This window comes from Actinokineospora spheciospongiae, from assembly GCF_003182415.1.
Lineage (GTDB): Bacteria > Actinomycetota > Actinomycetes > Mycobacteriales > Pseudonocardiaceae > Actinokineospora > Actinokineospora spheciospongiae.
Map to the genome: position 1 here is coordinate 1 of NZ_QHCP01000021.1, position 56665 is coordinate 56665.

The 56665-nt window shown below is 73.1% G+C and carries 58 protein-coding genes (1 of these 58 cut by a window edge); 24 read left to right on the forward strand and 34 right to left on the reverse strand.

The features are described from left to right. Window positions 1-157 precede the first annotated feature (157 nt). The 8 genes from DFQ13_RS32060 to DFQ13_RS32095 form a co-directional block, all read right to left on the reverse strand. Entirely contained in the window at window positions 158-922 is a 765-nt protein-coding gene (locus DFQ13_RS32060) for an ESX secretion-associated protein EspG (protein ID WP_035281138.1), read from the reverse strand. Between the two features lie 234 nt (window positions 923-1156). Next, window positions 1157-2857: a hypothetical protein gene (locus DFQ13_RS33405; RefSeq protein ID WP_146241434.1), complete on the reverse strand. Its 1701-nt coding sequence runs from the start codon at window positions 2855-2857 to the stop codon at window positions 1157-1159. Between the two features lie 181 nt (window positions 2858-3038). Next, window positions 3039-3815 carry a phosphate ABC transporter ATP-binding protein PstB gene (gene pstB / locus DFQ13_RS32070; protein ID WP_035281134.1) on the reverse strand — a complete coding sequence of 259 codons (777 nt, stop codon included), beginning with the start codon at window positions 3813-3815 and terminating at the stop codon, window positions 3039-3041. A 7-nt stretch (window positions 3816-3822) separates the two neighbouring features. After that, window positions 3823-4734 (reverse strand): phosphate ABC transporter permease PstA, encoded by a 912-nt coding sequence (pstA, locus tag DFQ13_RS32075; RefSeq protein WP_110082520.1) that lies wholly within the window; start codon window positions 4732-4734, stop codon window positions 3823-3825. Continuing rightward, window positions 4731-5792, reverse strand: coding sequence for a phosphate ABC transporter permease subunit PstC (gene pstC, locus DFQ13_RS32080; RefSeq protein ID WP_035281131.1), 1062 nt, complete (start codon window positions 5790-5792; stop codon window positions 4731-4733). The genes pstA and pstC overlap by 4 nt, the downstream gene beginning before the upstream one ends. A 34-nt stretch (window positions 5793-5826) precedes the next feature. Beyond that, window positions 5827-6957 carry a phosphate ABC transporter substrate-binding protein PstS gene (gene pstS, locus DFQ13_RS32085; RefSeq protein ID WP_035281130.1) on the reverse strand — a complete coding sequence of 377 codons (1131 nt, stop codon included), beginning with the start codon at window positions 6955-6957 and terminating at the stop codon, window positions 5827-5829. 190 nt (window positions 6958-7147) lie between these two features. Continuing rightward, window positions 7148-8029 (reverse strand): mycothiol synthase, encoded by an 882-nt coding sequence (gene mshD, locus DFQ13_RS32090; protein ID WP_110082521.1) that lies wholly within the window; start codon window positions 8027-8029, stop codon window positions 7148-7150. 82 nt (window positions 8030-8111) lie between these two features. Beyond that, complete coding sequence (locus DFQ13_RS32095) at window positions 8112-8852, reverse strand: winged helix-turn-helix transcriptional regulator (RefSeq protein WP_110082522.1); 741 nt, start codon at window positions 8850-8852, stop codon at window positions 8112-8114. A gap of 521 nt (window positions 8853-9373) precedes the next feature. Here DFQ13_RS32095 and DFQ13_RS32100 point away from each other — a divergent pair. The 8 genes from DFQ13_RS32100 to DFQ13_RS32135 all read left to right on the forward strand — a co-directional run bounded on the left by DFQ13_RS32100 (window position 9374) and on the right by DFQ13_RS32135 (window position 15049). Further along, the gene (locus DFQ13_RS32100) at window positions 9374-10261 is read left to right on the forward strand and encodes an LmeA family phospholipid-binding protein (protein WP_110082523.1); all 888 of its coding nucleotides are present in this window, start codon (window positions 9374-9376) and stop codon (window positions 10259-10261) included. A 23-nt stretch (window positions 10262-10284) separates the two neighbouring features. Beyond that, window positions 10285-10707: a TlpA family protein disulfide reductase gene (locus DFQ13_RS32105; RefSeq protein WP_110082524.1), complete on the forward strand. Its 423-nt coding sequence runs from the start codon at window positions 10285-10287 to the stop codon at window positions 10705-10707. A gap of 282 nt (window positions 10708-10989) precedes the next feature. After that, window positions 10990-11433 carry a DUF4395 domain-containing protein gene (locus DFQ13_RS32110; RefSeq protein WP_110082525.1) on the forward strand — a complete coding sequence of 148 codons (444 nt, stop codon included), beginning with the start codon at window positions 10990-10992 and terminating at the stop codon, window positions 11431-11433. Between the two features lie 50 nt (window positions 11434-11483). Next, window positions 11484-12323 (forward strand): sulfurtransferase, encoded by an 840-nt coding sequence (locus DFQ13_RS32115; protein WP_035281121.1) that lies wholly within the window; start codon window positions 11484-11486, stop codon window positions 12321-12323. Window positions 12324-12364: 41 nt separating this feature from the next. After that, window positions 12365-12673, forward strand: a complete 309-nt coding sequence (locus tag DFQ13_RS32120) for a DUF1416 domain-containing protein (RefSeq protein ID WP_110082526.1) — start codon at window positions 12365-12367, stop codon at window positions 12671-12673. 248 nt (window positions 12674-12921) lie between these two features. Beyond that, window positions 12922-13563: an FABP family protein gene (locus DFQ13_RS32125; protein WP_110082527.1), complete on the forward strand. Its 642-nt coding sequence runs from the start codon at window positions 12922-12924 to the stop codon at window positions 13561-13563. A gap of 8 nt (window positions 13564-13571) precedes the next feature. After that, entirely contained in the window at window positions 13572-14186 is a 615-nt protein-coding gene (locus tag DFQ13_RS32130; RefSeq protein ID WP_110082528.1) for a 5-oxoprolinase subunit B family protein, read from the forward strand. Then, window positions 14183-15049 (forward strand): 5-oxoprolinase subunit C family protein, encoded by an 867-nt coding sequence (locus tag DFQ13_RS32135; RefSeq protein ID WP_181400253.1) that lies wholly within the window; start codon window positions 14183-14185, stop codon window positions 15047-15049. The genes DFQ13_RS32130 and DFQ13_RS32135 overlap by 4 nt, the downstream gene beginning before the upstream one ends. Here DFQ13_RS32135 and DFQ13_RS32140 read toward each other — a convergent pair. From DFQ13_RS32140 to DFQ13_RS32160, 5 genes are all read right to left on the reverse strand, one after another. Beyond that, complete coding sequence (locus DFQ13_RS32140) at window positions 15032-15958, reverse strand: asparaginase (protein WP_233438679.1); 927 nt, start codon at window positions 15956-15958, stop codon at window positions 15032-15034. The two genes, DFQ13_RS32135 and DFQ13_RS32140, sit on opposite strands and share 18 nt — an antisense overlap. A 14-nt stretch (window positions 15959-15972) precedes the next feature. Next, the gene (locus DFQ13_RS32145) at window positions 15973-16578 is read right to left on the reverse strand and encodes an RsiG family protein (protein ID WP_052020981.1); all 606 of its coding nucleotides are present in this window, start codon (window positions 16576-16578) and stop codon (window positions 15973-15975) included. 55 nt (window positions 16579-16633) lie between these two features. Further along, window positions 16634-17482 carry a BKACE family enzyme gene (locus DFQ13_RS32150; RefSeq protein WP_110082530.1) on the reverse strand — a complete coding sequence of 283 codons (849 nt, stop codon included), beginning with the start codon at window positions 17480-17482 and terminating at the stop codon, window positions 16634-16636. 75 nt (window positions 17483-17557) lie between these two features. After that, window positions 17558-18667, reverse strand: coding sequence for a CAF17-like 4Fe-4S cluster assembly/insertion protein YgfZ (ygfZ, locus tag DFQ13_RS32155; RefSeq protein ID WP_181400255.1), 1110 nt, complete (start codon window positions 18665-18667; stop codon window positions 17558-17560). Beyond that, window positions 18664-19044 (reverse strand): Fur family transcriptional regulator, encoded by a 381-nt coding sequence (locus DFQ13_RS32160; RefSeq protein ID WP_052021263.1) that lies wholly within the window; start codon window positions 19042-19044, stop codon window positions 18664-18666. Before DFQ13_RS32160 ends, ygfZ begins: the two co-directional genes overlap by 4 nt. 97 nt (window positions 19045-19141) lie before the next feature. Between DFQ13_RS32160 and DFQ13_RS32165 the strand changes: the two genes are divergently transcribed. After that, window positions 19142-19987, forward strand: a complete 846-nt coding sequence (locus DFQ13_RS32165; RefSeq protein ID WP_035283520.1) for an aminodeoxychorismate lyase — start codon at window positions 19142-19144, stop codon at window positions 19985-19987. Between the two features lie 13 nt (window positions 19988-20000). Here DFQ13_RS32165 and DFQ13_RS32170 read toward each other — a convergent pair whose 3' ends face one another. Further along, entirely contained in the window at window positions 20001-20894 is an 894-nt protein-coding gene (locus tag DFQ13_RS32170) for a hypothetical protein (RefSeq protein ID WP_110082531.1), read from the reverse strand. 195 nt (window positions 20895-21089) lie between these two features. On the opposite strand from DFQ13_RS32170, the gene DFQ13_RS32175 reads away from it, so the two are divergent. Further along, window positions 21090-21272, forward strand: a complete 183-nt coding sequence (locus tag DFQ13_RS32175; RefSeq protein WP_035283516.1) for a DUF3073 domain-containing protein — start codon at window positions 21090-21092, stop codon at window positions 21270-21272. Between the two features lie 325 nt (window positions 21273-21597). Here the strand turns inward: DFQ13_RS32175 and DFQ13_RS32180 are convergent, their stop codons facing one another. From DFQ13_RS32180 to purF, 6 genes are all read right to left on the reverse strand, one after another. Then, window positions 21598-22662: an NADH:flavin oxidoreductase/NADH oxidase gene (locus tag DFQ13_RS32180; protein ID WP_110082532.1), complete on the reverse strand. Its 1065-nt coding sequence runs from the start codon at window positions 22660-22662 to the stop codon at window positions 21598-21600. Window positions 22663-22747: 85 nt separating this feature from the next. Further along, window positions 22748-23176, reverse strand: a complete 429-nt coding sequence (gene arfB / locus DFQ13_RS32185) for an alternative ribosome rescue aminoacyl-tRNA hydrolase ArfB (RefSeq protein ID WP_035283512.1) — start codon at window positions 23174-23176, stop codon at window positions 22748-22750. Window positions 23177-23228: 52 nt separating this feature from the next. Then, entirely contained in the window at window positions 23229-24038 is an 810-nt protein-coding gene (locus DFQ13_RS32190) for a hypothetical protein (RefSeq protein ID WP_110082533.1), read from the reverse strand. Then, window positions 24035-24544 carry a SigE family RNA polymerase sigma factor gene (locus DFQ13_RS32195; protein ID WP_110082534.1) on the reverse strand — a complete coding sequence of 170 codons (510 nt, stop codon included), beginning with the start codon at window positions 24542-24544 and terminating at the stop codon, window positions 24035-24037. Before DFQ13_RS32195 ends, DFQ13_RS32190 begins: the two co-directional genes overlap by 4 nt. 105 nt (window positions 24545-24649) lie before the next feature. Further along, entirely contained in the window at window positions 24650-25738 is a 1089-nt protein-coding gene (gene purM, locus DFQ13_RS32200) for a phosphoribosylformylglycinamidine cyclo-ligase (RefSeq protein WP_035283506.1), read from the reverse strand. 48 nt (window positions 25739-25786) lie between these two features. Then, window positions 25787-27328 carry an amidophosphoribosyltransferase gene (gene purF / locus DFQ13_RS32205; RefSeq protein ID WP_035283504.1) on the reverse strand — a complete coding sequence of 514 codons (1542 nt, stop codon included), beginning with the start codon at window positions 27326-27328 and terminating at the stop codon, window positions 25787-25789. 142 nt (window positions 27329-27470) lie between these two features. Here purF and DFQ13_RS32210 point away from each other — a divergent pair, with 142 nt between their 5' ends. Continuing rightward, the gene (locus DFQ13_RS32210; protein WP_233438680.1) at window positions 27471-28136 is read left to right on the forward strand and encodes a TVP38/TMEM64 family protein; all 666 of its coding nucleotides are present in this window, start codon (window positions 27471-27473) and stop codon (window positions 28134-28136) included. A 122-nt stretch (window positions 28137-28258) separates the two neighbouring features. On the opposite strand, the gene DFQ13_RS32215 is transcribed toward DFQ13_RS32210, so the two are convergent. From DFQ13_RS32215 to DFQ13_RS32230, 4 genes are read right to left on the reverse strand one after another with little or no spacing between them, the layout of a single operon-like run. Further along, a complete protein-coding gene (locus tag DFQ13_RS32215; RefSeq protein WP_181400257.1) occupies window positions 28259-28639 on the reverse strand; it encodes a sterol carrier family protein in 381 nt (126 codons plus the stop codon). A 35-nt stretch (window positions 28640-28674) separates the two neighbouring features. Then, on the reverse strand, window positions 28675-29487 hold the full coding sequence (locus DFQ13_RS32220; protein WP_052021873.1) for an ESX secretion-associated protein EspG: 813 nt from the start codon (window positions 29485-29487) through the stop codon (window positions 28675-28677). Beyond that, complete coding sequence (locus DFQ13_RS32225) at window positions 29484-30833, reverse strand: PPE domain-containing protein (RefSeq protein WP_110082535.1); 1350 nt, start codon at window positions 30831-30833, stop codon at window positions 29484-29486. Before DFQ13_RS32225 ends, DFQ13_RS32220 begins: the two co-directional genes overlap by 4 nt. A 6-nt stretch (window positions 30834-30839) precedes the next feature. Continuing rightward, window positions 30840-31223 (reverse strand): hypothetical protein, encoded by a 384-nt coding sequence (locus tag DFQ13_RS32230; RefSeq protein WP_110082536.1) that lies wholly within the window; start codon window positions 31221-31223, stop codon window positions 30840-30842. A 211-nt stretch (window positions 31224-31434) separates the two neighbouring features. Here DFQ13_RS32230 and DFQ13_RS32235 point away from each other — a divergent pair, with 211 nt between their 5' ends. After that, window positions 31435-32043, forward strand: a complete 609-nt coding sequence (locus DFQ13_RS32235) for a type VII secretion system-associated protein (protein WP_233438681.1) — start codon at window positions 31435-31437, stop codon at window positions 32041-32043. 501 nt (window positions 32044-32544) lie between these two features. On the opposite strand, the gene DFQ13_RS32240 is transcribed toward DFQ13_RS32235, so the two are convergent. Further along, complete coding sequence (locus DFQ13_RS32240; protein ID WP_233438682.1) at window positions 32545-34701, reverse strand: putative bifunctional diguanylate cyclase/phosphodiesterase; 2157 nt, start codon at window positions 34699-34701, stop codon at window positions 32545-32547. A gap of 325 nt (window positions 34702-35026) precedes the next feature. Here DFQ13_RS32240 and DFQ13_RS32245 point away from each other — a divergent pair, with 325 nt between their 5' ends. The 8 genes from DFQ13_RS32245 (at window position 35027) to DFQ13_RS32275 (ending at window position 42207) form a co-directional block, all read left to right on the forward strand. After that, entirely contained in the window at window positions 35027-35860 is an 834-nt protein-coding gene (locus DFQ13_RS32245) for a lysozyme (protein WP_110082537.1), read from the forward strand. Window positions 35861-35916: 56 nt separating this feature from the next. Then, window positions 35917-36858 carry a hypothetical protein gene (locus DFQ13_RS32250; RefSeq protein WP_407643246.1) on the forward strand — a complete coding sequence of 314 codons (942 nt, stop codon included), beginning with the start codon at window positions 35917-35919 and terminating at the stop codon, window positions 36856-36858. A gap of 67 nt (window positions 36859-36925) precedes the next feature. After that, window positions 36926-37447 carry a hypothetical protein gene (locus DFQ13_RS34295; RefSeq protein WP_035285031.1) on the forward strand — a complete coding sequence of 174 codons (522 nt, stop codon included), beginning with the start codon at window positions 36926-36928 and terminating at the stop codon, window positions 37445-37447. Continuing rightward, complete coding sequence (locus DFQ13_RS34300; RefSeq protein WP_181400258.1) at window positions 37447-38289, forward strand: ESX secretion-associated protein EspG; 843 nt, start codon at window positions 37447-37449, stop codon at window positions 38287-38289. The genes DFQ13_RS34295 and DFQ13_RS34300 overlap by 1 nt, the downstream gene beginning before the upstream one ends. Continuing rightward, entirely contained in the window at window positions 38286-39671 is a 1386-nt protein-coding gene (locus DFQ13_RS32260; protein ID WP_110082540.1) for a lipase family protein, read from the forward strand. Before DFQ13_RS34300 ends, DFQ13_RS32260 begins: the two co-directional genes overlap by 4 nt. Continuing rightward, window positions 39668-40531, forward strand: coding sequence for a hypothetical protein (locus DFQ13_RS32265; protein ID WP_110082541.1), 864 nt, complete (start codon window positions 39668-39670; stop codon window positions 40529-40531). Before DFQ13_RS32260 ends, DFQ13_RS32265 begins: the two co-directional genes overlap by 4 nt. Before the next feature lie 35 nt (window positions 40532-40566). Next, window positions 40567-41448 carry a phosphoribosylaminoimidazolesuccinocarboxamide synthase gene (locus DFQ13_RS32270; protein ID WP_110082542.1) on the forward strand — a complete coding sequence of 294 codons (882 nt, stop codon included), beginning with the start codon at window positions 40567-40569 and terminating at the stop codon, window positions 41446-41448. Window positions 41449-41499: 51 nt separating this feature from the next. Then, entirely contained in the window at window positions 41500-42207 is a 708-nt protein-coding gene (locus DFQ13_RS32275) for a DUF2334 domain-containing protein (RefSeq protein ID WP_233438683.1), read from the forward strand. 64 nt (window positions 42208-42271) lie between these two features. On the opposite strand, the gene DFQ13_RS32280 is transcribed toward DFQ13_RS32275, so the two are convergent. Next, window positions 42272-44023: a S8 family serine peptidase gene (locus DFQ13_RS32280; protein WP_110082543.1), complete on the reverse strand. Its 1752-nt coding sequence runs from the start codon at window positions 44021-44023 to the stop codon at window positions 42272-42274. 141 nt (window positions 44024-44164) lie between these two features. After that, complete coding sequence (locus tag DFQ13_RS32285; protein ID WP_110082544.1) at window positions 44165-44806, reverse strand: MBL fold metallo-hydrolase; 642 nt, start codon at window positions 44804-44806, stop codon at window positions 44165-44167. Between the two features lie 48 nt (window positions 44807-44854). On the opposite strand from DFQ13_RS32285, the gene DFQ13_RS32290 reads away from it, so the two are divergent. Then, the gene (locus DFQ13_RS32290; RefSeq protein ID WP_110082545.1) at window positions 44855-46342 is read left to right on the forward strand and encodes an aldehyde dehydrogenase family protein; all 1488 of its coding nucleotides are present in this window, start codon (window positions 44855-44857) and stop codon (window positions 46340-46342) included. A 132-nt stretch (window positions 46343-46474) separates the two neighbouring features. Here DFQ13_RS32290 and purL read toward each other — a convergent pair whose 3' ends face one another. The 3 genes from purL to purS are packed head-to-tail and all read right to left on the reverse strand — an operon-like array spanning window position 46475 to window position 49652. Continuing rightward, window positions 46475-48748, reverse strand: a complete 2274-nt coding sequence (purL, locus tag DFQ13_RS32295) for a phosphoribosylformylglycinamidine synthase subunit PurL (protein WP_110082546.1) — start codon at window positions 48746-48748, stop codon at window positions 46475-46477. Continuing rightward, the gene (gene purQ / locus DFQ13_RS32300; RefSeq protein WP_110082547.1) at window positions 48745-49416 is read right to left on the reverse strand and encodes a phosphoribosylformylglycinamidine synthase subunit PurQ; all 672 of its coding nucleotides are present in this window, start codon (window positions 49414-49416) and stop codon (window positions 48745-48747) included. Before purQ ends, purL begins: the two co-directional genes overlap by 4 nt. After that, window positions 49413-49652: a phosphoribosylformylglycinamidine synthase subunit PurS gene (purS, locus tag DFQ13_RS32305; RefSeq protein WP_035285010.1), complete on the reverse strand. Its 240-nt coding sequence runs from the start codon at window positions 49650-49652 to the stop codon at window positions 49413-49415. Before purS ends, purQ begins: the two co-directional genes overlap by 4 nt. A 248-nt stretch (window positions 49653-49900) precedes the next feature. On the opposite strand from purS, the gene DFQ13_RS32310 reads away from it, so the two are divergent. Both DFQ13_RS32310 and DFQ13_RS32315 read left to right on the forward strand, forming a co-directional pair. After that, window positions 49901-50914, forward strand: a complete 1014-nt coding sequence (locus DFQ13_RS32310) for an NAD-dependent epimerase/dehydratase family protein (RefSeq protein WP_110082548.1) — start codon at window positions 49901-49903, stop codon at window positions 50912-50914. Window positions 50915-50980: 66 nt separating this feature from the next. Next, complete coding sequence (locus DFQ13_RS32315; protein ID WP_110082549.1) at window positions 50981-52564, forward strand: GMC family oxidoreductase; 1584 nt, start codon at window positions 50981-50983, stop codon at window positions 52562-52564. Here DFQ13_RS32315 and DFQ13_RS32320 read toward each other — a convergent pair. Next, window positions 52524-53387: an MOSC domain-containing protein gene (locus DFQ13_RS32320; RefSeq protein ID WP_219994725.1), complete on the reverse strand. Its 864-nt coding sequence runs from the start codon at window positions 53385-53387 to the stop codon at window positions 52524-52526. The genes DFQ13_RS32315 and DFQ13_RS32320 overlap by 41 nt on opposite strands. Before the next feature lie 58 nt (window positions 53388-53445). Between DFQ13_RS32320 and DFQ13_RS32325 the strand changes: the two genes are divergently transcribed. Then, window positions 53446-54018, forward strand: a complete 573-nt coding sequence (locus DFQ13_RS32325; RefSeq protein WP_035285004.1) for a hypothetical protein — start codon at window positions 53446-53448, stop codon at window positions 54016-54018. 476 nt (window positions 54019-54494) lie between these two features. Here the strand turns inward: DFQ13_RS32325 and purB are convergent, their stop codons facing one another. The 3 genes from purB to DFQ13_RS32340 all read right to left on the reverse strand — a co-directional run. Continuing rightward, entirely contained in the window at window positions 54495-55934 is a 1440-nt protein-coding gene (purB, locus tag DFQ13_RS32330; RefSeq protein WP_110082550.1) for an adenylosuccinate lyase, read from the reverse strand. 45 nt (window positions 55935-55979) lie between these two features. Next, entirely contained in the window at window positions 55980-56552 is a 573-nt protein-coding gene (locus DFQ13_RS32335) for a TetR/AcrR family transcriptional regulator (RefSeq protein WP_035288536.1), read from the reverse strand. 99 nt (window positions 56553-56651) lie between these two features. Continuing rightward, window positions 56652-56665, reverse strand: partial view of a hypothetical protein gene (locus tag DFQ13_RS32340; RefSeq protein WP_110082551.1) — the final stretch only. Its footprint extends 775 nt past the window's final position; 14 of the gene's 789 nt are visible here — the last part of the coding sequence; the start codon falls outside the window, past its right edge; the stop codon is at window positions 56652-56654.

The window sequence follows — 56665 nt, forward strand, 5'->3', positions numbered from 1 at the left end:
ACCACCTGCCACTGCTCATCGGTCAACTCATGCCTGCGCACCACGGCACAAGATCAAAGCAGATCAACCCGACCGGCTTTGAGGACAGGCCCTAGGCCGTGTTCCGCGAGTCGTCACGACCCGCGGCGGCGGTCCCTGCTCCCGACCTGGCGACGGCCTACCGGCGCCGGGACTCGTCGATCAGCTCGGTGAGCTGCTGGGCCAGCCGGGTGCTGTCGGCGGGCGAGTAGGTCGCCCGAACCTCCCCCTCCGCACCCGGCTTGGACACCATCAGGTACCGCCCCGCGTCGGTGTCGATCCACCCCACGGTCCCGGTGTCGACCTCCCGGCCGTGCCTGCCGCGCGCACTGACCATGAAGAACCCGAACCCCTTGCGCGGCCGCTCCAGCATCGCCGCCGCCATCCGCAACTGGGCGTCCGAACTGGACCGCGGCGCCCGCACCGCCTCGGTGAACCCCTCCGCCCTGGCTTCCGGCGCGGCCTGCACCACCTGCACCGACTGCCCCGGCCCAGGTCCCAGCGGCGGCAGCAGGGCCACCAGCGAACGGGCCAGCCCCAGCGGACTGATCACCTCGAACCGGATGCTCTGCCCCTCCTGCACGGCCAGCACCCCCGCCGTCCCCGCCGCGGCCGCCCGCGCCTGGATGTCGCGCTTGGGATCGATGCTGCCGGACATCGCCACCGCCACGTCGTGGTCGCCGGTCACCTTGAGCGCGGTCTCCACGTCGGTGTCGATGCTGTTGTGGCGGATCAGCCCGCGGTTGGTCAGGTCGGTGAACACCAGCTTCGCGATCCGCCGCCGGTCCTCGTCGAACTCCCCGAAGCTGGGGATCTGGAACGGGTAGAGCCGACAGTTCACCCGCAACACCTGCGACAGCATGTCCACCGCGGCGAGCGACAGCGAGAACGAGCGGGGCGGCATGGGGACAATCTAACCCGCACCGGCGCACCCCGCCCCGGTATCGGCGCTGTCCCCGGCGCCGGTGACCCGGCCGGGTCGTCGCCGGTGAACCGGCCATGTCACCGCCGGTGAACCGGCCATGTCTCGCGGTGGGCGGTTTCGCCGTGTCCGCGTTCGGCCTGGGGTTCTGGCAGGGCGCCCAGGCCGCCGGGGGCTCGGGCACCGGACCAGTGGTCGGCCCGTACCGGGCGGGGCTCAGCCGCCGATGACCGGGGGTGCGGTGATCTCGTCGGTGCCGAAGACCTCGTCCGGGTCGGCTTCGACCAGGTAGGAGGGGCGCTGGTGCTCGTCGTCCTCGCCGCCCTGGCCCCGGGCGCCGCCCGCGCCCATGCCGCCCAGGCCACCCGCGGCTCCGCCCCGGCCGGCGCCCGCCGCGCCCGCGGCACCGCCGCGGGCGCCCATGGCGTGCTCGGCCGCCAGCGCGCCCGCGCCGACACCCGCGCCCTTGGCGCCGAGGCCGCCTGCGCCGGGACCGCCCGCACCGGCTGCGCCGCCCCCGCCCGCGCCTGCCCCGCCGCCCGCACCACCTGCGCCGAAGCCACCGCCACCACCGCCGCCGAAGCCACCGCGACCGCCGCCGAAGCCGGTGCCGCCGCGACCGCCGCGGACGCTGTCCTCGCCGAGGCCGTTCAGGGGGCCGCCGCCGAGGGGTGTCATGCCGTTGAGGCCGCCGTTGGTGCTGCCGTTCCCGGCGCCACCACCGCCGCCGCCGTTCGGGCCGTTGAGGCCCGGGAGGTGGCCGGGGCCGGACGGGGGCGGGTACTGGCTGGGGTTGGTGGTGCCGTTGCCGCCGCCCGGGGGGATCGGGATCTGCGGGGTGCCCGGGGTGGTTCCGCCGCCGTTGCCGCCGCCGTTGCCGGTGGTGCCCGGGTTGCCGCCGCCGAGCTGGGGCGGGTTGGTGCTGCCGTTGCCGCCGCCCGGGTTCTGGTTGAAGGTCGAGGCCCCCCGGTCGTCGCCGCCGGAAACGGTCACGTCGCTGTCGCCGGGGTTCTGGACCTTCTTGCCGTCGTCGGGCTTGCCCGGGTCGTCCGTGCCGCCGCCGGACATGGTGGGCGGGGTGGCGAAGGCGGGCATCGTCGCCGAGCTGCCCAGGGCGCCGTCGTAGGTGCCGACGACGCGGGCCGCCTCCTCGTGCGCGGCCTGGCTGGCGCGGTAGTCGTTCATGTACTGCGTCGCCTTGGTGGCCAGCTCGATCGGGTCGGTCGTCGTCGCCAGGTCCTGGTTGGCCGCCTTGAGGTCGAACGGCACCGGCTCGGGCATGGAGTTCTTCGCCTCGGCCAGCGCGGACGCCTGGATGCCGGTCTGCGTGCCCGCCAACTGCGCGCTCTGCCCGGCCTTGCCCACCCAGTTGCCGATGTCGGCCATGAACTGCCGGGCCGAGTCGCCCGCGGTCCCCTGCCAGTCGGTCTGGCTGTTGTTGATCGCCGAGGCCACGTCGCCCTGGAACCCCGACATCTGGTTCCCGGCCTCGACGTACATCTCGCCCATCTCACCGACCTGGTCGGGGTCGACGCCCTCGGTCACCATCGTCTGGAGCGTGGGGTGCTCGGTGCTCAGGTAGTTCGTGCAGGACAGCGCGGGCCCCGGCCGGGTCTGCAGCCCCTGGGCCAACTGGTTGGCCTGGGCGGACATGTCCTGGTTGAACTGCTCGTTGATCTCGCTGTTGCGGGTGAACTGCTTCCAGATCTCCCACCAGTTCGCCTGGTCGATGTCCTGGTCGACCTGCTGCTCGGCCTGCTCCTGCACCTCCTGGGAGGTGTCCGAGGTCCCGGTCCGGTCGATGTAGTACGGGCTCTTCGGGTCGTAGGTGGGGTCGTAGTCGGGGCTGTTCCGATCCGACGCGCCCGGTGGCGGGGCACCCGGGGCGTGGTAAGCCGTCTGCACAGATCCAGTCATGGCCACAACCTCCCGCGTCACGGTACCAATGGCGGGTGTTGCCCGTCTCGGCTCTGACGGGACGGGATCGGTGGTGGTTCCCGGCGCCGGGGGGAGATGACCGGATCGGGTGACGGAATGCCGCGAGCCCCCCGGCCGGAGGGGCCGAGGGGCTCGCGGGTGCGACGGGGTGGAGCGGCGGTCAGCCGAAGCGGCCGGAGATGTAGTCCTCGGTGGCCTTCTGACCGGGGTTGGAGAAGATGCGCTCGGTCTCGTCGATCTCGACCAGGCGGCCGGGCTGGCCGACGCCCGCGAGGTTGAAGAAGGCGGTCTGGTCGCTGACCCGGGCCGCCTGCTGCATGTTGTGGGTGACGATGACGATCGTGTAGTCCTTCTTCAGCTCCCCGATGAGGTCCTCGATCGCCAGGGTGGAGATCGGGTCGAGGGCGGAGCAGGGCTCGTCCATCAGCAGGACGTCGGGGCGGACCGCGATGGCGCGGGCGATGCAGAGGCGCTGCTGCTGGCCACCGGAGAGGCCGCCGCCGGGGCGGTTGAGGCGGTCCTTGACCTCGGCCCAGAGGTTGGCGCCGCGCAGGGCGCGCTCGGCGACCTCGTCGAGCTTGCGCTTGTCGCGCTCGCCCGCCAGCTTGAGCCCGGCCACCACGTTGTCCCTGATGGACATGGTGGGGAACGGGTTGGGCCGCTGGAAGACCATGCCGATGGTGCGGCGGACCGACACCGGGTCGATCGTGCTCGCGTAGATGTCCTCGCCGTCGAGCAGCACCTTGCCCTCGGCCCTGGCACCGGGGATGACCTCGTGCATCCGGTTGAGGGAGCGCAGCACGGTGGACTTGCCGCAGCCGGAGGGGCCGATGAAGGCGGTGACGCTGTGCGGCGGGACCGCCAGGGACACCTGGTCGACGGCGTGGAACTTGCCGTAGTAGAGGTTGAGGTCCTTGACGTCGATGCGCTTGGCCATGGGTCGCCTACTTCGTCTTCAGGGAGGTCAGCCGCGAGATCAGCGATCCCAGCAGGTTGAACAGGGTGATGATGAGGATCAGGGTGACCGCCGCGCCCCACACCCGGGCCTCGCCGATGGCGTTGGTGGTGAGGCGCTCGGAGGTCATCAGCAGCGGCAGCGACGCCATGCTGCCGCTGAACGGGTCGAAGTTGATGTAGCTGGTGTACCCGACCAGGACCAGCACCGGCGCGGTCTCGCCCATGACGCGGGCGATGGCCAGCGAGATGCCGGTGATGATGCCGGACAGCGCCGTCGGGATGACGATCTTGAGGATCGTCTTCCACTTGGGGATGCCCAGCGCGTACGCGGCCTCGCGCAGCTCGTCCGGGACGATCTTGAGCAGTTCCTCGGTGGTGCGGACGACCACCGGGATCATCAGCAGCACCAGGGCCAGCGACACCGCGAACGCGCTGCGCGGGAAGCCGAGGGTGGTCACCCAAAGGGCGTAGATGAACAGCGCCGCCACGATCGACGGGACACCGGAGAGGATGTCCACGGTGAAGGTGACCGCGTTGGCCAGCCGGGAGCCCTTGCCGTACTCGACCAGGTACACCGCGACCAGGATGGCGATGGGCACGGCGATGACCGCGCAGATCAGGCCCTGGAACAGGGTGCCGATGATCGCGTGGTAGACGCCGCCGCCGAACTGGCGGGAGGTCAGGCCCGCGAAGGACCTGCTCCACCAGTCCGCGTTGAGCACGTGCTCGAGGCCGCGGGCCAGGACGGTGATCAGCAGCCAGACCAGCGGGGCCAGCGCGATGAGGAAAGCGCCCCAGACCAGCCCGGTGGCGAACCGGTTGCGCAGCTTGCGACCCGCCCCGATCTCCTGGAACGCGGGCGGCGCCGCGGGCCGGTCGAGGTCAGTGGCGGTGCTCATTCGTACTCCTTGTGCCCGGAGATGATGTAGCGGGCGAAGGCGTTGACGATGAACGTCAGCACGAACAGCACCAGGCCCGCCGCGATGTAGGCGCCCGCGCCGCGCGGGTCGTTGAACTCCGCCGCCGCGCGGGCGATCTTGGAGGCGATGGTGTCGCCGCCGTCGAAGAGGCTGAAGCCGAAGTGCTGCGAGGTCGACGCGAGGATGATCATGACGGCGATGGTCTCGCCGAGCGCGCGGCCCAGGCCCAGCATGGACGCGCTGATGTAGCCCGCGCGGCCGAAGGGCAGCACGGTGGTCCGCACGACCTCCCACTTGGTGGCGCCCAGCGCCAGCGCGCCCTCGATCTGCGTCGAGGGGGTGCGGTCGAAGACCTCGCGGCTGATCGCGGTGATGATCGGCAGCAGCATGACCGCGAGGACGATGCCCGCGGTGAAGATGGTCTGGCCGATGGCCAGGTTGGAGCTGCCGGTGGCGAAGATCGGGATGAAGCCCAGGGTGTCGTTGAGCCAGGTGCTGACCGGCTTGAGCGCCGGGGCCAGCTCGTAGAGGCCCCAGAGGCCGTAGATGATCGACGGCACGGCGGCCAGCAGGTCGACGACGTAGCCGAACGGCCTGGCCAGCCGCTTGGGGGCGTACTGGGTGAGGAACAGCGCGATGCCCAGCGAGATCGGCATCGCGATGAGCAGGGCGAAGATGGACGCGAACACGGTGACCAGCAGCAGGTCCAGCACGCCGAAGGCCAGGGCGGCCGGGTCGGCGTTCCAGTCCCGGCTGAACAGGAAGTTCGCCTCGTTGCCTGCCAGCGAGGGGATGGCCTGGATCAGCAGGAAGACGCCGATCAGGACGATCATCACGACGATCAGCACACCCGAGCCGACCGTCAGCGTCCGGAAGATCCGGTCACCCGGGCGGGTGACGACCTTGGGCGCGGCCGGGGGCGGGCCCGAGTCCGGCGGGTTGGGGGGAATCGTGGCCTCCGGGGCGGTGTTCGGCGCCGAGCCCCGCGACCCGGTTTCCCGGGTCGCGGGGCGTCCGACCTTGGCGAAGTCGCTCATCGCGTCTCTGCTCAGTCTGCCTGGGTCGCTGGACTCAGGCGATCGCGCCGACGGCGGTCAGCAGCTTGGCCTGGAACTCGTTGGGCAGCGGAACGTAGCCCGCGTCGGCGAGGGTGGCCTGGCCGTCGGTGGCGGCGACGGTCAGGAACGCCTTGACGGCCTTGGCGGTGTCGGCGTCGTAGCCCTTGGAGCAGACGATCTCGTAGGTGGTGAGGACCAGCGGGTAGGCGCCCGCGGTGTTGCTGGCGTAGAGCGCGTCGAGGTCGACGACCAGGTCGTTGCCCTCGCCCTTGATCTTGGCGGAGGCGATGGCCTTGGCGGCCGACTCGGCGGTCAGCTCGACCGCGCCGGAGCCGCTGTCGATCTTGGCGGAGGTCAGGTTCTTGTCCTGGGCGTAGGACCACTCGACGTAGCCGATGGCGCCGTCACCGGCGGCGACGGCGTCCGCGACACCCGCGGAACCCTCGGCGCCCTGGCCGACACCGCCGTTGAAGACCTTGCCCGCGTCCTTGGTCCACGCGCCCTTGGAAGCGGCCTTGAGGTACTTCTGGAAGTTGTCGGTGGTGCCCGACTCGCCGCCGCGGTAGATCACGGTGATGGGCTTGTCCGGCAGGGTGGCGCCGGAGTTGATGCCCGCGATGGCCGGGTCGTTCCACTTGGTGACCGCGCCGCTGAAGATCTTCGCGGCGACCTCGGGGGTCAGGGTCAGGTCGGTGACGCCGTCGAGCTTGTAGGGCACGGCGACCGGGCCGAAGACCAGCGGCAGGTTCCACGCCGGGTTGCCCTGGCAGCGCTGGGCGGCCGCGTCGACCTCGCCCTTGTCCTTGCTCAGCGCGGAGTCGCTGCCGCCGATGTCGACGATGCCGCCGTTGAACTGCTTGATGCCCGCGCCCGAGCCGGACGGGGTGTAGGAGAGCTGCTGGTCGGCGCACTTCGCGCGGTAAGCGGCGCTGAAAGCCTCCATCGCACCCTTCTGCGCGCTGGAACCCTCGGCCTGGAGGGCCTTCTTGCCGCCGCACTCGACCGGGGCGGTCGCGGTGGGGGCGGGCGCACCGGAGTTGTTGCCGGAACCGGTCGGGGTGTTGTTGTCGCTGCCGCACGCACTGAGCACGAGGGCACCGGCGGCCACGATGCCGAGCACCGACGCGGTCCGCTTGGTCTTCACATTTCCTCCAGCACAGGAGCCTTCACGGTCGGCGTGACTCTCTGTCAGCCGTGTCGCCGGCGACGCTAGGCAGCGGTGGTGGACGCGCCCTCTTGAAGAGGTGAACGACGGGTGAACAAGCCCCCGAATGTGGCTCTGACTACAACATTGTCGCCGTCCCGTGACCCGGGTGTGCGCAGCCGGTAACCGTTCAGGCGCCACCGGTGCGCATTACGGCCCACTGGACGTCGGCGGCCGAACGGGTGAAGCCCAGGCGCCGGTAGACGGCGATGGCGGGGGCGTTGTCGGCCTCCACGTACAGGATGACCTCCGGTCGGCCCGCGGCCCGGAGGTGGCGGATGCCGACCAGGGTCAGCGCCCGCCCCAGCCCGCCGCCCTGGGCGTCCGGGTCGACGCCGACGACGTAGACCTCGCCGGTGCCGTCCGGGTGCACCTTGGTCCAGTGGAAGCCCAGGAGCCGGTCGGCGGGGTCGACGGCGAGGAAGAACCCGGCCGGGTCGAACCAGGGCTCGCGCTCGGTCGCCTCGACGTCGGCGACGGTCAGCGCGCCCTGCTCGGGGTGCCAGTCGAAGGCGCGCCGGTTGACCTCGACCACCGCTGCCTCGTCCTGGCCGGGGACGAACGCGCGGACGGTGACGCCGTCGCGCCAGACCGGTTCGGGCAGCTCCTCGTCGAGACCGCGGCGCATGACCAGCAGCTCGCGCACCTTCTCCAGTCCCAGGCGCGCGCCGATGCGGGCGGCGGCCGGGTGGTCGCCGTGCGACCAGAGCCGGACGCCGTCGGCGGCGTGCGCCAGGACCTCGCGGACCAGTTCGGTGCCGACGCCGCGGCGGCGGTGCTCGGGGTGCACGAGCACCTCGGCGACCTGGTTGCCGTGCGCGTCGCCGTCGGTGTCGAGGTGGGCGTAGCCGACCACGGTGTGGTCGCGGACGGCGACGAGCTGCTCGCCACCGCGGAACTCGCGCGGCAGCGGGCCGTCCGGGGAGACCTCGGGGCGCCCGTCCGCCGCGGCGGCGGCGAGCAGCAGCGGGCGGATCTCGTCGGTGGCTGGGCCCCAGGTCAGGTCGGTCACGGGTCCGACCCTACCCACCGGGCACGGCGAGTCCCGGACACCGGGAGGGGGTGTCCGGGACTCGTGAGCGAGGTGTCGCGGCCTAGCGGGCGTCGAGGGAGAAGTTCGCCAGGTCGGTGTCGAGGGGGTCGACCTCGCGGCGGGAGCCGCCCGCCTTGGGGGGCTGGACGAACTTGTAGCCGACGTTGCGCACGGTGCCGATCATCTGCTCGTGCTCGGGGCCGAGCTTGGCGCGCAGCCGCCGGACGTGCACGTCGACGGTGCGGGTGCCGCCGAAGAAGTCGTAGCCCCAGACCTCCTGCAGCAACTGGGCCCGGGTGAACACCCGGCCCGCGTGCTGGGCGAGGTACTTGAGCAGCTCGAACTCCTTGTAGGTGAGGTCGAGCGGGCGCCCGCGCAGCCGCGCCATGTAGGTGGCCTCGTCGATGACCAGCTCGCCGAGGCGCAGCGCGCCGTCGGCGGCGGCACCGGCGGGGCCGCGCGAGGTGAGCAGCCGCAGCCGGGCGTCCACCTCGGCCGGGCCCGCGGTGGGCAGCAGGATCTCGTCGATGCGCCAGTCGCTGTTGATGGCCACCAGGCCACCCTCGTTGACCACGGCGAGCACCGGGCAGCTGTCGCCACCGCTGGTGAGCAGCCTGCACAGGCTCTTGGCCGCGGCCAGGTCGGTGCGCGCGTCCACCACGACGGCGTCGCGGGAACCGGCCTCGAGCAGGGCGGTGACCTCGGGAGCCTGGGTGCGCACGGTGTGCGGCAGCAGCATCAGCGACGGGAGGACCGAACCGGGTTCCGGGTCGGCGGTCAGCAGCAGCAGGTCGAGGCTCATGCGAGTCCGCCTCTCTCTTGCGTGAATCCGCGCCGTCGACGTCGAGGAGCGGGAGTTCGGATTTCGGCTCAGCGGAGAATAGCTGCCGAGCTGCGGGAATGTCGTGGTCGTGAAGCTTGCGTCACACGGGTGCACGCGCTCCGGGCGGACTCCTCGCAGGTCAGGGGGGTCATGTTACAGCCACGTTAATCCGGCTGTTGACCTGCTGTTATCGAAGCCGGAAGCGTTTCCTCACCGCGCGGGAATTGGCTTTGTGAATCATGCGTAACACGGCTTCGGGTCTCACCATCCGGTACTCCCGAACGGGTCGGGGCCTCCCGGACCACCTGGACGGGCGGTGATCAGCCTGCCGCCCCGGCGCCCGGGAGGACCGCCCCGGCGCTCGGGACGGGGAGTCGACGGGGATCATTGGGGGTGGCTCCGCAACCCGACCGGGTGCTGACGAGTCCTTGAAGGGGACAGGCGACAGACCAGGGGCACGACGGGCAAGACACGACGGACAGACACGACAGGTGGCGGGGATGACGACCATGACGAACTCCGGCAGGCCGCAGGCGGCTCCCAGGCGGGGCCGGTCCAAGGCGGTGCGGCGGCTCGTCATCACCCTCGTGGTGCTGGCGGCGCTGCTGGTCGCGGCCGACTTCGGCGCGGCGGCGGTGTTCGAGCACGAGGTGTCCAAGCGGGCCAAGGCGCAGTTCGGCCTCCGCGACGACCCGTCGGTGAAGGTCGGCGGCTTCTCCTTCCTGGCCCAGGTGATCGCGGGCGAGTACGACACGGTGACCGTCGACGCCAAGGGCGTGCCGGTCCAGGACACCCTGCGCGACGTCGACGTGCACGCCGACCTGCGCGGCATCAAGGCGCCGCTGTCGGACGTGGTGTCCGGCTCGCTCAAGCAGCTCCCGGTCCGCGAGGTCGACGGCCAGGTGCGGATCAAGGCCGCCGACGTCAACCACGCGCTGCAGGAGAACCAGGGCAACAGCGTCATCGCCTCGATCAAGAACCTGACCATCGACCCGGCGAGCAAGGCGCTGGTGGCCACCGCCCCCGCCGACGGCGGCGAGACCGACCTGGACAGCGTCGAGACCGCCGACACCGAGGGCAGCACCGCCGGGGTGCGGCTGTGCGGCACGGTCGAGGTGGCGGGCCTGTCCACCGAGCTGTGCGTCTTTTCGATCATCTCGCTGGAGCAGGACAGCATCGCCATCAGCGCCAAGCGGCTGGAGCTGCGCAACGCGGCGGGCGCCACCCGGCTGCCGTCGGCGGTCGAGGACACCATCCTCGGGGTGTTCTCCCGCCCCCTGCCGACCGGCAGCCTGCCGTTCGGGGTCACGCCGACCGCGGTTACCGTCGAACCGGGCCTGCTCTCGGTGAAGGGCAGGGCGACGGACGTGGTGCTGGGCGGGAGCTGACCCGCCCGCGGAGGTGAACGGGCATGACGGGTGCGCTGGTCGCCCTGGGGACGCTGCTGGTGGCCGCGGTGGTCGGGTTCGCCCTGCGGGCCCGGGACGGCCGGGTCCGCGCGCGGGAGGACGACACCGCGGCCCGGGTCCCGGCCGAGGTGCGCGCCGCGCTCGACGCAGGCGCGCGGGTGACGCTGGTGCAGCTCTCCACCACCTTCTGCGCCCCGTGCGGGCAGACCCGGGTCCTGCTGTCGGACCTGGCCGCGCGCACCGACGGCCTCGCGCACGCCGACATCGACCTCACCGACCGCCCGGAGCTGGCGAAGGCGCTGTCGGTGCTGCGCACGCCCACCACCCTCGCCGTCGACTCCCGAGGAGTGGAACTGCTGCGGGTCGGTGGCGTCCCGAAACGCGAAAACCTGCTCGCGGCGCTGGCCCCGCACCTGCCCGGCTGAGGCCCGCCCGGGTCCACCACCAGCGGGTTCACCGCTGACAAGCCCCATTCGGCCTGTCCCAATCCGTGGACGGGTCCTCTCACAACCGGGGGCCTGCGCGTAAGCTCGCCCCCGTGTCCAGCAACCTGACCAGGCGCCGCGCGGTGGATTTCGGCCGCGTGCACAGCAGCCTGTGTCGGTGATCTGACCGGCGGTGGTCTGGTGGGTGCGACGCCCGCCGCGGTGCCCAGCACCGAACCGCCGGTACGCAGGGAAGCCCTCGCGCCCAGATCAGGAGACCACATGTCCGCACGTCCGCAGGTCGACCCGCGCGGCCCCAGGTTCGCCGCCTGGGTGACCTCGGCGGTGCTCGTGGCGGTGCTGCTCACCGGCTGGTGGCCGCTGCTCGCCGCGCAGGTGGTGGTGTTCGCCGTCGGCGCCTTCGCCGGCCTGTCCGCCGCGCCGTACTCGGTGCTCTACCGCGTCCTCGTCGCGCCCCGGCTCGGGCCGACCGACGAGCGCGAGGACGTGGCGCCGCTGCGCTTCGCCCAGGGCGTCGGCTTCGCGTTCGCGCTGGTGGGCACCCTCGGCTACGCCTTCGGCGTTCCCGCGCTCGGCGTGGTGGCGACCGCGTTCGCGCTGGCCGCCGCGTTCCTCAACGCCGCCTTCGGCTTCTGCCTGGGCTGCGAGACCTACCTGCTGCTGCACCGCCTGCCCGGTTCCACCAGGACCGTGTCGGACCACTGAGCCGTGTCGACCAACGCCGTGTCAACCAGAAAGAAAGTGGGAACTTCCCGATGAGCCGCGAAGACGTGCTGGTTTCGGCCGCGTGGGCCGAGGAGAACCTCCAGACCACCGGAGTGGTCTTCGTCGAGGTCGACGAGGACGCCAGCGCCTACGACACCGGGCACATCCCCGGTGCGGTGAAGATCGACTGGAGGCAGGACCTCCAGGACCCGGTGCGCCGCGACTTCGTCGACCGCGCGGGCTTCGAGAAGCTGCTGTCGGCGCGCGGCATCGGCAACGACGACACCGTGATCCTCTACGGCGGCAACAACAACTGGTTCGCCGCCTACGCCTACTGGTACTTCAAGCTCTACGGCCACGACGCGGTGAAGCTGCTCGACGGCGGTCGCAAGAAGTGGGAGCTCGACGGCCGCCCGCTCGACGCCGAGGCGGTCACGCGCGACGAGACCACCTACTCGGCCAAGGAGCAGGACCTCTCGCTGCGCGCCTTCCGCCAGGAGGCCGTGGACGCGATCAACACCAAGAACCTCGTCGATGTCCGCTCGCCCGACGAGTTCTCCGGCAAGCTGGCCGCCCCGGCGCACCTGCCGCAGGAGCAGGCGCAGGTCAAGGGCCACATCCCGACCGCGATCAACGTGCCGTGGAGCAAGGCCGCGAACGAGGACGGCACCTTCAAGTCCAACGACGAGCTGCGCGAGCTGTACAAGGACGCGGGCCTGGACGAGGGCAAGGCGACCATCGCCTACTGCCGCATCGGCGAGCGCTCCTCGCACACCTGGTTCGCCCTGCACGAGCTGCTCGGCTACAGCGACGTGAAGAACTACGACGGCTCGTGGACCGAGTACGGCTCCCTGGTCGGCGTCCCCGTCGAAATCGGTGCGCAGGGCTGATCCAAGAACAAGGTCCGGTCAACCCCGTCAAGGAGATAACGATGAGCAGTAGCTGCGGAGCCCCCGAGCAGGGCTCGGCCATCCCGGCCGGGGTCGACCCGGGCAAGGAGGTCGTCCTCAACGGCAAGGTGACCAGCGGCGGTCAGCCGGTGGGCGGGGCGTTCGTGCGCCTGCTCGACGGCACCGGCGAGTTCACCGCCGAGGTCGTCTCCGCCGAGTCCGGCGACTTCCGGTTCTTCGCCGCGCCGGGTGAGTGGACGGTGCGCGCGCTGCACCGCTCCGGCAACGGCGAGGCCAAGGTCAACGCGGCGGGCCCCGGCCTGCACGAGGTCGCGGTCAGCGTCGGCTGACCCAGCGCACCAGCCTGACCCAGCGCACCAAGCGGCCCCGGAGCACCCCGTGCTCCGGGGCCGTCGCCGTTCCCGGGTGCGGGTGAGAGCACGGCCACCGGGCGTGGGCGGGTTGTTCCCGGCGGCAGCGGCTAAGCTGCGGGGCGTGGAAATCTTCTTCACCTCGCTGCTGGTCATCGTGGGCCTGGTGACCGCGTGGTTCGCGGTCTACGTGGTGTACCGCCTGTACGCCGACCAGCGCTGAGCGGATGACAGCGAACCAGCCCCCGGTCGTCCCCGGCAGCGGTGACGCCGCGGTCCAGGCCGCCCTGGAACGGGCCGAGCGGACCCGGCACCGCAACCTGCCGCAGTTCGACGACCTGCCGATCCCGGCGGACACCGCGAACCTGCGCGAGGGCCCGAACCTGCACGACGACCTGCTCGCCCTGCTGCCCCTGGTCGGGGTGTGGCGCGGTGAGGGCGAGGTCGTCTACCCGACGATCGACGGGCCGTTCAAGTTCGGCCAGCAGATCACCTTCGCCCACGACGGGCGGCCGTTCCTGTCCTACGAGTCGCGGGCCTGGCTGCTCGACGACGAGGGCGCCGTGATCCGCCCGGCCGCCCGCGAGGTCGGCTGGTGGCGCCCGGGGCCGGACGACACGCTGGAGGTGCTGCTGGCGCACGCCACCGGCATCACCGAGATCTACTACGGCGCCCCGCGCACCCAGACCTCCTGGGAGATCGAGACCGACATCGTCACCCGCACCGCCTCGGCCAAGGAGGTCAACGCGGCGAAGCGGCTCTACGGGCTGGTCAACGGCGTCGACCTGGCCTACGTCGAGGAGCGGGCGATGATGGGCCAGGAGATGCAGCCGCACACCTCGGCCTACCTGCGCCGCGTCGTCGGCTGACCGCCTGCGTGCGCCTGCTGCGCTGCGGCGCCGACGCCGTGCTGGTCGAGCTGGGCTCGCTGACCGAGGTCGCCGCCGCCCGCGCGCTGCTGGCCGGGTTGCCGGACGTGGTCGACCTGGTGCCCGCCGCGCGGACCGTGCTGGTGTCGTTCCGGCCGGGTTCGCCGTCGGCCGCCGCGGTGCGACCGCTGCTCACCTCCGCCGACCTGTCGGTGGCCCCCGCCGTCACCGGGCGCCCGGTGGTGCTGCCGGTGGTCTACGACGGGCCGGACCTGGAGCTGGTGGCCGCGACCGCCGGGGTGGGCGTCGACGCGGTGGTGGCGCTGCACTCGGGGGCGGAGTACACCGTGGCGTTCACCGGGTTCGCCCCCGGCTTCGGCTACCTGACCGGCCTGCCGCCGGAGCTGCACCAGCCCCGGTTGGGGACGCCGCGCACCCGGGTGCCGGTCGGGTCGGTCGCGGTGGCGGGCGAGTTCACCGGCGTCTACCCGCGCGCCTCCCCGGGCGGCTGGCGGCTGCTGGGCAGGCTCGCCGCGGGCGCCGAGCCGCTGTTCGACCCGCACCGCACCCCCGCCGCCCTGCTGGCCCCCGGTGACACGGTCCGCTTCGAGGTGACCGGGTGAGGCGGGCGGTGACGGTGCTGGCGCCGGGGCCGTCCGCGCTGGTCCAGGACCTCGGCAGGCCCGGGTACGCGCACCTGGGGGTGCCGCCGTCGGGGGCGCTGGACGTGCCGTCGCTGCGGCTGGCGAACCGGCTGGCGGGCAACGCCGAGGGCGCGGCGGGCATCGAGGTCGTCCTCGGCGGCCTGGTGCTGCGCGCCGAGGCGTCCTGCACGGTCGTGGTGACCGGCCCGAGCACCCCGGTCCTGCTCGCGGGCCGCGACGTCGGCTCGCACGCCCCGGTCCACCTGCGCGCGGGCGACGTGGTCGAGCTGGGCCCGCCGCGGGCGGGCCTGCGCAGCTACCTGGCGGTGTCCGGTGGCCTCGACGTCCCGCCGCACCTGGGTTCGCGGTCCACCGACGTCCTCTCCGGCATCGGCCCCGACCCGCTGCGCGCCGGGGACGTGCTGCCGCTGGGCACCCCGGTCCGGCCGCCGACCGGCGAGGACGCCGTCGCCCCGCCCAGCCCGCCGGACCGGTTGACCGTGCCGGTGCTGCTGGGTCCGCGCGAGGACTGGTTCGCCGACCCGGTCGCCCAGCTCGCCGCCGCGACCTGGTCGGTGTCCCCGGAGAGCAACCGGGTCGGGCTGCGCCTGCTGGGCCACCCCCTGGTCCGCGCGGACGCCCGCGCCGAGCGCGAGCTGACCAGCGAGGCGGTGGTGACCGGTGCCGTGCAGGTGCCCGCGAGCGGGCGCCCGGTGATCTTCCTGGCCGACCACCCCACCACCGGCGGCTACCCGGTGATCGGGGTGGTGCCGACCAAGCACCTGGCCGCCTTGGCGCAGGCGCGGCCGGGCACGAGGGTCCGGTTACGCCCGCGGGCCTGAGCCGAACAGGCCCGCCGGGACGCGCACCTCGCCGACGGGTTCGCCGCCGCCCAGCACCACCGTGTCCAGCGGCGGGGGCCGGTGGCCCAGGAATTCCAGGACGGCGCCCAGGACCGGGGTCCGGGCGCGCGCGGCGCCGTCGTCGACCTTGAGGGCGAGGGTCGTGCCGTCGGGCAGGGCCAGGACGTGCACGCCCTCCGCGCCACCCTTCACCAGCAGCCCGGGGACGGCCTCCATCAGGGCGGTGTCGATGCGGTCGGTGCCGCCGACCAGGTGCGGGTGCGCGCGCATGGCGTCGGCGACGCGGCGCCTGCGGGTGCCGGGCGGGGCGGTGACCAGCCGGGAGCAGGCGGTGGCCAGGTCGGTGAGGCTCAGCGCGAACAGCGGGGCACCGCAGCCGTCGACGCCGACGGCGGGGATCGGCGTGCCGGTCAGGTCGGTGACGGTGGCGGCGATGGCGGCTTGCAGCGGGTGCGCCGGGTCCAGGTAGGACGCGGTGTCCCAGCCGAGCTGGGCGCAGGTGGCGAGCATGGCGGCGTGCTTGCCGGAGCAGTTCATGGTGACCCGGCGGCGCCGGTCGCCGCGGCTGTCCTCGTGCAGCGGCCAGTCCTCCGGGCAGCCCAGGTCGTCCTCGGCGAGGCCGTGCCGGGCGAGCAGGGCCAGGACCCGGTCGACGTGCACCGCCTCACCGCTGTGCGAGGCGCACCCGATGGCCAGGTCGGCGTCGTCGCCGAGGTCGAGCCCCGCGCGCAGCATCCCCAGGGCCTGCAGCGGCTTGTTGCTCGACCGGGGGAAGACCGGCGAGCCCACGTCACCGACCGCCAGGCGCACCCGGTCGTCGGTGAGCACGACCAGCGAGCCGCGGTGCACCGACTCGGTGAACCCGGAGCGCACCACCTCGGCGAGCACCGGGTTGGCCGGGTTCAGCGGTCCTCGCCCGGCTTCCCGCGCTCGGCGGGCTTCTCGCGGTCGGGCTTCTCGCGCTCGGCGGCGAGCAGGTCGTCCACCGAGGCGCTGCCCGCGCGGTAGCGGTTGCCGATCTGCTCGTTGAGCAGGTCCATCACCTGCTGCACCTGGCGCCGCCGCTGCGACACCGAGGCCTCCTCCGACCGGTAGGTGCGCAGCGCCAGGTCGAGCCGCTCGTCCGGCAGCGCGGCCACGTCGGACAGGTCGGCGTCGGACACCAGGGCCTCGACGTGCCTGCGGTGCGCCTCCGCCCGCGAGGGCTCCATCACCTGGTGGCGACCGGAACCCGTGGCGGGCCCCACCGCGTTGTCGGCGAGGATGCTGGCCAACTGCTCCACCACCGAGGCGCTGCCGCCGTCGGCGCGGCGGCGCTGCTCGGCCAGCACGATGTCGATCCGACCGTGCAACAACCTGCGCAGGTAGGAGAGGTCGGTCTCCTCCTGGGCGGCGTCGTCGCGACGGGCCCGGACCTCACCGAGGTCGAGGCGGTCGAGGCCGGTGACGTAATCCGGCGCGAGGACCCGGTCGATGCGCCTGCGTCCACCGGGACGGACTTCGATCACGGGCACATCCTCCGACACTCGATCCCCGACCGCCACATCTTGGCGACTCGGTGGCTCACCGCGCCACCCCCAGGAGTACCCGTGCCTCGTCTGGACCAATCGGCGGCCGCTGCGCGATCCGCGAGAGGCTCGACGCGCGGGCCACCAGTTGGGCGTTGTCCTTCACCTTCTCACCCCTGGCGTAGGTGGTGGTGTCCTCCATGCCCACCCTCAGGTGCCCACCGGCGGACAGGCTGGCCAGCAGCACCGGCAGCGTGCTGCGCCCCACCCCGGTCGCGGAGAACGTCGCGCCCTCGGGGACGAGCCGCAGCGCGGCGGCCACGGTCTCCAGGTCGCCCGCCATGCCACCGGGCACCCCCAGCACCAGGTCGAGGTGCACGTGCCCACCCGAGGGGAGGCCGTGCTCGTCGAGCAGGCGGCGCAGGGTGGTCAACTGCCCCAGGTCGAAGATCTCGTACTCCGGCACGATGTCCCGCTCCCGCATCCGCTTGTGCAGCTCGACGATGAACTCCCACCGGTTGAGGAAGACGTCGTCGCCGAAGTTCACGGTGCCCATCGAGCAGGAAGCCGAATCCGGCAGCGCGTCGAGCACCGCCAGCCGGTCGGCCTCGGAGTCGGTCACCGCGCCACCGGTGGACAACTGCACGATCAGGTTGGAGTTCTCCCGAACCGCGTCCACGGTTTCCCTGAGGAGCCCCGGGTCCAAAGTGGGCTTGGCGTCGCGGTCGCGGACGTGCAGGTGGATCATCGCGGCACCCACCCGCTCGCAATCCCTTGCGGTCCGCACGAGGTCTTCGACGGTGACCGGGAGAGCGGGGACGTCCGCCTTGCTGTGCTCGGCCCCGGTCGGCGCGACCGTGATCAACGTGCCGTGCGCGCCGGGGCGGGAAGTCGACGGTGACATGGCGCGAATCCTGGCACACGGCGGGCACGGGCAACCGGGCTCGGGACGTTCGGGGCGGGCCGCCCCGGGCCGGGGTCAGCCTCGGAGGCCCTGGGCGGCGGCTCGGCCCAGGGCGGGGGAATCGGCGGGGATGGCGTCGGGGTCGATGGCGGCGCTGGTGCCGGTTTCGCCGACGGTGAGGGGGGTGCCGGGTTCGATGGAGCGCTTGACCAGGGCGAGGGCGATGGGGCCCAGTTCGTGGTGCTGGGCGACCGAGCCGACCTTGCCGACCACGCGTTCGCCCGCGCGGACCTGGTCGCCCGGTTCCGGGACGGTGTCGGAGCCGTCGAGGTGCAGCAGCAGCATCCGGCGCGGGGGGCGGCCGATGTTGTGGACCTTCGACACCGTTTCCTGGCCCCGGTAGCAGCCCTTGGCGACGTGGGCGGCGACGTGGACCCAGCCGACCTCGTGCGGGATGGTCTTCTCGTCGGTGTCCAGGCCCGCGCGGGGGTGGGCGGATTCGACGCGGAGGGCTTCGAAGGCGAGGCTGCCCGTGGGGCGGGCGCCCGCTGCGGTGAGGCGCTGCCACCAGGTGAGCAGGTCGGCGCGGGGGACCAGCAGGTCTGCCGCGTCGGGGCCGGGCCAGGGCATCCGGCGGACGACGACGCCCGCGCCCTCGGCGACCGCGTAGGGGCCGTCGGGGACCGGGAGGCCCGCCTCGGCCAGCAGGTCCGGGGTGTGCGGGCCGACCAGGGACAGCACCGCGCGTTCCGCCGTGGCGTCGCGGGGTTCGACCTTGGACCAGAAGACCATCTGCTCCAGGTAGGCCAGCAGGGGGACCCGGCCGGGGCGGGCGCCGGAGGTCTGCGCGCCCGCCTCGGTGTCGAGCCAGACCGTGCCGTCGACGTGGGCGAGGAGCATGTGGGCTTCGACGCGGCCCTGGCTGTCGAGGATCAGCGCCTCGGTGCCCGCGCCCTCGGCGAGGCCGGTGACGTGCTGGGAGATGACCAGGTGCAGCCAGGACAGCCGTTCCTCGCCGGGGACGGCGATGACCTGCCGGTGCGACCGGTCGACCACGCCGACCCCGCGGGTGGCGGCGCGCTGCTCGGCGAACGGGTCGCCGAAGTGCCAGGGGACGGCCGCGTCGGGGGAGTCGTCCGGGGCGGGGATGGCGCCGGGGAGGTCGAGGAGGGGGGAGCGGGTCACGGGTTCTCCTGGGAGCAGGCGCGGCAGGTGCCGGACAGCGCGAGGTGGCTGGCATCGAGGTGGAACCCGTGCCGGGCGCGCAGTGTTCCGCACAGCTCGTCCATGACCGCGCGCTCGGCCTCGTCGACGTGGCCGCAGCGGTGGCAGACCAGGTGGACGTGCTCGTGCTCGTGCACCGAGTAGGTCGGCGCCCCGTGGCCGAGGTGGGTGTGGCGGACGACCGCGAGGCTTTCCAGCAGCTCGAGGGTGCGGTAGACGGTGGTGATGTTGACCGTGGGGGTGGTGCGCTGCACGTGCTGGCAGACCTGCTCGGGCGTGGCGTGCTCGAGTTCCAGCAGCGCGTCGAGCACGAGCTGGCGCTGCGGGGTCATCCGCATTCCGCGGCCGTGCAGCGTGTCGCGCAGTTCAGCACGGCGCCGGGCTATCGGGTGCGCGGTTTCCACCCCGTCGATGTTATGCCAGTAGGGTTCCCCCATGCGCGTGCTGGCGATGCTGGACGGGACCGTCCTCGACCCCGACGCCCCCCACATCCGGGTCGACGACCTCGGCCTGCTGCGCGGGGACGGGGTCTTCGAGACCGTGCTCGTGGTGGACGGGAAGCCCCGGGAGCTGGGGCCGCACCTGGACCGGTTGGCGCGGTCGGCGGCGATGCTGGACCTGCCGGAACCGGACCGGGCCGCATGGGAGCGGGTGTGCTCGGTGGTGATCTCCGAGTGGCCCGCCGCCGGGGAGATGGCGCTGAAGCTCGTCTACACCCGGGGACCGGAGTTCGGCGACGGGTCGACCACCTCGTTCGCGCTGGGGCTGCCCATCGCGGCGTCGCAGTTGCGGGCCCGGGTGTCCGGGGTCGCCGCGGTGACCCTGGCCCGCGGGTTCGACCCGTCCGACGTGCCGGGGGCGCCGTGGCTGCTGCTGGGGGCGAAGACGCTGTCCTACGCGGTGAACATGGCCGCCGGTCGCCACGCCGCCGCCCAGGGGGCGGAGGAGGTCATCTTCACCGCCGCCGACGACACCGTCCTGGAGGGGCCGACCTCCACCGCCGTGCTGGTGCGGGGGCGGACCCTGCGGACGGTGCCCCCGTCGAGCGGGGTGCTGGCGGGGACCACGCAGGGGGCGTTGTTCCGGGCCGCGGAGCGGGCTGGGTGGACGACGAAGGTCGAGCCGATCCCGGTGGCCGACCTGCGGGCGGCGGACGCGGTGTTCCTGGCGTCGAGCGTCCGGAAGATCACCCGGGTACGGGTGCTGGACGGGGTGGAGCTGGCCGCGTCCCCGGAGCTGCACGCCGAGCTGAACGCGCTCTACGAGTCCGAGTACGCGTAGCCGGTCCCCGGGGTCAGTTGAGCTGTTCCCTGGCGGCGAGGTCGCCCCAGAAGTCCCGCAGGCGTTCGAAGCGGGTGCCCACCGTGGTGGGGTCGGAGTCCTCGATGGCCCGGAGGATGGCGTGGACGTCCTCGGCCGAGGTGTCCCCCTCCAGTTCCTCGTCGGTGAGGAGCTGGACCAGGCCGCCGTAGTCGAGTTCGACCGCCGAGTGCTCGTGGAAGTTCTCCAGCCACTTGGCCGTGTCGGCGAGGACCTTGGCGGGTCCGCCCTCGCCGAAGGTGCGCGCGGCGAGGACTCGGGCCCGTTCGGCCCGGCGGCGGGCGTCGGCCATGGCGACCCGCCAGTGGACCTGCCGGTGCGGGTCGGTGCGGGAGGCGGCGGTGACCACGTGCCGGTGGGCCGGGTCGACCAGGGCGAACCAGGGCAGGGGGACGGTCCAGGTCGTCGAGACCACGTGCACCGCGCCGTTGGGGAGTTCGCCCAGGACCGTGGCGGCCTTGGTCTTGGCGGACTCGGCGGTGCCCGCCAGGGCGGCGGCGCGCAGGACCGGGGTGGCGGTGGTGATGAAGCCGACCATCGCCGCAGCGGAGCGGGCGCGCAGGTCCAGCGGGCAGACCAGCGGGCCGGGGCCGACGGTGGCGTCCTCGACCGGGACCTCGACGGGGTCGATCACCAGGAGGTCGCGGACGGCGCTGGTGGACTGGCGGCCGTCGGGGAGTTCGCCGGGGAGGGTGCCCGGAGGCGCGTAGAGCTGTGACTTGAGCCACACCTCACGCTCGCGGCGGGCGACGTCCGAACGGTCCAGGGGAGTGCTCTCGACCGTGGCGCGCAGGCGCCCTGCCAGCGGTTCCGCGAACGCGGACAACGGCTCGTACACCCTCAGGTAGGCGACGAACGGACGGGACACCCGGTCATCGTTTCACGGGGGGTCGCCACCGCGGCGCCGGGGAGGGAAGTTCCCCGGGATGTCGGTTTCTGCACACCGTGCCGCGTCGCACGGAACCCCTTCGGCACGGTACGGTAGTTGGCAGGAATCAACTGTCGACATCTACGGGGCCGCCGTTCCCCCGGCCGCCCCGTCACTGTGCGAGGGGGTCGAGCCATGGGGCGCGGCCGAGCTAAGGCCAAGCAGACGAAGGTGGCCCGGGAGCTCAAGTACAGCTCACACCACACCGACTTCGACGCGCTTCAGCGCGAGCTGTCGAGTGGAGGGCCCGAAGACGGTCACACCAGTGACCGGTTGGAGGACTCGTCCGAGGACGAGTACGACGACTACCGGCGATGAAGCTAGGGTCCGGCGCCCACCGGCTCCGGACCCGACCCCGCATCCCCTCTCGTAACGCTGTGAAGGCCACCCCGACGGCCCTGGTCGCCGGGGTGGCCTTCACAGCGGGTCCAGGACGGTAGCGCGTCCTGGCCGGGTGGGGTCACCGTCGACATCACGGAGACGGCTGCGGCGTGGACCGGCACCCCGGAACACGCGGCAGCCCCTTCGCGTTCACCCCCGCCGCACCACGGCACCCGTGGTCTTCCGCGCTGCCCCCGGGCCGTCGACCACACACCGCACCACCCCGACAGCGTCACCCGTCGGGGTGGTCATCGGCGTGTGGTCAGAACGCCCGCCCGTACTGGGCGGGCGGGGCCACCTCGTCGCCGAGGGCGGCGGCGGCGCGCAGCGGCCAGTACGGGTCGCGGAGCAGTTCGCGGGCCAGCAGGACCAGGTCGGCGGAGCCGTCGGTCAGGATGGCCTCGGCCTGCTCCGCGTCGGTGATCTCGCCGACCGCGCCGGTCAGGACGCCCGCCTTGTCGCGGATGACAGCGGCGAAGGGCACCTGGTAGCCGGGGCCGGTCTCGATGGGCGCCGACGGCACGTTGCCGCCGCTGGAGACGTCGATGAGGTCCGCCCCCGCGTCGACCAGGGCGCGGGCGATGTCGGCGCTGTCCTCGGCGGTCAGGCCGCCCTCGGTCCAGTCGGAGGCCGACAGGCGGGCCAGGACCGGCACGTCCTCGCCGACGGCGGCGCGGACCGCGCGGACGACCTCCAGCGGGAACCGGAGCCTGCCCTCGGCGTCGCCGCCGTAGGCGTCGGTCCGGGTGTTCGACAGCGGCGACAGGAACTCGTGCAGCAGGTAGCCGTGGGCGGCGTGCACCTCCAGGACCTCGAAGCCCGCCTCGACCGCGTACCGGGCGGCCTCGGCGAACTTCCGCACGACCTCGGCGATGTCGGCCTCGGACAGCGCCACCGGGGTGCGGTAGGCGTCGACGAACGGCTCGGTGGTCGGGCCGACCGGGGTCCAGCCGCCGTCGGCGTCGGCGACCCCGCCGCGGCCCTCGGCGAACGGGCTGTACGTGGAGGCCTTGCGGCCCGCGTGGGCGAGCTGGATGCCCGGCACGGACCCCCGCTCCTTGATGAACGCCGTGATCGGCCGCCACGCCTCGACGTGCTCCGGCGACCAGATGCCGGTGTCCTCCGGGGAGATCCGGCCGATCGGCTCGACCGCGCTGGCCTCGGCGATGACCAGCCCGGCGCCGCCGACCGCCCGCGACCCCAGGTGCACCAGGTGCCAGTGGTCCGGCAGCCCGCCGGTGGCCGAGTACTGGCACATCGGGCTGACCGCCACCCGGTTGGGCAGGGTGACCGAGCGCAGGTCGAGCGGGCTGAACAACAGGCTCACGGGTGTTCTCCTCCGACGTGGTTCGTGCTCTCGAAGGGTCCAGCGCCGAGCGGTCGGGGAGTTGTTCCCGGTGGTGAGCCGGTTATCAGTCGTCCGGGCGGACGCGGCGGCCCTGCTTGGTGCGGGACCGGCGCTTCTTGTCGGTGATCCTGCGCTCGCGGGAGCCGCGCGAGGGCTTGGTGGCCCGGCGGGGCGCGGGCGGCGGGGCGGCGGCGTCGCGCAGGAGGGCGGCGAGGCGGTCGCGGGCGGCGGCGCGGTTGGCCAACTGGGCGCGGAACTCGCTCGCGGCGATCGTGACGACGCCGTCGACCAGGCGCGACGACAGCTTCGCCAGCAGCCGCGGGCGCAGGTGCTCGGGGACGGCCTGCGAACCGGCCACGTCGAAGGACAGCTCGACGCGGCTGTCGGCGGTGTTGACACCCTGGCCGCCGGGGCCCGACGAGCGGGAGAAGCGCTCGCGCAGCTCGCCCGCCGGGATCACCAGCGCGCGGGTCACCACCAGGTCCTCGGCCACACCCCCAGTATGGCGGCGGTGGCCGGGTTCGGCGTAGCGGTTATCCCTGCGGTTATCCCTTGATGGCGCTCAGCCCGGGCACCAGGGCCAAGGCGACGACCGTGGGGGTGTCCAGCACCCGGTCCAGCCGCGACGGGGCGATGCCGGAGGCGGTCTCCTGCACGGTGACGTAGGTGCCGTCGGGGCGCAGCGAGGTGGCGGTGACCGACGAGGTGGTGCGGTCCTCGGACACCCGCAGCACCGTGCCGTCCGGGCGCACGTCGCGGGAGCACGCCGTGTCCGCCCGCGCCACCGGCGGGCACTCGGTCTGCGGCGGGACCCCATCGGGCCCCCGCAACCGCACGATGAGCCTGCGGTCACCGGTCGGGGTGACGAGCCGGGCGGACAGGGTGCCCCCGGTGTCGAACCGGTACCACTCGCCGTACGCGCCCACCTTCTTCACGACGTCCGGGGGCCAGGAGATGGCCGCGCCGTGCATGACAGCGGAGTTGTGGTCGGCGGAGGCTTGGCCCGGGGGAGGGACCGAGGAGCCGGGGGAGCGTGTCGTGGTCGTGGTGCTGATCGGAGGGGGCATTGCTGTCCGGGGGGTGGTCAGGACGGTGGTCGCGGTCGTGGACAGGGCCGCGGGGGCCGCCGGGGGCATGGGCTGCGGGGAGGTGCTGAGCGCACCCGCGGCCAGCGTGCTGGTGCCGATGACGGCGACGGCGGTGACCGCCGCCAGGCCGTAGGCGGCGGTGCGGCGGCGGCGCACCCGGCGGCGGCCCTCGGCGAAGACCGCCTCGCGGTCCAGGGTGAACGGCGGCTCGCCCGCCAGCGCCCGGTCGAGGGCGGCGCGGATGTCGGACTCGGTGAACTCGCTCATCGCAGCCCCTCCACGGCCACTCGCCCGTCGGCCAGCAGGGTGCGCAGGGTGGCGAGGCCCTTCGACGCCTGGCTCTTGATGGTGCCCTCGCTCTTGCCCAGCGCCCTGGCGGTCTCGGCGACGGACAGGTCGTCCCAGTAGCGGAGCACGACGACGGCCCGCTGGCCCGCGGGCAGCCGGGCCAGCGCCCGGCGCACGTCGACCGCGTCGTCCACCCCGGCGGGCGGCACGCCGACCTCGGGCAGCCGCTCGACGGCGTTCTCCCGCCTGCGGAACGCCCGCCGGGAGTCGTCGATGGCCGCGCGGACCATGACCTTGCGCGCGTACCCGTCGATGCCGGAGCCGCGGACCAGCCGGGGCCAGGCCGCGTAGATCTTGGCCAGGGTCGTCTGCACGAGGTCCTCGGCCCGGTGCCAGTCGCCGCCGCAGAGCAGGTACGCGGTCCTGCGCATCACGGCGGCGCGGCTGTCCAGGTACTCACCGAACTCGCTGTCGCGGTCCGACACGGCGGCCCCTCCCCTCGCGCGCTCCGAACGGTAGAACGGCGCGGGGCGGGGCCGGGTTGCCCCGGGGCTCGGATCAGCGGCCGGGGCCGTGCCCGGGGGCCGCGATCAGAAGCGCGGGTGCTCGCCCACGAGTTCGGCGCGCGGGCCGTCGGCGTCGGTGGCGGGGCGGACCTCGCCGAGCAGCCAGCACGGGACGTGCCGGGCGGTGAGCACGGCCAGCGCGCGGTCGGCCTCCTCCGGCGCGACCACGGCGACCATGCCGACGCCCATGTTGAACGTCCGCTCCATCTCCTCGCGGGCCACCCGGCCGCGCTGGGCGATCATCGAGAAGACCGGCTGCGGGGTCCAGGTGCCGCGCTCCAGGGTGGCGTGCAGGCCGGGCGGCAGCACCCTGGCCAGGTTCGCGGCGAGGCCGCCGCCGGTGATGTGGGCGAAGGTGCGCACCTCCGCCTCGGCGACCAGCGCCAGGCAGTCCTTGGCGTAGATGCGGGTCGGCTCCAGCAGCTCCTCGCCCAGGGTGCGGCCGAACTCCTCGACGTGCCCGGACAGCGGGATGCGGCCGATCTGCAGCAGCACGTGCCTGGCCAGCGAGTAGCCGTTGGAGTGCAGGCCGGAGGAACCCATGCCGATCAGCACGTCGCCGGGGCGGACCCGGTCCGGGCCGAGCACGGCGTCGGCCTCGACCACGCCGACGCCGGTCGCCGACAGGTCGTAGGCGCCGTCGGTCATCAGGCCCGGGTGCTCGGCGGTCTCCCCGCCCAGCAGCGCGCACCCGGCCTGCACGCAGCCCTCGGAGATGCCCTTCACGAGCTGCGCGACCCGGTCCGGGAGGACCTTGCCGACGGCGATGTAGTCCTGCAGGAACAGCGGCTCGGCACCGCAGACCACCAGGTCGTCGACGACCATGGCGACCAGGTCGATGCCGACGGTGTCGTGGATGTCGAGCGCCTGCGCGACCGCGATCTTGGTGCCCACGCCGTCGGTGGAGGAGGCGAGCACCGGCTCCTTCCAGCGGTCGAGCTTGAGCCGGAACAGGCCCGCGAAACCACCGATGCCGCCCAGGACCTCCGGGCGGGTGGCCTTCGCCGCCCACGGCTTGAGCTTCTCCACGGCCTCGTCACCGGCGTCGATGCTCACCCCCGCGGCCGCGTAGGTGGCGGACAGGGCGGGCTCGGACGCGAGGTTCTCAGTCATGGCTCGAATCAGGTCGGAGGCGGGCGGACCGGCGGGGCTGCCGGGCGATCAGGGACGACGCAGGGCGTCCTCGGCACCGTACCCGGCGGCCGGGACGGGTGCGGCGGAGCCGGTCACACCCTTCTCGATCCCCTCCAGCAGGTGCTTGCCGATGAGCGCGTCGTCGGGCAGCGGGATCGGGTACTCGCCGTCGAAGCAGGCCGAGCACAGCCTGCTGCGCGGCTGCTCGCTGGCCGCGATCAGCGACTCCAGCGACACGTAGCCCAGGGTGTCCGCGCCGATGGAGCGGCGGATGCCGTCGAGGTCGAGGCCGTTGGCGATCAGCTCCGCGCGGGAGGCGAAGTCGATGCCGTAGAAGCACGGCCAGCGCACCGGCGGCGAGGCGATCCGCACGTGCACCTCCAGCGCACCGGCCTCGCGCAGCATCCGCACCAGGGCCCGCTGGGTGTTGCCGCGGACCACCGAGTCGTCCACCACGACCAGCCGCTTGCCGCGGATGACGTCGCGCAGCGGGTTGAGCTTGAGCCGGATGCCGAGCTGGCGGATGGTCTGCGACGGCTGGATGAAGGTGCGCCCGACGTAGGCGTTCTTGACCAGCGCGGTGCCGTAGGGGATGCCGCTGGCCTGGGCGTACCCGATGGCGGCCGGGGTGCCGGACTCCGGCACCGGGATGACCATGTCGGCCTCGGCCGGGTACTCCACGGCCAGCTTGCGACCGATCTCCACCCGGGTGGCGTGCACCCCGCGACCGGCGATCGTGGTGTCCGGGCGGGCCAGGTAGACGTACTCGAAGACGCAGCCCTTGGGCTCCGGGGTGGCGAAGCGCGACGAGCGCAGCCCCTCGGCGTCGATGGCGATCAGCTCACCGGGCTCGACCTCGCGGACGAAGGAGGCGCCCACGATGTCCAGGGCCGCGGTCTCGCTGGCCACGACCCAGCCGCGCTCCAACCGCCCCAGCACCAGCGGCCGCACCCCGTGCGGGTCGCGGGCGGCGTAGAGGGTGGACTCGTCGGCGAAGACCAGGCAGTAGGCGCCGCGCACGGTCGGCAGCAGCTCCATCGCCGCCTGCTCGATGCCCTTGTCGGCGGCCCCGGCGGCGAGCAGGCCGGTCAGCAGGTCGGAGTCGGTGGTGGCCCCGCGCATCGCGCCGACACCCAGCTCGGCGCCGCGGTCGCGCAGCTCGGCGGTGTTGACCAGGTTGCCGTTGTGGCCCAGGGACAGGCCGCTGCCGGTGGCCGTGGTGCGGAAGGTGGGCTGGGCGTTCTCCCAGGTGGTGGAGCCGGTGGTGGAGTACCGGCAGTGCCCGACGGCGATGTGCCCGCGCAGGCTGGACAGCACCTGCTCGTCGAACACCTGGCTGACCAGGCCGAGGTCCTTGAAGACCACGATCTGCCTGCCGTCGGAGACGGAGATGCCCGCCGCCTCCTGACCGCGGTGCTGAAGGGCGTAGAGGCCGTAGTAGGCGAGCTTGGCGACTTCCTCGCCGCGGGCCCAGACCCCGAAGACACCGCACTCCTCGCGCGGCTCGGGCTCTGGCTGGTCGGGATCTTGCTGGGACGACGGGCCAGTTGCGGACTGGTCGGTGACCACTCAAGCACTCCCTAGGACGGAACTGGGCTCACCCCAAGTGTAAGTGCTGTTCGGCGGTGCACCGACCGCGGCGAGGTGGGCCGCGTCACCGGGAGGGTCGGCGGTGCGGTCCGCGAACCGGTCGCCGGATACCGTTGCGCGGGTGTCGGGACGCCGCGTGTTGATCGCACTGCTCGCCGTCGTGGTCGCGCTGGTCGTGGCGGGTTCACTGGTGCCCATCCCCAGCCCGGTCGAGGTCCGCGACTGGGCCGCCGGGTTCGGCTGGGCGACCCCGGTGCTGTTCCTGGCGGCGTACTCGCTGCTGACTGTGCCGCCGGTGCCGCGCACGGTGTTCAACCTGTCGGTCGGCCTGGTCCTGGGCGAGGGCTGGGGCATCGCCATCGCCATGGCGGCCACCACCATCGCCGCCGCCCTCGCCTTCTGGCTCAGCCGCGGCCTCGGGCGGCGGTGGGTCGAACCCCACCTGGAGCGGGCCGTGCTGCGGGCGGTGAACTCGCGGCTGACCGGCAGCGGGTTCGCCGGGGTGCTGGGGCTGCGGCTGATCCCGATGGTGCCGTTCTCGGCGATGAACTACTGCTGCGGGCTGTCGGAGATCCGGTGGCAGCCCTACCTGGCGGGGACGTTCCTGGGGTCTGTGCCGGGGACGGTGGCGGCGGTGCTGCTGGGGGACGCGCTGACCGGGACCACGCCGCCGGAGTTGCTGGCGGTGTACGGGGTGTTGGCGATGGTGGGGGCGGTGTTGATGTGGGCGGCGTTGCGGCGGGCTCGGCCCGAGGTGCTGGAGCCGGTCGCGGTTTCTGGTTCCTGACCTGCGCGCTTCTGCGTGGCTGCTTTTCGAGCCTGGTCTTTGCTGGTGGGTGCCCGGCTGGGTGGATGTGTTTGGGCTGGTTGTTGCTGCGCCCGAGGGGGTTCGGGGTGGCTGGGGCTGCGCTAGAAGCGCAGCAGGGGGAGGTGTTCGGAGAGGTCGGCGCGGGAGCCGGAGGCGGAGACCCGGGACTCGGCGACCGCCGTGTGCCAATCGAGGGTGCCGGTGGCGAGTTCGAGCCAGGTCTTGGGGTCGGTTTCGATGGTGTTGGGCGGGTTGCCCCGGGTGTGGCGGGGGCCCTCGATGCACTGGACCGCCGCGAAGGGCGGGACGCGGACCTCGACCGTGTGGCCGGGGGCGTCCTGTTCGAGGGTGCGCAGGCTCAGGCGGACCGCCGCCGCCAGGGTGGGGCGTGGGGGTTGGGGGGCGCCGTCGTACAGCCAGGGGAGGACCTTGGCGACGGCGGTGCGCAGGTCGGTGGCGGTGACCGGTTTGCGGGAGGGCACCGGGTCAGCCCCGGGGCCGGTGTGCGGACACGTGCTCAGCCCTCGGCGGTCCGGCGGACCTCGGTGAGCACCTCGTCCACCTGGTGCACCATGCGGCGCTGGTCGGCGGGGGAGATGGTGGTCCAGAAGGTGCCGTCCGGGGCGGAGCGGCGGATCTGGACGTAGCGGCCCGCGTCGGTGTCGAAGAAGGAGACGACCCGGTCCGCGCGGAGTCGGCGGCCGAGGCGGTCGCGGGCGGCGGCTCCGAAGTTCCCGGTGCCGCGGACGTCGTCGATCATCTCGACCAGGGCTGTCACGTCGTCGGGGCGCAGGCCCCGGGCGGAGAGGGCCAGTTCGAAGCCCTTGCGGGTGCCGTCGGTGGCGCGGGCCGCCGCCTCGAAGTCCTCGGTGCGGAGGGTGACCGACTGGCCGGGGCCCGCCGGGTGCGCCGGGAGGACGCCGACGGCGGCGGCGGCGAGGTTGGCCGCCGAGGTGCGGCTCAGGGTGATCGAGTCCTCGCTGAGGACCGCCAGCGCCGCGTCGTCGCCCGCGGCGCAGGCGATCAGGCGCAGGCCGCGGCCCACCCAGGTGCGGGCGTCGACCTCGCGGTCCGGGCGGGCCAGCAGGGCGAACAGGTGCTCGACCTCCGGGTGCACGTCGACCTTGCGGCCGAGGCCGCGCCGGTCGAGGTCCCCCCACACGCGCTCCTCGATCGCCGCGCGCTCCTCATGGGTCTTGCCCGGGGAGGGCACCTTGACGACCAGCGGCATGGTGCCGGGCCGTAGGTGGCCCCAGAGGACGTCGAACTCCAGGGCGGACAGCGCGATGGGTGGGCGGTCGTCCACGTCGAGGACCCCGAACGCCGTCACCGGTCGGAACCGAGCACGCCCGGTGCCACGTGCCGCTCGTCGCCGAAGATGTCGTCGGTCTCCACCAGGTAGCTGGCGTGCTCGAAGTCCTCTTCCTCGTCCGCGTTCGCGCCGCGGCCGCCGCCCATCGCCCCAGCGCCCGTCCCGGCCTTGCCGCCCGCGGCACCGGCGGTGCCGTTGCGGCCGCCGAGCAGCGAGTCACCGGAGAACGAACCCGCGCCCGCGACGCCGCCGCGGCCCAGGGCGCTGTTGGCCCCGCCGCGCGCCGGGCCCTCGGCGGGAGCGGACCCGCCGAGCCCGCCCGCGAGGGCACCGCGCCGGGCGGCAGCCTCCTGGGCGGCGGCCTGGCCCGCCACCGGGCCGCCGCGGGCCAGGCCCGCGTCGGTGGGGGTGAGGCCGGGGCGGATGCCGCCGGGGAAGCGCGTGGCATCGCCCGAGGGCAGACCGCCGCCGCCGGTGGGCACACCGGTGAGGCCGTTGGGGGTGATCGGGGTGTGCGTGCCACCGCCGGTCGGCGGGACGTAGCCCGCGGGCGTGGTGGAGGCGCTGACCGGCGTGAAGGCCGGGGGGTTCCCACCGGGGACGAACTGGGGCGTGTGCACCGGGCTCGCGCCACCGGTCGGGGCCAGGTACTGGCCGGGGGTGCCGCTGGTGAGCTGCACCGGGGTGTACGACGCGGCGGACGTGCCGCCGTTCGAGCCGCCGGTACCCCCGGTGGCCTGGGAGATGGCGTAGCCGACCTGGTGGCCGACGCCGCCGTCGGGCGCCGGGGTGGAGATGACGACGTCCGGCGGTGGCACGAAGGTGCCCAGCGTGGACGTGTTGAAGTTGGTGCTGGACTGGTAGGAGTCCATGGTGTCGACGGCCTTCTGCGAGGCGGCGTCCTGCGCGGCCTCCTGGGCCTCGTGGTCCTGCGACTGCGCCAGCACGCCCGCCGCCGGACCGGCGTTGCCGGTCAGCAGCGCGGCCCCCGCGGCCAGCTTGTCCCAGCCCGAGGGGGCGGGGGTGGTGACCTGCACCGGTTCCGGCATCTCGGCGCGGGCCCGGCCGACGATGTCGGCCTGGTACTCGGTGGAGGCGCGCATCAGCGAGGCGCCGGACTGCGCGTCGGCGGCCCAGGCCTGCAACGGGGTCAGGCCGGTCTGCGCCTGGTCGGCGGCACCGCCCTCCCAGGTGGCCTGCATGGTGGACAGCTTGGTCGCCAGGTCGGCGTCGATCTGCTCCAGCTCGGCGGTCAGCGCGGACCAGTACTCGGTCTGCGCCGTGGACGCCGCCGGACCCGGCCCGCTGTTGATCATCTTGAAGAGCGTGGGGTGGTCGTACCCCTCCCACCGGTGCATGGCCATCTCAGCTCACCCCTGGTCCCGCTTGCCCCACATGGCGTGGTTGGTGCCTTCCGTGCGCAGGTACCCCTCCTGCGCGGTCTCCAGCGACTCGATCGCCCGGCGCAACTGCTCCTGGTAGCCGCGCAGGCAGGCGATGGCCGAGTCCGCGCCGCCGCCGTTGGTGCGCGCGGTGAAGTCCGTGGCCGCCTCGCCGCTCACCGGGTCCTTGGCCCACTCCGGGACCTCCAGCCCATCCAGCGCGGTGACCTTGGCCTCGACCCGGTCGTACGCCTCGCGGAACGCGGCCAGCGCACCCGGGATGGCGGACGGTTCGATCCGCAGGGTCCGGGTTCCGCTGAAATCGGGCGCCGAGGGCGCGATCGACCCTCCGCCTCCATCGGCCAGGTACACCCCGTACCCCCTCCTGTGTGCGAACGCGACGACTGTAACTCCGATGCGGGCGGATGTGGAACGGTTCCCGCACCTTCGGGGGATCTGGTGACCACTTTTCCGACTACCGACCGCCAGATGTGCAGTACCCCCGCGACCGCCTCCTCACTCGTTCGGGTGGTACAGCACGGGGGGTGTTCGCAAGTGACCCGAGGTAACCGAAGCTGGGAGGGTGCAGCAGCCCGAAATCACCCTCGACATGCGGGTGAGCGCGCGGTCGAACCCCAATAGCTGGTTGTACGTCATCGACCCGGCGTTCAGCCCGGACGTGGACGTGCCCCCGTGGGGCGTGGTCGGCGCCTACCCCGTGGACGACCGCGGCGAGGTCGTCGAGCGCTTCCGGTACAACACCGGGTACCGGCCCTCCCCGGCCGCACTGCGCCTCCCGGTGACGTCCAACCCGCTGGAGAAGCTGTTGCAGCTTGTGCACACCCGCCACCGGCAGCAGGTCGACCTGCTGCCGGTGGTGCTGGACACCACGCTGCTGGTCTACGCCAGCCGCGGCGACGACCGGGCGATCACCGGGTTCCGCAACCACGACGGGCGGGTGCTGGTGCCCGCGTGCACGTCGGCGACGCACGTGCCGGGGGCGTGGCCGGGGTGGCGGGAGGTCTCCGGGCGGGAACTGGCCGGGCAGCTTCGCGGGTGCCCGCTGGTGGTCAACCCGCTCGGGCCGCTGACGGCGGTCATCCCGGCGGCTGATCTGTGCCGTGCCGGTGGGGTCGGGGTTTCCGGTGGGGCTTCTGGTCGGCGTGTTGTGGAGGGTGCTGCGGTCCGCTGAGGGCTTGGGGCGCTGCTTGCGAGTCTGGCTGGGTTGCTGTGGCTGGGTTGCTGTGGCTGGGTTTTAAAAGCCCGGTCGTTTTCGGGGCGTGCCCGGGTGGGTGGATCTGCTTGGGCGGGGCCCCTACAGCGATCATGTGCCCGGTGTGACCGAGTGGGGCGAAAAGAGTGCCCCACTGCCCAGGCAGGCTTGCACATGATCGCTTCCCCCACCCAAGCACATCCACCCACCCGGGCATCTCCGTAGCCGGGCCGGCGGTTTGTTGGGTGGTCGGCGGCTGCGCCGGTGTTGTTCGGCGTAACGGGCCGTCAGACCGGCGGTGGGTGAGGTGGTCGGCGGCTGCGCCCGGTGGGGTTCGGGGTGGCTGGCCGCTTGACCGGCGGTGGGTGAGGTGGTCGCCGGCTGCGCCCGGTGAGGTTGCGGGTGGCTGGCCGCTTGACCGGCGGTTGGTGGGGTGGTCGGTTGCTGCGCCGGTGGGGTTCGGCGGGGTTGGTGGGCGGGTCAGCGGGTGCGTTGGGCTGGGGCGGTGAGGAGTTGCTGGTCGAGCATGCGCTCGATCTCCCCCGGTGGGCCCGCCTTGGCGAACAGCCAGCCCTGGGCGCTGTCGCAGCCGATTTCGCGGAGGCGGTCGGCTTGGGCGGAGTCCTCCACGCCCTCGGCGATGACCTGGTGGCCCAGGGCGTGGGAGAGCGAGACCAGGGTGGTGACGATGGTTTCGTCGCCGGGGTCGAGGGTGTGCGGGTTGCCGACGCCCTCCATGAACGAGCCCGCGAGCTTGATGGCGTGCACCGGCAGGTGGCGGAGGTAGGCGAGGTTGGAGTAGCCGGTGCCGAAGTCGTCGATGGCGATGCGGATGCCCAGGTCGGCCAGTTCGCGGAGGGTGCGCAGGGGGCCGCCGGTGGTGCCCATGATGGCGCTCTCGGTCAGCTCGAGCTGGATGCTCGACGGGGGCAGGCCCGCGGCGGCGATGATGGTGCTGACGTCGGCGACCAGGTCGGGTTCCTGGGTTTGGCGGGCAGCCAGGTTGACGCTGACCACCGGGGCGCGGTCGCCGTAGCGGTCGCGCCAGCGGCGGGCCTGGCCCGCCGCCTCGCGCAGGACCCAGCGGCCCAGGGCCACGATCAGGCCGGTTTCCTCGGCCAGGCCGATGAAGCGGTCCGGGCCGAGCCTGCCGAACTCCGGGTGCGCCCAGCGGACCAGGGCCTCCACCCCGGTCATGGCGCCGTCGCTGAGCCGGACGATCGGCTGGTAGTCGACGTAGAACTCCTCGCTCTCCACGGCGGCGGGCATGCGGGCGGAGAGGGTGAAGCGGGCGACCTCGCGGGCGTTGCGCTCCGGGTCGTAGGCGACCCAGCGGTTCTTCCCATCCGCTTTCGCCCAGTACAGGGTCACGTCGGCGTCGCGCATGGTCTCGGCGGGGGTGGCGTCGGCGACGGCCCGCTCGACCAGGCCGATGGAGGCGGAGACGGCGAGCCGGTGGCCGCCGATGGGGATCGGTTCGGCCAGGGCGCGCAGGATGCGGCCCGCGAGGGCCTCCAGGTTCGCGCGGGTGCTGTTCTCCACCAGGACCACGAACTCGTCGCCGCCCATCCTGGCGACCATGCGGTCCTCGGCGCTGACCAGGTGGTCGAGCCGGGCGGCGATGGCGACCAGCAGCTCGTCGCCGATGTCGTGGCCCAGGCTGTCATTGATGACCTTGAAGCCGTCGAGGTCGAGGTAGCACAGGCCGACGCGGTGGTCGTCGCCGCGGGCGAAGGCGGTGGCGAGCCGCTCGGCGAACAGGGCGCGGTTGGCCAGGCCGGTCAGCGGGTCGTGGTCGGCCTGGTGGCGCAGGCGCTGCTGGAGCTGGTGGCGCTCGGTGACGTCCTCGGCCATGGCGACCAGGAACTGCGGGACACCCACCTCGTCGCGCACCAGGCTGACCGACAGGTCGGTGCGCAGCGGGCTGCCGTCGGCGCGGCGCAGCAGCCGCTCGCCGCGGAAGTGGTCGCGCTCGCCGCTGCGCAGCGCGTCCAGGGAGTTGACCGCCTCCGGGTCCTCGTCGGGGTGGCGCAGCTCGGTGACCGGCATGTGGCGAAGCTGGGAGACCCGGTAGCCGAGCATGTCGGCCAGGGCGGCGTTGGCCTCGATCACGTGGCCGTCGGCGTCGCTGATGCAGATGCCGACCGCGGCCTGGGTGAACATGGCGCGGAAGCGGGCCTCGCTGGCCAGCAGCGCCGACTCCGCGCCGCGGCGGGCGTCCAGCGCGGCCCGGCGGATGGCCTCCTGGTCGCGGAAGATGCGGTCCTGCATGGCGGTGGTGAACCCGGCGGCGAAGGCGCCCTGGACCGCGGGCACCCGGCGGGCGGCGGTCGGGTCGCCCTCGGCGCCGACGGCGCGCAGCAGGTCCTCGCCGATCAGCCGCACGGAGGCGGCCAGCGTGCGGGCGGCGGCGAACCGCAGCTCGACCACCGCGACCCCGACCCGTTCCACCGGTTCCGGCGCGAACCGCTCGGTGCGCACGGCCTCGGCCAGCACCTCGGTGTACTCGCGCACCCGGGCGACCAGGGTGCGCTGGTCCATGCCCGCGTAACCGGTCTCGGCGAGCGCGGCCGCCCACACCTCGGCGAACGCCGAGACCCCGTCCCGTTCCGTCCCGTCCGGCACCGTGCTGCCCACCACCACTCCCTCCGCGGTCCGTCGAAGAGTTTCGCCTGTACAACGGCGGGTGGCCAGCCCGGATGCGGGATTCGCAGGTCGTTTCGCCGCTGCTCACCCACCGCGTTCAGCCGATCACATGGCGGAGTCGAGGGTAGGTGATCTTGTGGGGAGTTTTCCAGTGCGACACCGCACGTCAATGCAGCTCCCCCTACTTTCCTGCATATTCAGTGATCAATTCACACAAAAGCGTGACAAGTGGGTGGTGAACCGATAACAATCGAGATCCGGGCAGCCACTCCCTGTACAGCTGTTCGTCTCGAGGGCATTCGGAAAGGACCTCCCCATGAAGTCCACCGCTCGCGGCACCAGACGCGGCTTGGCCGCCGCGCTCGCCGCATCAGCCGTCGCCATCGGTCTCTTCGTCGCCGTCCCGCAGGCGAACGCAGGCCAGGACGGCGACGAAGCCGACCGGACCACGAACCACACCATGGGCTCGCAGATCCGCGAGCACGAGGGCGTTGACACCCGGGCGGGCGATGTCGCCGACCCCGGTGTCCAGGCCACCCTGTCCGGGATCGACGTCGCCAGCTACCAGGGCAATGTGGACTGGAAGGCGCACTGGAACGCGGGCAAGCGGTTCGCCTACGTCAAGGCGACCGAGGGCCTGACCTACAAGAACCCGTACTTCTCCCAGCAGTACACCGGTTCCTACAACGTCGGCATGATCCGGGGCGCCTACCACTTCGCCCTGCCCAACGTGTCCTCCGGCGCGCAGCAGGCCAACTACTTCGCCTCCAGCGGCGGCGGCTGGTCGCGCGACGGCAAGACCCTGCCGGGGGTCGCGGACCTGGAGTACAACCCGTACGGCGCCACCTGCTACGGCCTGTCACAGGCGTCGATGGCGGCCTGGATTCGCGACTTCGCCAACACCTACCGGGCGCGCACCGGCCGCGACGCGGTGTTCTACACCAGCACCAGTTGGTGGTCGCAGTGCGTCGGCAGCGCCCAGGCGTTCGCGGGCACCAACCCGCTGTGGGTCGCCCGCTACAGCTCCAGCGTGGGCACGCTGCCCTACAACTGGGGCGTGTGGACGTTCTGGCAGTACACCTCGTCGCCGTTGGACACGAACTACTTCAACGGGGCGATCGACCGGCTCCAGGCGATGGCCAACGGCTGATCCGCGACCCGGGGGCCGCGGGCGCGGCTCCCGGGTCCGGTAGCTTCCGCCGCGTGATGTGGGCCTTCGTGATCACCGGCGCGGTGTCGCTGCTCGCAGGCGCGGTCACCGGGGTCGTCGGGCTCCTGCGCCGCTCGCGCGGCGAGCGGCTGTGGCTGGCGGCGACGATCCTGTTGTCGGTGGGGTTGCTCGGGCTGGTGTCGGGCTGGCTGCTGAGCGAACCGAACCCCAACCGCGGCGAGGCGCTCAAGACCGGCGGCCTCGCCGCGGGCGCCGTGGTCGCGCTGTACGCGCTGTGGCTCAACGACCGCAAGCGGCGCACCGACGAGCAGCGCCACGACGTCGAGCGCCTGCGCCAGGACCTGGAGTCCGAGCGCACCCGGCACGACCGCGAGCGCGTCGCCGACGAGCGCTTCGCCAGGGCCGTGGAGCTGCTGGGCAACCCGGCCGGGCAGGTGCGGGTGGGTGCGCTGCACGTGCTGGCGGGCGTCGCGCGCAGCCGCCCCGAGTACACCCAGACCGTGCTCGACGTGTGCTGCGCCTACCTGCGCTGGCCGTTCGACCGGTCCGGCGCGGTGGACCTCGGCGAGCAGCAGGTGCGGCTGACCGCGCAGCGGGTGATCGCCGACCTGCTGCCCAGGACCGCCGACGAGACGCCGGGGACGCCGCACTACGACCTCAACCTGACCGGCGCCGACCTGCAGTACTTCGACATCTCCGAGCGCGTCGTCGGCGAGCTGACCCTGCGGCGCGCGAACCTGCACGAGTCGAACTCGCTGTGGAGCTGCCACGTGCACGGCGACGCCTGGTTCACCGCCGCACGCAGCCACGGCATCCTGCACGCCGACGACGTGGTCTTCGAGCGCAAGGCGTGGTTCAGCGGCTTCACGGCCGACTCGCGCGTCCGGTTGGCCCGGGTCAGGTATCTGGGCCCGACGAAGTTCGACGGCGCGCGCTTCCCCGGAGCCCCCGGGATCGGCGAAGATTCCCCCGGTTGACGGGGAACCGGAACGCGCCGGGTCCCGTCCACCACTGTCGAGGAGTTCCGACCCCTGGGGGTGGCAGGTGGCGTTCTACGGCGACCCGGACGAGCTGGACCGGTTGGCGGGGCAGATCGAGCAGCGGGCCGAGGAGGTCCGCAAGCACGGCCGGGACATGGACACCCAGGCGCGGGGGATGCGGTGGAAGTCCATCGCCGCCGACCGCTGCCGGGAGACCATCGCCGCCGACCGCAAGAAGCTCGACGCCACCGCGGACAAGCTGGACGCCGCCGCCGCGGCGCTGCGGCAGCACGCGCAGCAGGTGCGCGAGCTGATCGCCGCGATCAAGCGGATCGGCGAGCAGGTCGTGAACTGGTTCAACGGGGCCATCGACCGGTTCAACCAGGCCGTGGAGAGCTTCAAGAACGCCGTGGCCGACGTGGCCCGCGGGGTGGGCGACGCGCTCGGCTTCGGCGGGGACTCCCCGCAGCCGCCCCGGCCGCCGTGGGAGGGCTGGAAGTACCAGCCGAACAGCCTGCCGCCGTTCGGCGACAAGCAGTGGCTCGACGTGGGCGAGTACATGCGGGCCCAGGGCGTGGCGTCCTAGTGCCCGCCGCCACCGACCAGCCGGTCACCGCCCCGCACCGGTTGGTGCTGACCGCGGCGGAGTACGCCTTCCTGGTCGCCGAGTCGGGGTTCGACCTGCCGCCGGAGTGGGCGCCCGCACCGGACATCACCACCGGGGCCGAGGCCGCGGCGCTGCTCGACCGGGGCGTGCTGCGCGGCTCTGGCGACCTGACCACGGTGCACCCGTCGGTGGAGGCGAACCTGCGGGTGCTCGCCGCGCCGCGGATCATGATCGACACCACCGCCACCGTCGGCGCCCGCGGCTCGCGCAGCCTGCACGCGTTCAACGGCGCGCTCGGGGCGTCGCTGTTCCTGCTGCCGGAGGCGGCGGTGGAGCTGTCGCTGTTCGCCGCGGTCGACCTGGGCCGCGAGCTGGTGCGGGCGGTCCCGGCGTGGCAGGCGGGCGGGTTCGGGTCGCTGCTGGACGACCCCGTGACCGAGGCGCCGCTGCGCGGGAGCGTGCCGCTGGACGCGCTGCACGAACTCGGCATCGCCGACCTGATGCGCGAGGCCGACCCCGGCGCCGCCGCGCACGTCCTCGACGTGCTCAGGCTGCCGGAGGCGGAGGCGGCGTTCGCCCAGGAGGTCGTGCGCCGCACCGACGGCGTGCTGCGCTGCCTGGCGACCGCGGTGGTCCACGCGAGCAGCGACCGGCCCCAGGTGCGGTCGGCCCAGTTGACCTGGCTGCACAGCGACACCGGCTGGGTGGGCATCCGCCCGGCCGCGGTCGGCACGGACCGGCGGCTCGTCGAGCTGGCGCCGGTGGAGCGGGACGAGATCGGGGTCTGGCTGGCCCCCTACGTGGCGGAGGCACTGACATGACCGGCCCCGGAGTCACCAACCTGAACGTCGAGGGCGGCGCGGGCGGCAGCGACGCGGTCTACGAGGACCTGGCGGCCATGGGCGGGCTGACCGACGACGTCGCGGGCCAGACGCTGACGATCGCCATGACCAGCCACCGCTACCTCGCCGACGCCGACGTCGTCGCCTCTGGCATCCTCAACCCGGCCGGGCTGGTCCGGTTCGAGGGCGCGCTGCTCGGCGCGCTGGACGGCCCCAGCGGGCTCACCGCGACCTCGGCCGCCATCGGCCTGCGCGGCCTGGCGCTGCAGGCGACGAACCAGGCCTACCAGCTCACCGACGACCTCAACGCCCAGGCGCTGGCGGCGGGCCGCTGGCTGGCCGGTGCGGCGATCGGCTCCACCGGCCTGCTCGGCACCGCCGCCGCGGCCGGGGGCACCGCCGCGGTGATCGCCGCCGACGTGCACCTCAACTACGACGGCGACTGGCAGCGCTGGCTGGTCGAGCACCCCGGCATGGTCGACACCCTGCTCGGGATGACCCCGGGCGCGCTGAGCGCGATGGGCTTCCCGAGCACCCTGGGCTCGCTCACCGGCCTGATCGCCGACGCCTACCCCGACGGCGACGCGCAACTGCTGGACAAGGGCACCGCCACCGACCCGCGCGCCACCACCCCGCCCGGCGGCCTCGGCGACCTCATCGACGGCCTGGACTTCCGCAACTCGGAGAACTCCGACGTGCGCGGCGAGGGGTCCAACATCGACGTCAAGGCGGTGAAGGACGCAGGAGGCAACATCACCGGCTACATCGTCGACGTCCCCGGCACCAACGTGTGGAACCTGCCCGGCGGCGACAAGGGCAGCGCCAACGACTTCGGCGTCAACGTCGACGGCATGGCGGGCAACGAAACCGTGCTGCAAAAGGGCATCGACCAGGCCCTGCAACGCGCGGGCGTCCCGGCCGACGCGCCGGTCATGCTGGTCGGGCACAGCCAGGGCGGAATCATCGCCGCCCGCGCCGCCAACGACTTCGTGACCAATGGCCAGTACAACGTCACGCACGTGATCACCGCGGGCTCACCGGTCGGCAACATCCCGGTCCCCGACAGCGTGCAGGTGCTGTCGCTGGAGAACAACGGCGACGTCGTCCCGCACCTCGACGCCCGCGACAACCCGGCCACGGACAACCGCACCACGGTCACCTTCGACAACCAGACCGGCACCGCGGGCGGCAACCACGCCATCAGCGGCCCCGGCGGGCAGGACGCCAACTACGAGGCGGCGGCCCGCCAACTCGACGGCAGCACCGACCCGTCGGTCGTCCGCTTCCGCGACGGCCTGGGGAACTTCACCGGGGGAACCTCGGTGGACACGCACCAGTACAAGGTGGAACGCAAGCAGTGAAGAAGCGCGCGGCGTCGGTCCTGGCGGGTCTGCTGCTGGCGGCGGGCTGCACCGAATCCCAGCCCGCCGAGGTCCCGGCCGACTTCGAGGGCGCCGTGCGCGCCCTGCTCGCCGACGCCACCTTCGGCGCCCGCACCTGCGGTGCCGCGCTGGACGCCGACCCGGGCAGCAAGGTCTTCGCCTGGGCGGACGCCGCGCTGCCCGCCACCAGGGTCGACCGGTTGCGGGCGGCGGCGGTCGCGGCGGGCTGGCAGCCGCAGCGGACCGACCGCTACGCCCTCGCCCTCACCGGCCGGGACAACCGCAGGCTTGCGGTCACCCTGGACGGCGACCGGGCCACGGTCCGCGCCGAGTCGAACCGGTGCAGCACCCAACCCACCGAGGCCCTGCCCGACGACGCGTTCTCCCGCCCGGAGCCGACCGACGCGCAGCGGGCGGCGCTGACCGCGGTGTTCCCGCCCGCCCGGGACCTGGCCCTGCGGTTCGCCGCGGCCGCTGGGGTGGACCTGGACGCGGCGCTGTTCCCGGTCGATACGGACGAGCCGCCGCCCGCCTGGCTGACCACCTGCCAGGATGGCGACCGGTTCGGCCTGCGCCTGGCCGCCGACACCAGCACGACCCTGCCCGAGTCGACCGATGTCCCACCGGCGCACGAGCGACTGGTCGCCGGGGTCCGGGAGGGCTGGTCGGTCAAGCCCAAGCTGGCGGGGCAGCGCTCCTGGGTCGACGCGGAGCAGGTCATCGCGGGCCACCCGGTGACCGTGTCGTCGTTCCTGGACAAGCGGACGTCGACCTCCGGGCAGACCACCGTGCAGTTCGACGTGCGGGTGGACGTGGCGGGCTGCGTCCCGCCCGGCTGAGCGTGCGGCCGATCACGGCCGTAGGCTGCGCAAACGTGCCCACGCTCGCTGATTATCCCCAGATCGCCGCAGGCAAGGTCCGCGAACTGCACGCGATCGACGACGACCACCTGCTGCTGGTCGCCTCGGACCGCATCTCCGCCTACGACTTCGTGCTGGAGTCGGAGATCCCGGACAAGGGTCGCGTCCTGACCGCGATGAGCGTCTTCTGGTTCGAACTGCTCGCCGACCTCGTCCCCAACCACCTGGTGGCCTGGGACGACGAGCGCATCCCGGCCGAGGTCCGCGGCCGGGCCCTGGTGGTGCGGCGGCTGGAGATGCTCCAGGTCGAGGCCGTCGCCCGCGGCTTCCTGGCGGGCTCGGGCACCCTGGACTACAACCGCACCGGGTCGGTCTGCGGCATCGCCCTGCCCCCCGGCCTGGTCGAGGGCTCCCGCCTCCCGGAACCCATCTTCACCCCCGCGACGAAGGCCCCGGTCGGCGAGCACGACGAGAACGTCGACTACGCCGCCGTGGTCGCCGAGATCGGCCCCGAGCTGGCCGCGGAGGTCCGCGCGCTGACCCTCGCGGTCTACGGCCGCGCCGCCGCGCACGCCGAGACCCACGGGGTGATCCTGGCCGACACCAAGTTCGAGTTCGGCCTCCGCGACGGTCAGGTCGTCCTGGGCGACGAGGTGCTGACGCCGGACTCCTCGCGCTACTGGCCGGTCGACACCTGGGTGCCCGGCGCGGCCCAGCCCTCGTTCGACAAGCAGTACGTCCGCGACTGGCTGACCTCCCCCGAGTCCGGCTGGGACCGCGCCTCCGACACCCCGCCGCCCGCCCTGCCCGCCGAGGTCGTCGCGGCCACCCGGTCGCGCTACGTCCAGGCCTACGAGCAGGTCACCGGACGCGATTTCGCGGACTGGATCGCCTAGGTCACCGTCCGCGACACCTCGGGTACACCCCGGTGCGGTGTCCTGGGTGTCGTGACGGCCCGACTGCTGGTCTCCCTGTCCGGTGTCGACCCCCGGACCCTGTCCTCCTGCGCCGACCTCGCCAAAGCCCTCGACACCCGCGGCGTTCCGCTGACCCTGCTCGTCGCCCCCCGGCTGACCACCCCCGACACCCTCGCCTGGATTCGCACCCGCACCTCCGACGCGGTCCTGATGCACGGCTCCGACCACGCCACCAACCCCGGCGTGGTGCGCCGGGGCCGCAGGCCGGAGTTCGCCGCCCTGCCCGCCCACGAGGCGGGCCTGCGACTGACCGCGGCCATGGCCGCGATGGAACGCGCCGGTCTCACCGCCGACGGCTTCGCGGGCCCCCGCTGGCTGGCGTCCCCCGGCACCAGGACCGCGCTGCGCGCCCGGGGCTTCCGCCTGTGCGCGGACGCCTTGGCCGTCCACGACCTGCGCACCGGTGAGGCCCACCGCGCGAAGGTCCAGTCGCTGGGCCACCGGGACACCCCGGGCCGCCGGGAGAGCACGGAAACCCTCCGCTGCTTCGCCCTGGTCCTCGCCGCCGCCCGCACCACCCGCCGCCAGGCCACCCTCCGCCTGGCCGTGGCCGCCACCGACCTCACCCGCCCCGGCCCCCGCCAGGCCGTCCTCGACGCGGTGGACGTCGCCCTCGGCAACAACGCCACCCCCGCCACCTACGCGGCGCTGGTCGCACCCCAGCCGATCAGGCGCTGATCACCTCCCGGCGCACGACGGAGCCCCGGTCCCCGAAGCACGGGACCGGGGCTCCGGGGTCGGGTCAGAAGGTGAGCTTCCAGGAGTTGATGAAGCCGGTGTCGCTGCTGTAGATGTCGCGGACCTGCAACTTCCAGGTGCCGTTGGCGGTTTCGCCCGCGGCGGCGGCGACCGTGTACGAGGCGATCACGTTGTCCGCCGAGTCGCTGCTGGAGGAGTTCTTCAACCGGTAGGCGGTGCCGTCCGGGGCGATGAGGTCGATGACCAGGTCGCCGCGGTAGGTGTGGGTGATGTTGACGTCGGCCTTGAGGGTGGCCGGGGCGGTGCCTGCGACGCCCGTGGCGGTGATCGGGCTGGTCACGGCCGCGCCCGCGTCCGGGATCGGGACGTCGGTGGTGTTCTCGAACGACGGGCCGGTGCCGGTCGGGGCGCCCACGGCCTCCTTGGCGTCCACCCGGCCCTCGCCGAAGAAGTTGTTCTTCGCGGTGGTCCCGGCGCAGCGGGAGTCGGTGCAGGCGAGGTCGTCGGCCTGGGCGGCCAGCTTCGCCCGGAGCGCGGCCGGGGTGGCGGTGCGGTCGGCGGCGGCCAGCAGGGCGGCCACGCCCGCGACGTGCGGGGAGGCCATCGAGGTGCCCGACATGGCGCCGTACCCGCCGCCCGGGATGGTGGAGTACACGTTGTCGCCCGGGGCGGCCGTGAAGACCTTGTCCGTGCCGTAGTTGGAGAACGAGGACTTGGTGTTCGACGAGGTGATCGAGGAGACGGCCACCACCGAGGGCAGCTCGGCGGGCAGGCTCAGGCACGGGGTGGTGACCGGGCGGCTGACCGGGGTGGAGTCGTCCGGGCTGCTGGTGTCGGTGCTCTTGGCGGCCAGGTTGTAGTTCTGGTTGCCCGCGGCGGCCACGTTCAGCACACCCTTGCCCTCGGCGTAGGCGACGGACCGCCGGACGCCCTCCAGGATCGCGGCCTGGTCGAGGTCGCCAGGGCAGTTGAACAGCCACGGGTCGACGTAGTAGCTGCTGTTGGTCACCTTGAAGCCCATGTCGCCGGAGAAGACGAAGGCGCAGATGGTGTTCTCCGCGTAGAACATCTGCGTCGTCGGCTCGGCGACGCGGACGGCGGCGATGGTGGTGGCCGGGGCGACGCCGACCATCCCCTTGCCGTTGCGGGCGGCGGCGACGGTGCCCGCGACGTGCGTGCCGTGGTCGCCGACCGGGCGCCAGGCCCCCGCCCGGGTGTCGAGCCTGCCGTAGGCGCAGGAGGCGGACTTGGCGGCGACGAAGTTGGCCTTGAGGTCGTAGTGCTGGTCGTCGACCCCGGTGTCGAGGATGCCGACGGTCACCGACGGGGAACCGGGGTTGACCGCCCAGGCCTGGTCGGCGCCGATCTGGGTCATGTCGGCGCGGGCGGTCTCGGCGGCCGTGGGGGTGCTCTGGGCGGGCGCGGCGGGGATGGCCGGGTTGGCCGCGGCGGCGGGCACGTCGGTCGTCCGGGTGGCGCCGACCTGCTGGACCCCGGTCACCGCGCGCATCCTGGGAGCGAAGTCGGCGGCGGCCGAGTGCGCCACGACGACGCCGATCGCGTCGTAGGAGGCGTAGACCGTGCCGCCGTTGGCGCCCACGGCGGTCTTGGCGCCGCCGGTGCCGTTCGGGGCGGTGATCACCAGGTAGGAGCGCAGGCCCGCTGCGGCGGCGTCGGCCGTGGCGGGGCTCGTCGGGGCGGCGACCGCGGGTGTCGCGGGCACGGCGATCAGTCCGACCCCGAGCGCGACGGCGGTGGCCGCGCGGCGGAGCCGGGAGTGGGAACGCAGGAACACGATGTCCTCCGGACGACTCTGGGGGCGTTCCCGGGCCGGGCAGCCCGGGGCAGGGCGCCCCGTCACACCAGCAGACGGCGGCACGGGCCGCGCGGGACGCCCGGGATCGGAAAAACCCCCGGATTCACCCCACCCGGTGGATCAGACCGCCGTGGTCTCCCGCAGCGCCAGCACCTTCACCTCGGCGCCCTCGGGGGCCAGGCCCGCGAACCGGTGGTGCGACATGTCGATCCCGGCCCGGCTGAGGGTCTGCTCGTGGATGGGCACCGCGACCCGGGGCGCGACGGCGCGGAAGAACTCGACCGCGTCGCCGAGCTTGAGCCAGGGGGCGCCGGTGGGCAGGCCGAGGACGTCGACCGGCCGGTCGGGCACGAAGAACGAGTCGCCCGGGTGGTAGAACGCGCCGCCGTCGACCAGGTAGCCCAGGTTCGGCGGGACCTCGATCTCCGGGTGGATCTCGGCGTGCGCACCGCCGACGACGTCGACCCGCGCCCCGCCCAGCTCCAGCCCGTCACCGGGGCGCACGGTGCGCCCGGTCAGCCCGGACTTGGCGGCCTCGGCGGCGGAGGCGGCGTCGAGGACCAGCTCCGCGTGCGGGTTGGCCGCCATCAGCTCGGCCAGCCGGGGGCCGTCGAGGTGGTCGGCGTGCATGTGCGTGACCAGCACGGCGTCGAGGTCGCGCAGGTCCTCGAAACCGGAGGAGAACGCCCCGGGGTCGATCAGCAGTGCCGCCGAGCCGGTCTCCAGCAGCACACAGGAATGCCCGAAGTGCGTCACCTTCATACCCGTCATGGTATCGCCACCCGGATTACCGCTGGGTAGCTTGGAGGCATGACCAGCGTGCAGTCGAAGCAGACCACTTTCGAGTCGCTCAACCCGGCCACGGACGAGGTGGTGGGCACCCACCCGGTCCACACGGCCGAGGAGGTGCAGGCCGCCGTGCGCCGGGCCGAGGCCGCCGCCGCGTGGTGGGACTCGCTGGGCTTCGCGGGCCGGGCCGAACGGTTGCAGCGCTGGAAGGGCACCATGACCCGGCGCGCGGCGCAGCTCGCGGACGTGGTGCACGCCGAGACCGGCAAGCCGCACGCGGACGCGATGCTGGAGATCATCCTCGCCATCGACCACACGGCGTGGGCGGCGAAGAACGCCAAGAAGGTGCTCGGCCCGCACCGCCGCTCGCCCGGCCTGCTCATGTCGAACCAGGCGGCGTCGGTGGAGTACCACCCGCTGGGCGTCGTGGGGGTGATCGGGCCGTGGAACTACCCGGTGTTCACGCCGATGGGATCGATCGCGTACGCGCTGGCCGCCGGGAACGCCGTGGTGTTCAAGCCCAGCGAGTACACCCCCGGCGTGGGTGAGTGGCTGGTGCGCACGTTCGCCGAGGCGGTGCCGGAGCAGCCGGTGCTGCAACTGGTCACCGGCTACGGCGAGACCGGCGCGGCGCTGTGCCGGGCGGGGGTCGCGAAGATCGCCTTCACCGGCTCGCCCGCCACCGGCCGCAAGATCATGGCCGCCTGCGCGGAGACGCTGACCCCGGTGCTGATCGAGGCGGGCGGCAAGGACGCCATGCTGGTCGACGCGGACGCCGACGTCGACGCCGCCGCCGACGGCGCGGTCTGGGGCGGGATGTCCAACGCGGGCCAGACCTGCACCGGCATCGAGCGTGTCTACGTGCACGAGAAGGTCTACGACCGGTTCGTCGCCGCGGTCACCGAGAAGGCGGGCGCGGTCCGCCCCGGCTACGACGACTCGGCCGCCATCGGCCCGATCACCATGCCCGCGCAGCTCGCGATCATCCGCCGCCACATCACCGAGGCGCTGGCGGCCGGTGGGCGGGCCGTGGTCGGCGGCGCCGACTCGGTGGGCGACAAGTACGTGCAGCCCACGGTGCTGGTGGACGTGCCGGAGGACGCGTCGGCGGTCCGCGAGGAGACCTTCGGGCCGACGCTGACCATCGCCAAGGTCCGGGACATGGACGAGGCGGTGGCCAAGGCCAACGACTCCAAGTACGGCCTGGGCGGATCGGTGTTCGCCAAGGCGCGGGGCATGGAGCTGGCCAGGAAGCTGCGCAGCGGGATGACCTCGGTCAACTCGGTGATCAGCTTCGCCGGGGTGCCGTCGCTGCCGTTCGGCGGCAGCGGCGACTCCGGCTTCGGCCGCATCCACGGCCCGGAGGGGCTGCGCGAGTTCGGCCGGGCCAAGGCCATCACCCGGCAGCGGTTCACCGCCCCGCTGACGCTGACCTCGTTCGCCCGGGGCGCCAAGGTCGACGCCCAGGTGGCCAAGCTGATCACGCTCCTGCACGGCAGGCGCCGCTGACCACCGTTCCCGAGGGGAACAAGCACCGCTGACGGCCGTTTCCGACGGGAACACCACGCGTCGGCTTGTTCCGGCGGGAACAAGCGGAAGGCCCCCGACCTGGTCCAGGTCGGGGGCCTTCCGCTTGGCTGATCAGCCGAACAGGGCGGGCAGGGTGCCCTCCCAGGCCTCGCGGAGCTCGGGCAGCGGGATGGTGGCGATGTCCTGCAACTCCAGCGCGTCCGACTCGGGGTCGACCACCCCGGTGCGGCGGACCGGCAGGCCCCTGGCGACGCACATCTCGGTGAACCGCAGCTCCTCCGAGCGCGGCACCGCCACCAGGACGCGGCCCGCGGACTCGCTGAAAAGCTGCACGAACGGGTCCTGGTCCGGGTCGAGGAAGACGCGGGCGCCGACCTCGCCGATCAGGCACGCCTCGACCAGGGTCTGCGCCAGTCCGCCGTCGGACAGGTCGTGCGCGGCGGAGACCATGCCGTCGCGGGAACCCGCGAGCAGCACGTCGGCCAGCACCTTCTCCCGGGCCAGGTCGACCTTCGGCGGGGTGCCGCCGAGGTGGCCGTGCACCTCGTGCGCCCATTCGGAGCCGCCGAACTCGTCGCGGGTGTCGCCGAGCAGCAGCAGCGTCTCGCCCGCCTCGGCGCCGATCCCGGTGGGGATGCGGCGGCGGACGTCGTCGATGACGCCGAGGACGCCGACCACCGGGGTGGGCAGGATCGCCGTGGTGCCGGTCTGGTTGTAGAAGCTGACGTTGCCGCCGGTGACCGGGATGCCCAGTTCCTTGCAGCCCTCGGCCAGCCCGCGCACCGCCTGCTCGAACTGCCACATGACCGCCGGGTCCTCCGGCGAGCCGAAGTTGAGGCAGTTGGTGACCGCGAGCGGGGTGGCGCCGGAGACGGCGACGTTGCGGTACGCCTCGGCCAGCGCGAGCTGGGTGCCGGTGTACGGGTCGAGCTTGACGAACCGGCCGTTGCAGTCGGTGGCCAGGGCGACGCCGCGCCCGGTCTCCTCGTCGACCCGGATCATCCCGGAGTCCGACGGCTGGGCGAGCACGGTGCCGCCGCGCACGTAGCGGTCGTACTGCTCGGTGACCCAGCGCCGCGAGGCCAGGTTCGGCGAGGCGGCCATCCGCAGCACCAGCGCGCGCAGCTCGTCCGGTGTGGACGGTCGGGGTAGCTTCTCCGGGCCGTCGGCGACCAGCGCGTCCTGGTCGGCGGGGCGGGCGATGGGCCGGGAGTACATCGGGCCCTCGTGCGCCACGGTGCGCGGCGGCACGTCGACGACGGTCTCCCCGTGCCAGGTGATGACCAGGTTGTCGCCGTCGGTGACCTCACCGATCTCGGTGGCGATCACGTCCCACTTGGCGCACACCCGCATGAACGCGTCCACATCGGACGGTTTGACCACCGCGCACATCCGCTCCTGCGACTCGCTGGAGAGGACCTCGGCCGGGGTCATGCCGGTGGCGCGCAGCGGCACCTTCTCCAACCGCACCACCATTCCGCCGTCACCCGCGCTGGCCAGCTCGCTGGTCGCGCAGGACAGCCCGGCGCCGCCGAGGTCCTGGATGCCGACCACGATGCCCTCGCGGAACAGCTCCAGGCAGCACTCGATGAGGACCTTCTCGGTGAACGGGTCGCCGACCTGCACGGCGGGCAGCTTCTTGCGACCGGTACCACCCTCGTCGCCGGAGAAGGTCTCCGACGCCAGCACGGACACGCCGCCGATGCCGTCGAGGCCGGTGCGGGCGCCGAACAGGATGACCTTGTTGCCGGTGCCGGTGGCGTGCGCCAGGTGCAGGTCCTCGGCACGCATCGCGCCGACGCACAGCGCGTTGACCAGCGGGTTGCCCTGGTAGGAGCTGTCGAACACGACCTCGCCGCCGATGTTGGGCAGGCCGAGGGAGTTGCCGTAGCCGCCGACGCCCGCGACGATCCCGGGCAGCACGCGCCGGGTGTCGGGGTGGTCCGGGGCGCCGAAGCGCAGCGGGTCCATCACGGCCAGCGGGCGGGCGCCCATGGCCATGATGTCGCGCACGATGCCGCCGACGCCGGTCGCCGCGCCCTGGTAGGGCTCGACGTAGGACGGGTGGTTGTGCGACTCGAGCTTGAAGGTGACCGCCCAGCCGTCGCCGATGTCGACCACCCCGGCGTTCTCGCCGATGCCCGCGAGCATCTTGGCCTGCATCTCCGGCGTGGTGTTCGCCGACCAGTGCCGCCAGTGCACCTTGGAGGACTTGTAGGAGCAGTGCTCGCTCCACATCACCGAGTACATGGCCAGCTCGGCGTCGGTGGGGCGGCGGCCCAGGATCTCGCGGACGCGGGCGTACTCGTCGTCCTTGAGGCCCAGCTCGCGGTAGGGCTGCTCCTGGTCGGGGGTGTTCTTGGCGTTGTCGACCGTGTCGATCATGAGGCCACCACACTGTCGAGGGCGGACAGGAACATGCCGAGGCCGTCGTCGGACGGACCGGTCAGCGCGTCGATGGCGTGCTCGGGGTGCGGCATCAGGCCGACGATCCGGCCGGTCTTGTCGCTGATCCCGGCGATCGCGCCGAGCGAGCCGTTGGGGTCGTCGCCGAGGTAGCGGAACACCACCCGGCCCTCGCCCTCCAGCTCGTCCACAGTGGACCGGGGGGCGGCGAACCGGCCGTCCTGGTTCTTCAACGGGATGATGATCTCCGCGCCCGGCTCGTACCGCGAGGTCCAGGCGGTGGTGTTGTTCTCCACCTTGAGCCACTGGTCCTTGCAGACGAAGTGCAGCCCGGCGTTGCGCAGCAGCGCGCCCGGCAGCAGGCCCGCCTCGCACAGCACCTGGAAGCCGTTGCAGATACCGAGCACCGGCATCCCCTTGCGGGCGGCGTCGACCACCTCACCCATGACGGGGGCGAACCGGGCGATGGCACCGGCGCGCAGGTAGTCGCCGTAGGAGAAGCCGCCGGGCAGCACCACCGCGTCGACACCGCGCAGGTCGGCGTCGCCGTGCCACAGCGGCACCGCCTCGGCGCCGCTCGCGGCGATCGCGCGCAGCGTGTCGGTGTCGTCGAGGGTGCCGGGGAAGGTGACCGCCCCGACCCTCACGACTGCACCCGCCGGACCACGAAGTCCTCCACGACGGGGTTGGACAGGAAGCCCTCGGCGATCTTCGCCAGCGTGGCGTCGTCGACCGAGTCGTCGACCTCCAGCTCGAAGTGCTTCCCCTGACGGACATCGGACACGCCGTCGAACCCCAGGCGGGGCAGCGCGCGCGCGACGGCTTGTCCCTGGGGGTCGAGGATCTCCGGCTTGGGCATGACGTCGACGACGACTCGGGGCACGGCTGGCTGCTCCTGAATTTCGCGGGGCCGGTACCGCAGAAGCGTACCTGACCTGGGGGTTCACTCTTCCGACCCGGCCGCCCGACGGTGACGCGCACCACCGACACCCTGCTGGGACCACACCAGTGAACGCCCGCTCAGCACCCGGGCGCCACCTCCCGCGCCCGACATCACTCGAACGTGCGTTCGATGTTCGCTGCCGGCGAGAAGACTGGCGTGCCCGCCGGTGCCCGGGACAGGGTGAGGGCATGCGACTCCTTGTTCTGGGTGGAACGCGGTTCCTCGGCCGCGCGGTGGCGGCCGAGGCGGTGACGCGCGGGCACGAGGTCGTGTGCGCCGCCCGCGGGCTGGCCGGGAACGTGCCCCCCGGGGCCCGGCTGGTGAAGGTGGACCGGGACGCCCCGGACGGGCTGGCCCCGCTGGCGGGCGAGCGGTTCGACGCCGTCGTCGACGTCGCGCCGATCTCCTACGACTGGGTGAGCCGGGCGCTGGAGGCGCTGGCCGACCGGGTCGGGCACTGGTCGTTCGTGTCCTCGGTCAGCGCGTACGCGGACTTCGGCGTCCCGCCGACCGGGGTGGGCGACCCGCTGCTGCCCCCGCGCGCCGAGCACGGCAGCCGCGACACCCTCGGCGACGACCCGGACCGATACGGCTCGATCAAGGTGGCCAGCGAGAACGCGGTGCTGCGGGCGGCCGGGGCGGACCGGTCGTTCGTGGTGCGCGCCGGGTTGATCACCGGGCCGGGCGACGAGTCCGACCGGTTCGGCCACTGGCCCGCGCGGCTGGCCCGCGGCGGCCGGGTGGTGGTGCCCGACACCGACCTGCGGACCCAGTACGTGGACGTGCGCGACCTCGCGGCCTGGATCGTCGACGCCGGGGAGAAGGGCACCACCGGGGTGTACGACGGCATCGGACCCGCCGGTGGGCTGCTCGACCTGCTGGCCGACGTCGCCGAGGCGGTGGGCGGCGACGTGGAGTTCGTCCGGGTGCCCGAGGGGCGGCTGGCCGAGCTGCGGGTCGCGCCGTGGGGCGGGCCGCGCTCGCTGCCGCTGTGGCTGCCCGCCACGCACCGGTACATGACCGCCCGCGACGCCGGACCGGCGCTGGCCGCCGGGCTGACGCCGCGGGCGCTGGTGGACGCGGTGGCGGGCGCCCTGGACCGGGAGCGGGAACTGGGCCTCGACCGGGAGCGCAAGGCCGGGCTGTCCCGGGCGGAAGAGGAGGAGGTCCTGGCCGCGCTGGGCGGGTCCGCGGGGGAGTGAGGCTGTCCCCCGGCGCCGGGAAGGGGCAGGATCAGGGGTGATGTCCCCGGTGGCGAGGAGGCCGACGTGGCGGTTCGGGAATCGTTCGACTACGTCGTCGTGGGGGCGGGGAGCGCGGGCTGCGTGCTCGCGGCCCGGCTGAGCGAGGACCCCGGCACCTCGGTGCTGCTGCTGGAGGCGGGCGGGCCGGACGACGCCGACGAGCTGCACATCCCGGCCGCGTTCTCGTCGCTGTTCAAGACCAGGTGGGACTGGAACTACGAGACCGTCGAGCAGAAGCACATGGGCGGGCGCTCGGCGTACTGGCCGCGCGGCAAGACCCTCGGCGGCTGCTCGTCGATGAACGCGATGATCTACATCCGGGGCAACCGGGCCGACTACGACACCTGGCGCGACGCGCACGGCGCCACCGGCTGGGGCCACGACGACGTGCTGCCGTACTTCACCAGGGCCGAGCGCAACACCCGGCTCGGCGGCCCGCTGCACGGCACCGACGGCCCGCTGCACGTGGAGGACCGCCGCTACACCCACGAGCTGACCACCGCCTGGGTGGAGGCCGCGGTCGCCTCCGGGCTCAAGCGCAACGACGACTTCAACGGCGCCGAGCAGGAGGGCGTGGGCCTCTACCAGGTCACCTGCCACCGGGGCCGCCGCTGGTCGACCGCCGACGCGTACCTGCGGCCCGCGCTGGGGCGCAAGAACCTGACCGTGCGCACCGGCGCGCTGAGCACCCGCGTGGTCCTCGACGGCGGCCGCGCGGTCGGCGTCGAATACCTCAGCGGTGGGCAGACGTCGGTGGTGCGCGCCGAGCGGGAGGTGCTGCTCTCCGGCGGGGCGGTCAACTCCCCGCAGTTGCTCATGCTCTCCGGCATCGGGCCCGCCGAGCACCTGCGCGAACTGGGCATCGACGTGGCGGTGTCGCTGCCGGGCGTCGGGGAGAACCTGCACGACCACCCGGCGTCCCCGGTCATCTGGACCACCAGGGGCACCAGCGACATGACCGACTTCGTCACCCCCGGCAGGCTCCTGCAGTGGCAGGCCCTCGGCCGCGGCCCGCTGTCGTCCAACATCGGCGAGGGCGGCGGCTTCGTGCGCACCCGCGACGGCCTCGACGCCCCGGACATGCAGTTCCACGTGGCGCCGACCATGTTCTACGACAACGGCATGCGCGAGCCCACGGCCAAGGGCTTCACCTCCGCCACCACCCTGGTCGCCCCGAAGAGCCGGGGCACCCTGCGGCTGCGGTCGGCCGACCCGCGCTGGCGCCCGCTGATCGACCCGGCCTACTACGCCGACCCGGCGGACCTGGAGGCGACCATCGCCGCCACCCGCATGCTGCGGGACATCGCCCGGCAGCCGAGCATCGGCCGCTACCTGGTCTCCCCGTTCCTGCCCGACCGGGCGGACGACCTGTCCGACTCGGAGCTGGCCGACCACATCCGCACCTGGACGCAGACCCTGTACCACCCGGTTGGCACCTGCTCGATGGGCACCGGCGAGGCCGCGGTCGTCGACCCGGCCCTGCGGGTCAACGGCGTCGAGGGCCTGCGCGTGGTCGACGCCTCAGTCTTCCCGCTCATTCCGCGCGGCAACACCAACGCCCCGACGATCATGCTGGCGGAGAAGGCGGCCGACCTGATCCGGTCCTGACCGCCGCGCCCCACTCGTCGACGGTGACCGGGTCGCCGACCGCCACCGCGCCTGGCGCCAGCACGGCGAGCTTGGCGCCGAAGCTGACCCGGTTGCCGAACTCCGGTTCGCGGCGGTAGGCGGCCAGGGTGCGCACGGGTTCCGGCCCGGACCGGACCCCGGTGCGCTGGTCGACGGTGGGCACCGCGCAGCGGATCGCCCTGGTCGAGTAGCCCAGGGTGGCGCTGCCCACGCGCAGGCGGCGCACCCGGTCCTCGGTGTGCGGTTCGGCCCAGCCGGTGACGACGACGTTGGGGCGGAAGCGGTCCATCGGCACCGGGGCGGCGCCGGTGGCCGCGATCCGCCCGTTCAGCGAGTCCAAAGAGGACTCCGAGGTGAGCAGCAGGGCGTGCGCGTCGCCGAAGCCGACCTTGCCCGGGTGCAGCCCCCAGCCGTCGCGGTCGTGCTCCGGGGTGACCCGGACCAGCCGCACCGCGGCACCGAGCACCTCCGAGCACCACTCGGCCGCCCGCTCACCCTGGTCGACGCCCTCACCGAACCAGTGCCCGAAGAGGCTGACCGCCCGGCGCGGCCCGTCGGGGGTGATCTCGATCTCCACGTCGGTGCCGCCCGCGGCCAGCCGCAGGCCACCGGGCACCGGGGCGGGGCGCACCGCGGCCATCGCCGGGTGGGTCCGCTGGCTCAAGAAAACACCGTCATCAGCCGATACCACCATGAGCAACCGGTCGTCGAGCAGACCGGTCCCGGTCACCTCGGCCTCGTCGAGCGCGATCCCGGCGAAGCCCTTGACCGGGTAGTACACCAGTGCGGAAACCGTTGCCACCTCGCCAAACTACCGCGACGTGGGAGAATGGGTACCGCGAACGCGAGGGGAGGCACCCGTGCGCGCCAGGCCGGTCCTGCTTGCGGCGGCGGCCGCCGCGCTGACGGCGGCCTGCACCACCACGGTCGAGGGCGACCCCACCATGTCGGGCATCACACCCACCTCGGCCGCCCCCACCCCCACGGCCAAGGTCGTCACCCTCCTCCCCAAGCGCCTCGGCGAACCGGCGGGCATCCGCGACGACGCCCTGGGCCTGATGGTCTCCTTCCAGTTCGACAAGATCCAGGTCGACCCGAGGTGCACCGCCAAGTCCCGCACCAAGGCCACCAACGGCCACTTCGTCGCGATCACCATCACCGCCGAAACCGGCCCCAACTACGACGGCACCACCCTCACCGACCTCAACACCGCCGACTTCAAGGTCCTCGGCCCCGACAACACCCAGGACACCGACGTCCGCACCCCGGCCGCCGACAAGTGCTACCCCACCACCGACCGCCTGCCGGTGCTCAGCAAAGCGGGCAAGACCTACCGGGGCCGCATCGTGCTCGACACCCGCTTCACCACCGGCACCATCGTCTTCCGCCCCGGCACCCTGGAAGGCAACGGCGGCTGGTCCTGGGGCTTCTGAGCCCCACAGGCAAAGCAGGCCCACCAACCCCGTCGGCACAGCCGCCGACCACCCCGAACCATCGGCCTGGCGGCCTGCCAAACCCAGCCCGGCGCAGCAACAACCGGTCACCCAGCAAACCGCCGGCCCGGCGAGCCACATGCCCGGGTGAGCGGATGTGCTCGGCCAGCCGATCACCCAACAAACGCCGGCCCGGCGAGCCAACTGCCCGGGTGGGCGGATGTGCCTGGCCAACCGACCACCCCGAAAACCGCCGGCCCGGCTACGCAACTGCCCGGGTGGGTGGATGTGTTTGGCCGGGGGTGGCGATCATGTGACAGCCTGCCTGGGCGGTGGGGCATCTTTTCAGCCCCACCTGACGCACTGGAGCACATGATCGCCATAGGGGCCCCGGCCAAACACATCCACCCAGCCGGGCACCCCCATCACAACCCCGGGCTTGTGAGCCCGGAGCGATCCCGACGTTCTTGAAACGGCTACAGAATCGCCGCAGGCACGTACCCAGCGGCATCGGGGAACCGGTTCAGCACCTCCTCAACCCGCCGAACCACCTCCACAACCTGCGCCCCCGCAACCCCCGTGAACGGCAACCGATCCGCCAAAAGCGCGTCCAACCGCCCCCGGTCCAACGGAATCCGCTCATCCGCTGCCAGCCGGTCCAGGAGATCGTTCCGCTCAGCCCCGCGCTCCCGCATGGCCAGGGCCACGGCGACCGCGTGCTCCTTGATCGCCTCGTGCGCCGTCTCCCGCCCCACCCCCGCCTGCACCGAGGCCATCAGCACCTTCGTGGTGGCCAGGAACGGCAGGTACCGGTCCAGTTCGCGGGCGACGACCGCCGGGTAGGCGCCGAACTCGTCGAGGACGGTCAGGAACGTCTCCAGCAGGCCGTCGAGGGCGAAGAACGCGTCCGGCAGCGCGACCCGGCGCACCACCGAGCAGGACACGTCCCCCTCGTTCCACTGGTCGCCCGCGAGTTCGCCGACCATGGAGGCGTGCCCGCGCAGGATCACCGCGAGGCCGTTGACCCGCTCGCAGGAGCGGGTGTTCATCTTGTGCGGCATGGCCGACGAGCCGACCTGACCGGGCTTGAAGCCCTCGGTGACCAGTTCGTGCCCGGCCATCAGCCGGATCGTCTTGGCCAGGCTCGACGGGGCCGCGGCGAGCTGCACCAGCGCGGTGACCACCTCGTAGTCCAGCGACCGCGGGTAGACCTGGCCGACGCTGGTGAACCGGTGCGCGAAGCCGAGGTGTTCGGCGACGACCCGCTCCAGCTCGGCCAGCTTGTCGGCGTCGCCGCCGAGGAGGTCGAGCATGTCCTGGGCGGTGCCCACCGGGCCCTTGACGCCGCGCAGCGGGTAGCGGTCGATCAGCTCGTCGAGGCGGGCGAAGGCCACCAGCAGCTCGTCGGCGGCGGTGGCGAAGCGCTTGCCCAGGGTGGTCGCCTGGGCGGCGACGTTGTGCGATCGGCCCGCCATGACCAGGTCGGCGTGCTCGGTGGCGAGGCGGGCGAGGCGGGCGAGGACGGTGGCGGTGCGGGCGCGCACCAGCTCCAGGGAGCGGCGCACCTGGAGCTGCTCGACGTTCTCGGTGAGGTCGCGCGAGGTCATGCCCTTGTGCACGTGCTCGTGCCCGGCGAGGGCGTTGAACTCCTCGATCCGCGCCTTCACGTCGTGCCGGGTGACCCGCTCCCGCTCGGCGATGCCCGCCAGGTCGACGGTGTCGAGCACGCGGCGGTAGTCGTCGACGGCGCCCGTGGGGACGTCCACACCGAGGGTGGCCTGGGCGGAGAGGACGGCGAGCCAGAGTTCGCGCTCCAGCCGCACCTTCTCCTCGGGGGACCAGAGCTGGGCCAACTCGGCCGAGGCGTAGCGTCCGGCGAGGACGTTGGGGATGCGGGGCTTCTGCGCGGCGGTCACGTCTGACCAGCCTAGGCGGTGGCGGGCGGGTTCCCGGCGCCCGGGTCAGGCCAGGAAGTCGCGCAGCATCCGGCGGGCGGCGGCCCGGGGGTCGGGGTTGACCTCGATGAGGGCGTTGACCACCGCGCCGTCGACCAGGGCGATGAGCTGTTCGAGCCGCCCCGGCGGGAGGTGCCCGCCCGCGCGGGTGACGGCCTCGGCGAGCAGGTCGCGGAGTTCGGCGCCGAGTTCGAGCATCAGCGGCCGCAGGTACGGGCGCCGCCCGGTGGCGACCAGGCGCTCGTAGCGGAGCAGGACCGCCTCGGCGTCGCGGTCGGTGGCCTGCGGGCCCAGCAGCAGGTCGAGGACGAGGTCCACCAGGCGGCCGGGGTCGGTGGGCTCGTCGAGGGCGGCCCGGCCCCAGGCCAGTTCGGCGCGGCTGTGGTGCTCCACGGCGGCGGCGACCAGCTCGTCGAGCGAGTCGAAGTAGTACGTGGTGGAGGCCAGCGGCAGGCCCGCGCGCTCGGCGACGGCCCGGTGCCGGACCGCGTCGAAGCCGCCGTCGACCAGCAGGGCGGCGGCGGCTTCGATCAGGGCCTGGCGGCGGCGTTCCCCCTTGGGGGTGCTCGCGGTGGTCATGCGCCGCCCACCCGGCGGTCGGCCGCGGTGCTGTCGGTCCTCGTGCTGTCGGTCGTCATGCTGTCGGTCGTCATGGTCTGGTGGATCGTGCCAGACCGGTCAGAGGGTGGGGG

Coding starts and splice junctions, on each gene's coding strand:
- DFQ13_RS33405 (WP_146241434.1), bottom strand. CDS start 2,857: ATGACTGGATCTGTGCAGACGGCTTACCACGCCCCGGGTGCCCCGCCA.
- pstC (WP_035281131.1), bottom strand. CDS start 5,792: ATGAGCGACTTCGCCAAGGTCGGACGCCCCGCGACCCGGGAAACCGGG.
- DFQ13_RS32120 (WP_110082526.1), top strand. CDS start 12,365: ATGAGCAGTAGCTGCGGAGCCCCCGAGCAGGGCTCGGCCATCCCGGCC.
- DFQ13_RS32245 (WP_110082537.1), top strand. CDS start 35,027: ATGAAGTCCACCGCTCGCGGCACCAGACGCGGCTTGGCCGCCGCGCTC.
- DFQ13_RS32125 (WP_110082527.1), top strand. CDS start 12,922: ATGACAGCGAACCAGCCCCCGGTCGTCCCCGGCAGCGGTGACGCCGCG.
- DFQ13_RS32095 (WP_110082522.1), bottom strand. CDS start 8,852: ATGAGCCTCGACCTGCTGCTGCTGACCGCCGACCCGGAACCCGGTTCG.
- DFQ13_RS32335 (WP_035288536.1), bottom strand. CDS start 56,552: ATGACCACCGCGAGCACCCCCAAGGGGGAACGCCGCCGCCAGGCCCTG.
- pstA (WP_110082520.1), bottom strand. CDS start 4,734: ATGAGCACCGCCACTGACCTCGACCGGCCCGCGGCGCCGCCCGCGTTC.
- DFQ13_RS32060 (WP_035281138.1), bottom strand. CDS start 922: ATGCCGCCCCGCTCGTTCTCGCTGTCGCTCGCCGCGGTGGACATGCTG.
- DFQ13_RS32310 (WP_110082548.1), top strand. CDS start 49,901: ATGCGACTCCTTGTTCTGGGTGGAACGCGGTTCCTCGGCCGCGCGGTG.
- purL (WP_110082546.1), bottom strand. CDS start 48,748: ATGATCGACACGGTCGACAACGCCAAGAACACCCCCGACCAGGAGCAG.
- DFQ13_RS32190 (WP_110082533.1), bottom strand. CDS start 24,038: ATGAGCGAGTTCACCGAGTCCGACATCCGCGCCGCCCTCGACCGGGCG.
- DFQ13_RS32165 (WP_035283520.1), top strand. CDS start 19,142: ATGCGCGTGCTGGCGATGCTGGACGGGACCGTCCTCGACCCCGACGCC.
- DFQ13_RS32150 (WP_110082530.1), bottom strand. CDS start 17,482: ATGTCACCGTCGACTTCCCGCCCCGGCGCGCACGGCACGTTGATCACG.
- DFQ13_RS32105 (WP_110082524.1), top strand. CDS start 10,285: ATGACGGGTGCGCTGGTCGCCCTGGGGACGCTGCTGGTGGCCGCGGTG.
- DFQ13_RS32110 (WP_110082525.1), top strand. CDS start 10,990: ATGTCCGCACGTCCGCAGGTCGACCCGCGCGGCCCCAGGTTCGCCGCC.
- DFQ13_RS32160 (WP_052021263.1), bottom strand. CDS start 19,044: ATGCGGATGACCCCGCAGCGCCAGCTCGTGCTCGACGCGCTGCTGGAA.
- pstB (WP_035281134.1), bottom strand. CDS start 3,815: ATGGCCAAGCGCATCGACGTCAAGGACCTCAACCTCTACTACGGCAAG.
- DFQ13_RS32290 (WP_110082545.1), top strand. CDS start 44,855: ATGACCAGCGTGCAGTCGAAGCAGACCACTTTCGAGTCGCTCAACCCG.
- purM (WP_035283506.1), bottom strand. CDS start 25,738: ATGACTGAGAACCTCGCGTCCGAGCCCGCCCTGTCCGCCACCTACGCG.
- DFQ13_RS32175 (WP_035283516.1), top strand. CDS start 21,090: ATGGGGCGCGGCCGAGCTAAGGCCAAGCAGACGAAGGTGGCCCGGGAG.
- DFQ13_RS32225 (WP_110082535.1), bottom strand. CDS start 30,833: ATGGCCATGCACCGGTGGGAGGGGTACGACCACCCCACGCTCTTCAAG.
- DFQ13_RS32100 (WP_110082523.1), top strand. CDS start 9,374: ATGACGACCATGACGAACTCCGGCAGGCCGCAGGCGGCTCCCAGGCGG.
- DFQ13_RS32260 (WP_110082540.1), top strand. CDS start 38,286: ATGACCGGCCCCGGAGTCACCAACCTGAACGTCGAGGGCGGCGCGGGC.
- DFQ13_RS32250 (WP_407643246.1), top strand. CDS start 35,917: ATGTGGGCCTTCGTGATCACCGGCGCGGTGTCGCTGCTCGCAGGCGCG.
- DFQ13_RS32115 (WP_035281121.1), top strand. CDS start 11,484: ATGAGCCGCGAAGACGTGCTGGTTTCGGCCGCGTGGGCCGAGGAGAAC.
- DFQ13_RS32285 (WP_110082544.1), bottom strand. CDS start 44,806: ATGAAGGTGACGCACTTCGGGCATTCCTGTGTGCTGCTGGAGACCGGC.